Origin of the sequence: Streptomyces niphimycinicus, from assembly GCF_018883605.1 — a bacterium.
Taxonomy (GTDB): Bacteria; Actinomycetota; Actinomycetes; order Streptomycetales; family Streptomycetaceae; genus Streptomyces; species Streptomyces niphimycinicus.
This window is the reverse complement of the sequence record NZ_JAHLEM010000053.1, coordinates 1-56763: the sequence shown is the minus strand read 5'-3', so window position 1 is coordinate 56763 and position 56763 is coordinate 1. Positions and strand designations below refer to the sequence as shown.

The window sequence follows — 56763 nt, the reverse complement described above, 5'->3', positions numbered from 1 at the left end:
ATGTTGTCGATGCCGCCGAGCCCCTCGACGATCTTCTCAGCCTTGGTGGCCATGTTCGCTCCTGTCGTCCTGCTGTCCGCGTTGCGGCAAGTGGTCTACACCATTATGCGGGCGAAGACGTTACACGTCACTTGGAACGATAGATTCCTTCATCGGATCCCTACGTGCTACAACAGGTCTACACCACATGTGGTTTAGACCATAGCGCGGGCCGCCCCTCCCCTGAGAGCCCGCCTCACCAGGAGGAATCCGATGAGTACGGCCACCGCCCCGGCGGCGCCCGCCCAAAAGCGGGGTGCCGGCCTGTTCCAAGGACTACAGAAGGTCGGCCGCAGCCTTCAGTTGCCGATCGCGGTCCTGCCCGCCGCCGGAATCATGGTCCGGCTCGGACAGCCCGATGTGTTCGGCGCCGACGGACTGGGCTGGGACAAGGTCGCCGCCGTGTTCAACAACGCCGGTGGCGCGCTCACCGGTGCCCTTCCGCTGCTGTTCTGCGTCGGCGTGGCCATCGGGTTCGCCAAGAAGTCGGACGGCTCCACCGCGCTGGCCGCCGTGGTCGGGTTCCTGGTCTACAGCAAGGTGCTGGAGGCGTTCCCGGTCGCCGACGCGGTGATCCAGAAGGGCGAGGACATACCGGCCAAGTTCAACGACCCCGGGGTGCTCGGCGGCATCATCATGGGGCTGCTCACCGCGGTGCTGTGGCAGCGGTTCCACCGCACCCGGCTGGTGGACTGGCTCGGCTTCTTCAACGGCCGCCGGCTGGTACCGATCATCATGGCCTTCACCGGCATCGTGGTGGGTGTCTTCTTCGGCCTGGTCTGGGAGCCCATCGGCGACGGCATCAGCAACTTCGGCGAGTGGATGACCGGGCTCGGCTCCGCGGGATCGGCCCTCTTCGGCGCCGTCAACCGCGCCCTGATCCCCATCGGCATGCACCAGTTCGTGAACACCGTGGCCTGGTTCCAGCTCGGCGACTTCACCAACGCGGCCGGTGACACGGTGCACGGCGACCTCAGCCGCTTCCTGGCCGGTGACCCGAGCGCGGGCATGTTCATGTCCGGCTTCTTCCCGATCATGATGTTCGGCCTGCCGGCCGCCGCCCTGGCCATGGCGCACACCGCCCGCCCCGAGCGCCGCAAGGCCGTGCTCGGCATGATGATCTCGCTGGCGCTGACCTCGTTCGTCACGGGCGTGACCGAGCCGATCGAGTTCTCGTTCATGTTCATCGCGCCGCTGCTCTACGTGATCCACGCGGTGCTGACAGCCCTCTCGATGGCGATCACCTGGGCCCTGGGCGTGCACGCGGGCTTCAACTTCTCCGCGGGGTTCATCGACTACGCGCTGAACTGGAGCCATGCCACCAAACCACTGCTGATCATCCCGGTGGGGCTGGTCTTCGCGGTGGTCTACTACGTGGTCTTCCGCTTCGCGATCACCAAGTTCGATCTGCCCACCCCGGGCCGTGAGCCCGAGGAAGAGGTCGAGGACCTCACCAAGGCGTAGACCGTCGACCCGCGCCCCGCGCGAAGGCCCCGGAACCGAGTCGGTTCCGGGGCCTTCGACGACGTTGTACGGGGCCGCGTACGGCGCCTACACCTCGTAGATCGCGCCCGCCTTGGCCAGCTCCACCGGGCCGCCGAAGACCGCCTGGGCGTCGCGCTGGTTGATCTGGGGGTCCGTCCACGGCGGGATATGGGTGAGCACCAGGCTCCCGACCCCGGCCCGCAGCGCGTGTTCGCCCGCCTGGCGGCCGTTGAGATGCAGCTCGGGGATGTTCTCCTTGCCGTGCGTGAAGGCCGCCTCGCACAGGAAGAGGTCGCCGCCCCGGGCCAGGTCCACCAGGGCCGCACAGGGGCCGGTGTCGCCCGAGTAGACCAGCGAACGGCCGCCGTACTCGATCCGGAAGCCGAACGCCTCCACGGGGTGGCAGACGCGCTCGGCGCGGATGGTGAAGGGGCCGATGTCGAAGCTGCCGGGGGTCAAGGTGCGGAAGTCGAAGACCTCACGCATCGACTTCTCATCGGGCAGGTCGTCGTACGCCTGGACCAGCCGCCGCTCGGTGTCCTCGGGGCCGTAGACGGGGATCGCCTCGGCGCGGCCACCGTCGTGCCGGTAGTAGCGCGCGACGAAGTATCCGCACATGTCGATGAAGTGATCGGGGTGGAGATGGGACAGCAGTACAGCGTCGAGGTCGTAGAGACCGCAGTGGCGCTGCAACTCGCCAAGGGCGCCATTGCCCATGTCGAGGAGCAGCCGGAAGCCGTCGGCCTCTACGAGGTAGCTCGAGCAGGCCGATTCCGCGGACGGGAACGACCCTGAGCATCCGACGACGGTGAGCTTCATGAAGCAGGAACCTCCTTGAGGGGTCCCCATGCCGAAGGCCATGGGCGGTGCGGGGGGTCATGCGGTGCCCACGAGCGTAAGGCGCGAAAGCCCAGGCAGCTCCTCCACGGGCCCGCGTTGTGGGCGGAATCACCAGGACGGAGCCGGACGGAGCCGGGTGGCGCCCGGCCATGCCCCCCGCCGGCCGATCGGCCGGAACGACTACGCCCAGAGCTGGCCGTGCAGCGTCGCGATCGCCTCCTCGGTGGTGGCCGCCGTGTAGACACCGGTGGAGAGGTACTTCCAGCCACCGTCGGCGACGATGAAGACCACATCGGCGCTCTGCCCGGCCCTGACCGCCTTACCGGCGACACCGATGGCGGCGTGCAGGGCCGCGCCGGTCGACACGCCCGCGAAAATGCCTTCCTGGGCGAGGAGTTCGCGGGTGCGGGTCACCGCGTCCTCGGAGCCGACGGAGAAGCGGGTGGTCAGCACGGACTCGTCGTACAGCTCGGGGACGAACCCCTCGTCCAGGTTGCGGAGTCCGTAGACGACGTCGTCGTAGCGCGGTTCGGCCGCGACGATCTGGACGTCCGGCTTGTTCTCGCGCAGGAAGCGGCCGACGCCCATCAGGGTGCCGGTGGTGCCCAGGCCCGCGACGAAGTGGGTGAGGGAGGGCAGGTCGGCGAGGATCTCGGGGCCGGTGGTGGCGTAGTGGGCACCGGCGTTGTCGGGGTTTCCGTACTGGTACAGCATCACCCAGTCGGGGTGCTGCTCCGCCAGCTCCTTGGCCACCCGGACGGCGGTGTTGGAGCCGCCGGCGGCGGGCGAGGAGATGATCTCCGCGCCCCACATGGCGAGAAGCTGGCGCCGCTCCTCGCTGGTGTTCTCCGGCATCACGCAGACGATGCGGTAGCCCTTGAGCTTGGCCGCCATCGCGAGCGAGATACCGGTGTTGCCGGAGGTGGGCTCGAGGATGGTGCAGCCGGGGGTCAACCGGCCGTCCTTCTCGGCCTGTTCGATCATATGGAGCGCGGGGCGGTCCTTGATCGAGCCGGTCGGGTTGCGGTCCTCCAGCTTGGCCCAGATCCGTACGTCGGAGGAGGGCGAGAGCCGCGGCAGCCGGACGAGCGGCGTATTGCCGACCGCTGCCAGGGGACTGTCGTACCGCATCAGAGCCTTCCGCCGGCAACGGCCGGGAGAATCGTCACGCTGTCGCCGTCCGCGAGCTTGGTGGAGATGCCGTCGAGGAAGCGGACGTCCTCGTCGTTCAGATAGACGTTGACGAAGCGGCGCAGCTCACCGCCGTCGATCAGGCGCTCCTGGATCCCGGTGTGCCGGGTCTCGAGGTCGGTGAAGAGCTCGGCGAGCGTGGTCCCGCTGCCCTCGACCGCCTTCTGGCCGTCGGTGTAGGTGCGGAGGATGGTCGGGATGCGGACCTCGATGGCCATTCTTAAGCTCCTGTCGGAGGGCGGGGTGGTCTCCCGGGCCGGAGCGGCCGGGAGGGCGTCGTCGAAGGGCGTCGGGGCGTCTCGGGCGCGCGCTCAGGCGGCCACGGCGCGGCGCGGACACATCGCGCTGGCGAGCCGGCACAGGTCGACGTGGAGCCGCGCCACGAGCAGCATGCCCGGCGTCTTCTCGCTCACGTCATCGAAAACCATGGACTCATCGTATCGATTCCCGGTCCGGGCCCCGATAGGCCATCTCGTGATACGGACGGGTAACGACCGCCATACGAGACGTGCAGGTCACTCAGGTGCCCGGGACGATCTCGACCTCTTCCTCGGTGACCTCGCCGTCGACGATCCGGAAGGACCGGAACTGGACGGGACCCTCGTCATTGCCGCATTCGGCCGTGGAGACCAGGACGTAGTGGGCACCGGGCTCATTGGCGTAGGAGATATCGGTGCGGGAGGGGTATGCCTCGGTGGCGGTGTGCGAGTGGTAGATGATCACCGGCTCCTCGTCCCGGTCGTCCATCTCGCGGTAGAGCTTGAGCAGGTCACCCGAGTCGAACTCGTAGAAGGTGGGCGAGCGGGCCGCGTTCAGCATCGGGATGAACCGCTCGGGGCGGCCGCTTCCGGCCGGGCCCGCGATCACGCCGCACGCCTCGTCGGGGTGGTCGGCGCGGGCGTGCGCGACGATCTGGTCGTGGAGCGCCTGGGTGATGGTCAGCATGAGCACACAATAGGAAAGAAAAGGGGGGTGGCGCGCAGGGGGCACCTCCCGGACGAAGTTTGGGGGAGCCCCGGTTGAGGGTGGTGGCGGGAGACGGGCGGGCGGGCTCCGGACAGTGGTCCGGAGCCCGCCTGCTGAGATACCGCGCCCGAAAGGCGATACGGATTACGTGTCGTTACTTGCGCACGTACTCCCGCTCCGCCTCGGCCGGGGCACCCGGCTGCACACCGCCGCGCGACTTCAGGACGAACCAGCCGATCGTCAGGAGCACGGCCCAGCCGGCACCCACGTACAGACAGACCCGGGCGTCCTTGTCGTACGCGATCAGGCAGGTCACGAAGATCAGGAAGATCAGCGCCACCCAACTGAAGACGGCACCGCCCGGAGCCGGGAAGGACGAGGCGGGCAGGCGACCGGAGGTCACCGCCTTGCGGTAGCGGATATGGCTGACGAGGATCATCGCCCAGGCCCAGATGCCCGCGGCCGTGGCCACCGAGGTGACATACGTGAACGCCTTCTCCGGGACCACGTAGTTGAGGACCACGCCGATGCCCATCAGCAGCACCGAGACGGTGATACCGACGGCCGGGGTCTTACGGGCGTTCAGCTTGCCGAAGATCTTCGGGGCCTCGCTGTTGGCGGCCAGGCCGCGCAGCATCCGGCCGGTGGAGTACATCCCGGAGTTACAGGAGGACAGGGCCGCGGTGAGCACGACGAAGTTGACGATGCCGGCCGCGAACGGGATGCCGATCTTGGAGAAGGCGTGCACGAAGGGGCTCTCGCCGGCCGAGAACTCGGTCCACTTGACGACGGCGAGCAGCACCAGGAGGGAGCCGACGTAGAAGATGATGATGCGCCAGGGCAGGGTGTTGATCGCCTTGGGCAGGGTCTTCTCGGGGTCCTCGGACTCGCCCGCGGTGACGCCGACCAGTTCGACGGAGAGATAGGCGAACATCACACCCTGGAGCGTCATCAGGCTGTCGCCGATGCCGTTGGGGAAGACCCCGCCGTGCGACCAGAGGTTGGAGGCGGCCGCGGTGTCACCGGCGTCGGAGAAGCCGAGGGTGAGCACGCCCAGACCGATCACGATCATGCCGATGATGGCGGTGACCTTGACCATCGAGAACCAGAACTCGACCTCGCCGAAGAGCTTGACCGAGATCAGGTTGACCCCGAACAGCACCACCAGGAAGACCAGGGCGCTGACCCACTGCGGGATCGAGGGGAACCAGTAGTGGATGTAGATGGCGGCGGCCGTGAGCTCGGCCATGCCGGTCACCACCCACATCAGCCAGTACGTCCACCCCGTGACATAGCCGAAGAACGGGCCGAGGAACTCACGGGCGTACTCCGCGAAGGACCCGGAGACCGGGCGGTAGAGGAGCAGCTCACCGAGTGCTCGCATGATGAAGAAGATGACCACACCCGCGAGGGCGTACATCAGGATGATGCTCGGGCCGGCCTTGGCGATGTTCGCCCCGGCACCCATGAACAGGCCGACGCCGATGGCGCCGCCGATAGCGATCATCTGGATCTGGCGACTGCCCAGTCCGCGCTCGTAGCCCTCTTCAGGAGCCGCTGAGGTCATATTGCTGCGCCTTTCTCCCTGTGGCGGCTGGCTGGCGATCGTGAAGATTTATCACGACGGCAACACTGATCGAACGAGTCGCATGTGGTGCACACCACAGGAAGAAGCGGACAAAGGCTATTCCGCACGACAAAGTTAACGGTCGCGGTGATGCGATCGTTATCCGGAGTTGAGCATCCTCTAAACGAACACTCAGTAATCGCCGGAGAGCGTTATTCCGGCATCAGGGTCTCGACCAGCGTTTCCTGAAGCCCGCCGAGCCAGAAGTACGCCATCACCATCGGCTTGCGCGGATCGGAGTCGGGCAGCCGCAGCAGGTCACCGCCGTCGTCCTCGTCGGTGACCTCCAGCCGGGTCCCGATGGCCAGCCGCAGGTCATTGAGGGCGGTCAGCCAGTGCCGGGCCTTCTGCGGCGCCAGCTCCAGCACGCCCGGGGCCCCGGCGGGCGCCCCGGCGGCCAGCGAGTCCAGGTCGCGCACCACCGTCAGGGCGTCGTCGCGCTTACGGGCCCGCAGGTCGTTCTCGGTGAAGCGGCGGAACTCCGCGGACGCCTCCCGCGCCTCCTTCTCCTCCCGCGGCCCCAGCTCCTGGTCCGGGGCGCGATAGGCGTCCGGGAAGAGCCGGGCCAGCGCGGGGTCGGCCGGCGGTTTGCTGGGGCCGTCGGCGAAGAGCGCGTCCAGGGGGTCACCGCCCTCGGCGGGCTGGTCGCCCGGGCCGATCAGCTCGGCGAGCTGCATGGCCAGGCTGCGCAGAATGGAGATCTCGACCTCGTCCAGCGCGAGGGAGGCACCGCCGCCGGGCAGCGGCTCGAACCGTCCCGACATCAGCGCTCCTGCTGGAGGGTCGCCCACAGGCCGTAGCCGTGCATCGCCTGCACGTCGCGCTCCATCTCCTCGCGGCTGCCGCTCGAGACGATCGCGCGGCCCTTGTGGTGGACGTCGAGCATCAAACGGTGCGCCTTGTCCTTGGAATAGCCGAAATAGCTCTGGAAAACGTAGGTCACATAGCTCATGAGATTGACGGGGTCGTTGTGCACCACCGTCACCCAGGGAACGTCGGGCTCGGGCACCGACATCGGCGCTTCACGGGTTTCGGGACGTTCGATCTCCACGGGCGTGACACTCACACGTCCCATGCTGCCACCCGGCACTGGCCGCCGCATAAACCGGCACCCAGATCTCGTCACTCTGACGAGTACGGGAGGTAGCATCGTCAACCATGGACACTGCGGACTTGGGACTGCCGGTGGACGTGCCGTCGACCGCACTCTTCACCGACCGGTACGAACTCACCATGTTGCAGGCCGCGCTGCGGGCGGGCACCGCCGACCGCCGCTCGGTCTTCGAGGTATTCACCAGGCGCCTCCCCGAGGGCCGCCGCTACGGTGTCGTCGCGGGCACCGGGCGGGTGCTGGACGCCGTCGAGAACTTCCGCTTCGACAGCGACGTCCTGGACTTCCTCGCCCAGCAGCGGATCGTGGACGAGCCGACCCTCACCTGGCTCGCCGACTACCGCTTCCGCGGCGACATCTGGGGCTACCCCGAGGGCGAGGTCTACTTCCCCGGTTCGCCGATCATGCGGGTGGAGGGCACCTTCGCCGAGGCGGTGCTGCTGGAGACGGTCATCCTCTCCATCTTCAACCACGACTCCGCGGTGGCCGCCGCCGCGTCCCGGATGTCCACCGCCGCCGGCGGCCGGCCGCTCATCGAGATGGGCGCCCGCCGCACCCATGAGCTGGCCGCCGTGGCCGCCGCCCGCGCCGCCTACGTCGGCGGCTTCGCCACCACCTCCGACCTCGCGGCCGGATTCCGCTACAACATCCCCACCGTGGGCACCAGCGCCCACGCCTTCACCCTGCTGCACGACAGCGAGCGGGACGCCTTCACGGCGCAGGTCCAGGCGCACGGCAGCGGCACCACCCTGCTGGTGGACACCTATGACGTCGCCGAGGCGGTGCGCACCGCCGTGGAGGTGGCCGGCACGGACCTGGGCGCCGTAAGGATCGACTCCGGCGATCTGCTGCTGCTCGCCCACCGGGTGCGCCAGCAGCTCGACGAGCTGGGCGCCAAGAACACCAGGATCACGGTGACCAGCGATCTGGACGAGTACGCGATCGCCTCGCTGGCCGCGGCCCCCGTGGACGCGTACGGGGTCGGCACCCAGTTGGTCACCGGCAGCGGCCACCCCACCTGCTCGATGGTCTACAAGCTGGTCGCGCGGGCCGGTTCGGACACCCCCGGGGCGCCGCTGCTGCCGGTGGCCAAGAAGTCCATGGGCGCGAAGTCCTCGGTGGGCGGCCGCAAATGGGCGGCCCGGCGGGTGGACGAGCACGGTGTGGCCGAGGCCGAGGTGATCGGCACCGGTGCGGTCCCCGAGGAGCTGGCGGACCATCAGTTGCTGGTGGAGCTGGTGCGCGGCGGCGAGATCGTGGCCCGGGAGCCGCTGGACGCGGCGCGGGACCGGCATATCGCGGCCCGGGCCGGACTGCCGCTGTCGGCGACCCAGCTCTCGCGCGGCGAACCGGTCCTGCCCACCGAGTACCTGCCGGCCTGAGGAGCGTCATGAGGGGGAACGCGGGGCATGCCCACTGCCGCAATCGACGTGGAGTGTCTACCCTCGGTGACATGCACCGGGCACTGATCGTCGTGGACATCCAGAACGACTTCTGCGAGGGCGGAAGCCTCGCGGTGACGGGGGGCGCGGATGTCGCCGCCGCGATCACCGATCTGATCGGGGAGGCCACGCCCGGTTACCGCCATATCGTCGCCACGCGTGATCACCACATCGCGCCGGGCGATCACTTCTCGGACAACCCGGACTATGAGCACTCCTGGCCGGTGCACTGCGTCGCGGGCACCGAGGGTGTCGGGTTCCACCCGAACTTCGCGCCCGCCGTCGCCTCCGGCGCGATCGAGGCGGTCTTCGACAAGGGCGCGTACACGGGGGCGTACAGCGGTTTCGAGGGCATCGACGAGCACGGCACCTCGCTCGCCCAGTGGCTGCGCGAGCGGGAGGTGACCGAGGTGGACGTGGTGGGCATCGCCACCGACCACTGCGTGCGGGCCACCGCGCTGGACGCGCGCCGCGAGGGGTTCGCCACGCATGTCCTGCTGGACCTGACCGCGGGCGTCTCCCCGGGCACGACCGAGCGCGCCCTGGAGGAGCTGCGGACGGCCGGGGTCGAGCTCAGCGGCAAGCCGGTCGTCTGAGGGCGCCGGAGGCGCTCTGGGCGCCCCCAGCCGCCCTGGCGGCCCCTGCGGGCACCCTCCCGGCCCCGCCGCCACGAGGGCCCGGGCGCTACGAGGGCCCGGGCGCCACGAGGGCCCGGGCGCTACGAGGGGCTCCGGGCTACGAGGCCGGGGCCGCCGGTCTGAGCAGAGCGGCGATCGGATGCCACAGCTCCCCTCCCCGGTCCGGCGCGGTGCGCCAGACGAGCCCGTCGGGATGGTGCAGCACCGCCGTCACCTCGTCGGGTGTCGGCGGGGCCATATTGCCGCGCAGATAAACGGCGCGAAGCCCGAGATTGCGCAGCCTGGTCAGGGCGCGCTGGCGGTTCATGGCGTGTACCAGGACGCGGACGCCGCCCTCGCCCAGCGGGCTCGGCAGCGTCAGTGCGACCACCACGCTGCCGCCGGGCAGCTTGGTGAATCCTCCGTTGGCCATTGCGGGTCATGTCCCCCGTGAGACGTCGTGTCAACAAGTTGGTCGTAGGGGCATCTAAACGCGAACGGCCGCCGCCCGCTAGGGGGCGACGGCCGCTGCCGCTCTGACCTGCGATAACGCAGACGGTGTGGATCTAGGAGGCGGACGGTCCGACCTGGAGGGTCATCGTCGAGCCGCCCGGGAGCTCCTTGAGGATCTTGATCCGGGTATTGGTGTCAGCAATCTTCACACTGCCGGTCGGATTGCTCTTGTCCCAGTACGTCCCCTTGTGGTCGTCGAAGACCGGGATGCCCGGCTTCGGCTTCACCTTGGCGGCCTTACCGTCCTTGTGCAGCGTGAAGCCGTCCGACGGGAACCGGCTGAAGGGCGAGTCGTACGCCTGGATCCGGTTGCGCATCAGCGAGCCGTCCGCCCACTTCTCGGGGGTGGCGTGCGCGTCGATCGGCAGGATCAGACCGCTGCCCGGGTGGACGCCGACGTTGTTGTCCGGCTGCGAGGTGTCCCACTGCCAGATCAGCAGGCCGTTCTGGTACGGGAAGTGCTCGACCCAGTCGGGCCGGGAGGAGGCCCAGCCGAAGTTGTACGGACCGGTCTTCAGGGTGGTGTCGTACGACACGTACTGGCGGTTCTCGGCGATGTAGTACTGCGGGTAGTCCTTGCTGAAGGACCCGCCGATGCGCGAGAAGCCGTTCGCGGTCCAGCCGTTGTCATCGCCCTCGGCGCCGTCGCTGAAGACCGGGGCGCCGTCGGCGGTCAGGGTGATCGCGTCGGCCGCGAAGCCCTTCTGCGCCACACCGCCGTCGGTCTGGTAGCGGAAGCGGAGCTCGATCTTCTTGCCCACGTAGGCGTCCAGCGGGAAGGAGAGCTTCTTGTACGCCCCGGCGGTACCGGTCAGCGCGGGCTTGTCACCGGCGTCACGCGGAATGGCCTTGCCGTCCGCCGTACCGTCGATCGGCGTCCAGTTGGCGCCGCCGTCGGTGGAGACCTCGGTGTAGAGGTAGTCGAAGTTCTCCTCGATGTCCCACCAGCCCTTCAGGTCCAGGCCGGCCTTGGACTTACCGGTGAGGTCCACGGACCGGGTGAGGGTGTTCTTCAGGTCATCCCCCATCCCGCTCCACCACTGCTTGGTGCCCTCGGCGGGGGCGACCACCTCGGTGGTGACGGGCTTGGCGGGCAACTCGACGACCAGCGCCTGCTTGTTCTTGGTGTTGTACTCCGCGACCCCGAGCGTGTGGGTCGACTTCTTCCCGGCCTTGGCCGAGGCGTAGTTCAGCCACCCCAACTGAAGCTTGTCCCAGGCGTTCATATCGCCGGGCAGATCGCCGATGGCGTCCTTACCGGTGCCGAGCCAGGATCCCGCGGACATCAGCGACCAGTAGGCGACGGACGACTCCCCCTTACCGGTGGTGTCGTACTCGTCCGGCAGGCCCAGGTCATGGCCGTACTCATGGGCGAAGACACCGAGGCCGCCGTTCTCCGGCTGCATCGTGTAGTCGCCGACCCAGATCCCGGTGTCGCCGATCTGGGTACCGCCCGACTTGTTGTCGCCCGGGCCGGTGTTGCCCGCGTCGGTGCCGTACGCGTACCAGCGGTGCGCCCAGATGGCGTTCTCGCCCTCGGCGCCACCGCCCGCGGACTCGTCCTCACCGGCGTGGACGATCTGGAAGTGGTCGATATAGCCGTCGGGCTCGTTGAAGTTGCCGTCGCCGTCGTAGTCGTAGCGGTCCCACTGGTCGTACTTGGCCAGGTCCGCCTTGATCTGCGCGTCGGTGCGGCCGGCCGCCTTCTGGTCCTTGGCCCACTGGTTGACGCCGTCGCGGATCAGGTCCCAGGCGTTGGCGCAGTTGGTGTCGCCGCAGTAGTTGGAGCCGTACCGGGCCTCGTTCCAGTCGACCTTGACCCAGTCGGAGACCTCGCCGTCCACGGAGTAGCGGCCCGAGGACTGCTTCTCGTAGTACTTCTTCAGGGACTGCTTCTTCTTGTCCTTGGAGAAGTAGAGGTCCTGGAAGTGCTCGCGGTTGTAGTCCTTCTGCCAGGCCGTGCTGTTGTCGTTGGCGCGGTCCGGCTGGGCGATGGTGTTGTGCGCCGGGCCCGGCTTGCCGCCGTACTTCTTCACCGGCGGCTTGGGGCCGTCACCGTCCGGGTCGTACATGGTGGTGTCGTCCACCTTGTCGCCGAACTCGACCAGGATGGTGAAGATCTTGTCGGTCTTCTCCCGGGCCAGCTCGACATACTTGCCCTTGCCGAGCTTCACCACCTTCGACGCCCCGCGCGTGGTCGCCTTGGTGTCGCCGGAGATGACCTGACGCAGCGCCTCCTGGCGCTGCGCTTCCTGCTGCTTGCTGTACGGGCCCTCGAGATCGTGCTGGACATCCGTCTTCGCGGGCGCCGGATCATGGCGCTCAACACGCGTAGACGGCGCATCCGCCTGAGCCATGCCAGTCGAGAGTGCCGCCGCGCCGAGAGCGGCCACCACGGTGGCTATGGCGGCCGATCTGGCCGTTCTCCATTGGTTGTTCACTCGCTCAGTCCTCCCCTTTCACACCGGTGCCGGACATTTGACCGGAGTGGCAGGAGAAAAGACAGACCTTGACTTGGACTGATGAGACAAGTACGTTCTGCGATCCCGGCGTTCCGATTAACGGACAGCAACGGGCGCGCCGTGCGCGCCGGTTGGAACAGCCGATGATTCTGTGCGCCCCCTGTGCAACGGCGCCGTGGGTGAGGTCACGCTTACTTCCGTTCCCCCTCGGGCATTCACCACCGTAGAGTCGAGCTGACGGTCACATCAGCCTGACCCATGCCCCCTGCATATCGCCCTTGAGGACGGATACCGCCATGCCGCGTCCGACTCCTGCACAGCTTGTCTATGGTTCGGCCACCGTCGTTCTTTCGACCTTCGCCATGCTGCTGCTGTCCCAGACCCGATCGGGACTCGGTATCGCGGTGGTCACCGTGGTCGGGCTCGCGTCCGGGCTTCTCGTCGCCGTCACCGTGCCGGTGGTCCGGATCTCCCGCCCCAGCCGCACCGTGCGCACCAGCAGCCCCGCGGCGGGGTCCGGACCGGCCGACGCGGCGGGGGCGCGCACCAGGGCGCACGCCGACTCAATGCGCGGCTGACACCACCACGGTCCGCGCGGCCTTGTCGTGCAGACAGCGCTGGAACGGCTTGTCCCACAGCAGTGAGGCCGAGTTGACCAGCCAGAAAACCGTGCCGACGAGCAGCGGGATCAGCATCCCGGGCAGTACGTAGACCGCCGCGCGGACCCAGCCCTGACCGGCCGGCACATCCCCGTCGGAGAGCATCGCCACCCGGATGCGCAGCGCCCTCTTGCCGAGCGTCTGTCCGCTGCGGGCCAGCATGACGCCCTCGTAGCCGAAGTAGACGGCCATCGTGATGATGAGCGCGAGGGTCACCTTGCCCATGTGCTGCTCGCCCGGGTGGTTCATCGTGTACTGGAGCGCGCCGGTCGCGATGAGCGCCACCGTCCAGATGACGCCGAGGACGACGATGTCGATGAGCCGGGCGGCGAAGCGCTGACCAGGGGTGGCCAGCGGGGGCATCCCGGCGGGGAACGCGTGCGGGGGCGAGGACAGCGGGTCGGGGGCCATGCCCCGATTACATCAGCGCTCCCGGTGGACCGGAAGCTCAGGGTGGCACCTCCGGGGCGCGGGGGCTGGAGGGCTCGGGGGCTGGGGGCTCAGGCGCCCCGGGATTGGGGGGCCCGGGGGCTCAGAGGCCCGGGGCCCCGGGGGCCGGGGGCCGGGGACTCAGGCGCCCGGGGACTCGGGGGGCTCGGGGCCGGGGGCTCAGGGCACGGCCGAGACCACCAGGGTCTTGGCCGCCTTGTCGTGCAGGCACTGCCGGTAGGGCCGGTCCCAGGTGCACCACAACACATTGATCAGCCAGAAGACGAAGCCACAGCAGGGCACGATCTCGGGCAGGGCATACACCCCCGCGCGCACCCAGCCCGCCTGACCGGCCGGCGGCTGGCCGTTCTCCAGCAGGGCGACCCGGATCCGCATCACCTTCTTGCCGACGGTCTGACCGTCCCGGGTCAGCATCAGACCCTCATAGACGAAGTAGATCAGGACGTAGATCAGCGTGACGATGGTCGAGTGGACGCTGCCGTCGACCGGGTCGTAGCCGCTCGCGATCGCGCTCAGCACGAGCCCGACCGGGATGCCGATGAGCAGCGCGTCGATGATCCGGGCGATCAGACGGCGGCCGAGGTGCGCGAGCGGCGGCATCCCGGCGTACGGCTCGGCTCCGGCGGTGTGGTCCCCGTACGGGGAGCCGTTCGCCCGCGGATATTTGGCGAACGGATCGCTGCTGTCCCCGTCCCGGGGCTCATCGGGCCCGGGGGGCGGCTGGTCGGTGCTCATGGCCCGAGTCGACCCCGGAGCCGGGCCGGTCGCATCCGGCGCGCACCGTTCGGGCGATCGGGATCGTCCATCCGCCTCAGCGGAGGCGGGCGGGGCGGCGGCTCAGGGGTCGGGAGGGAAGCGGCGGCACTCAGTCGGCCGCGGCCGTGCTCAGTCGGCCGCCGCGATGAAGGTGCGGGCCGCCTTGTCGTGCCAGCACTGCCGCCACGGGCGGTCGAACAGGCACCACAGCACGTTCAGCACACCGATGACGAGCACCCCCAGCACCGAGTAGACCAGCCAGCGGCGCAGTGCGGCGCCGAAGGACGGGGTGTCGTGCCCCTCGATGTCCAGCACCCGCACCCCGCTCAGCTTCTTGCCCAGCGTGCGGCCCCACTTGGCGGTCGGCAGCGTCTCCAGGACGATGCCGAGGACGAGCAGCAGCCCGAGGACGATGCCGAGATAGCCGCTGGTGGTGCCGTCCAGGAAGTAGACCGTGACGGTCTCGCCGCTCTGCTTGGCCGTCTCGACCTTCTCGTCGATATGGTCGCTCGCCTTGCCCCACAGCGGGAACGCGACGGCGCCGACCACGCCGAGCAGCACGACCGTGTCGATCAGCCGGGCGGCGAGGCGGCGGCCGAGCGGGGCGGGCCGTCCCTGGGCCTGGGCGGCCTGGAGGAAGGGGTTGTCGACGGGCGGCTTCCAGGGGATGACGCCCTCGGGCGCGCCCGGCGGGGCGCCATGCGGTGCGGCCTGTGGCGCGCCCTGTGCCGGGCCGGGCTGCTGGGCGAACGGGTGCCCCTGCTGCTGCCAGGCCGGGCCACCGCCCTGGGCGGGGATACCGCCGAAGGGCTGCTGGGACTGGTACGGCTGCTGAGGCTGGTGTGTCTGCGGGGGCTGGTGGGGCTGCTGGGGCTGGGGCTGGGCCGGGGGTGCCGCTTCGGCGCCCTTGCGCGAGCCGCCACGGCCGATCGCCCGGATCGCCATCGTCCCGTCGTCGCGGCCGGACTCCGGGTTCCGGCCCTGGCCGTGACGCTGTCCCTGCCCCTGCCCCTGCCCCTGGCCCTGGCCCTGGCCCTGGCTCGTCGTAGGTGCCGCTCCGTCGCCGCGCCCCACCGCGCGGATCGTCATCGTCCCGTCGCTCGCCGCGGCGGGCGCGGCGCCGTCGTCCGCCGAGGGCAGCTCCGGGGCCCGGCACACCGGCGGCAGGGCCTGCGTCGAGCGGTCCACCGTCCCCCCGCTCGCGCCCGCGCGCATGGTCAACGTGCCCTCATCGCGTCCGGCGCCCTCGCCCGGGCCCGCCCGCCGCGGGTCGGGCACACCGGGCCACTGCCCGCCACCGTCCTGGGCGCCACCGTCCTGGGCGTCGCCGGGTTCGTCCGTCTCCGAGCCCCAGGAGACCCGGTGGTCCTGCTCACCGCCGAATCCGCCCTGCCGGGACGCGTCCGCCTGCCAGGCCGACCCGGCATCGGGACGGGTGCCGTGCAGCCGCTGGGGATCGTTCCAGTCGACGGACGCCGGGACGCCGCCGGGCGGCACCGGCTGCGCCCCCATGCCACCGGCCGCGGCCTCGGGCGACCCGCCCGCGCCCCGGACGTCCATCTCGGCGCTCCGGCGCAGCTCGGGCAGTGCCCTGCCGGTCTCCTCCGCGGGCCGCGGCGCCGGCTCCTCGTCCAGGAACATCGGGCCGGTCTCGTCCGGCGCCGGGCTGATCACCTGGGTATGGGTGATGCCGGGCGGCGGCGCGGGCATGGCCTCGCCCGCGGCCGGGGCGGGACGGCTGGTGCCGGGCACCCAGGCGGCACCGTTCCAGTAACGGATGTAACCGGGGATGGACGGATCAGGGTAGTACCCAACCCCGGGCATTTCTGCTGAACTCCCGCTACTAGGAGGCGTCGCCATGTCCCCTACTCCCTTCACGGCCAACACGCTTGACCTGTCCGCCGTATCCGGCATCGACGACCCGATGATCACGCAGCTACGCGAGCGAGGCCGCACGACCACCCTTGACCTCTCTGCGGGCTACGCGCAGTACGTACCACAGCGACCGGGCGGATACCTACGTCTCTCTATGCATGACATTAACGAAGAACGACGAGCCAGGAAGGAGGCGTCCAAGAGGAAGACCGCCATCGAACGACAGACCGAGGACATCGAGGCCAAGCGCCAGGCCCTCGGGTGGGGCCCGTTCGCCGACCTCTATATAGACGACGACACCAGCGCCTATAAGAAGAAGAGGATCACTCGTCCTGACGGTGGGGTGGATTGGGTGGTTCTTCGCAAAGATTTCCAGCGAATGCTGAAAGATCTACTCAATGGGGTAATTGACGGAATAGTCTTCTATGACTTGGATCGCCTAGTTAGGCAACCCAGGGACCTCGAAGATCTAGCGAACGTCGTCAACGAAGTGAAACGGCCCGCCATCGGAGCAACCAGCGAACTCAATCTAGTCAGGGAATCCGACTGCAATATGGCGCGCGTAATGTGCGTCATGCTGTTGAAGCAGTCTCAGGACACAGCCCGACGCGTTGCCCGAGACACATTAGCAGCAGCCGAGGTAGGAATCCCTATAGGCCGCCTCGGTTACGGATGGGTACGCAAAGGCGAGGACGCAGGTACGAAGATTGAGGAAGAGGCGGAAGTCATAAGGCGCATCTTCCGCGAGCTAGTGGAAGAGAACGGTACTCCGTCGTCCATCACACGAGGACTGACACTTTCAGGAATCCGCTCTCCGGGCGGAGGCGATTGGACCACGGCCACGGTCAAACTCATTCTGTCGAATCCCCGATACGCGGGAATGGTTCTCTACAGCGGACGCCATCGACTCGAACCATCCAAGCAGCATGACGGAATGTCCAAACTACTCACCGACGAGAACGGGAATCCCGTGATGGGAACCTGGGATGAAATCGTGTCCCCACAGACATGGTTCAAAGCCCAGGGCATCCTTAAAGCACGCCAGGAGCAGAATGGAGTAGACACCACACCCGTCGGAGGACATGAATACGGAAAGTACCTACTGACAGGGATTGTGCGCTGCTATAAATGCAAGAAGCCCATGGAAGGCCGCTGGAATGGACAGGTGAAATACCACGTATACCGTTGCCCGTCGCGTGGCCGTAACGGCGCATGCGGCTCGACCTCACGAAAGATGGAACCCCTTGACGATCTCATAAACATACTCATGGAAGAGTTCCTAATAGAGAAACTAGGGGCCTCACTCAACGAAAGCAATGAAGAAGATGAAGAGATCATCGAGCAGCACGCCGAACTAGAGGCACAGAAAAGTGCAGCGATCGAGGAAAAGGAGCAACTTAAAGGAAAATGGGAGCGCGGAGAACTCTCTGACGTTGGGTGGTCGAATGAGGACTACTACGAACACATCGGAGTGATATCAAAGAAGATTCGAGAGCTTGTCGAGAAACTCGATGATCTAGGTTCTGCCCCTGACCCCCAAGCCGTAGAGAGCGACCTCATGCTATGGAGGTCAGGGAACAACGTTGAGAAGCGCGCGATAATAAAGCGCTACATGAAACACATACAACTCCTCAAAGGCCCTAAAGGCCGAGGTAAATTCGACCCCGATACCGTAATTCCTATCTGGCGGGAGCAGGGGGGTCGCCCCTCTGACCAAACCCCCGAAGAAGCGACCGCAGATGTACCCGCTCCTCATTAGTTAGATCCGGAGCACGCGCCAAATGGCGAACCACCCAAGCGCGCACGGCAGGATCATTTCGATTGACCCTGCCGTGCCGCTCAGTCATAATCCCGCCCTCCCTCATCATTACTTAGCTCGGAGCGGCCTACGTCGCGGTTACGGGAAAGGTCTTGTGAAACCCCCGCTGCTATCTCTGCCTCAGCGGGTGTATGTCCCGACCGCACGTATCTCCACGCGGACTCAACTTCTGTAGGCACATCAGCCGAGACTGCCCCGCCAGCCGCTTTCGTCTTTCGGTATTCAGCACGGACGGCGCGCAGTTGCTCATAGGTGGTGGAGTAGCGTCGACTCTTGGTGAGTACATGGCCCCGGTAGCCGAGTGCATGAGCCCACAGACGCAGCCGCAGCGGGGCCAGCTCCACTACGCCGCCCAGACGCCAGCAGGTACCCATGAGAGCGCGCGCATGGGGGCTGACCCGCAGCCGATCGATCTCACCGGCGGATGTGATACGCCGGTCAATGCCTCCCACTTCCCCCACGCTCTTGGACACGTACTTCGCGATGTACGCGGCAACGGCCTCATCGGTCATCGGCACATCGCCAATCTCCGAGTTCACACTGTGGATCGCGTGTACGTCGATCTCAGCGCCCCAACGGATGACGTGCTCCCCCAGGCCCGGGGCGTATGGCGTACGGGTCTCTGCTGCCTCTACAGCGCTTCGGACGACCGTCTCAACAACCTCCGTCGTGGCCTCAGAGGGCGGAGCATCCTTGGGCCCGGAGGGGCCATCAACGCGCATCACGGCATGCAGGTGGATAGCTCCGCGTTTCTGGTACTCGGCCACCTTGGCGAACGAGACGCGGAGATGGGAATTGAGTGTTCTCTGTGTAATTCCCATAGCCGCCGCAAGGTGACGCCTGATCAGAATCGTTGTCCTATTCCAGAGTGCCCCTGCCTTTGCGTGCCAGAGCACATGTGCCGCGTAGTCGTAACACCGACTACATATGGGCTGTCCCACTCTTGGGTCAGCTTCAGAATGAACCTGATTGCAGCCGATCGGCCTTCCATGCGGGCATTCCCCGCCATCACGGCGAGGGCGACACTTACGGTCCATTGAGTCTGTGGCTCTGTGTACGGCACCGAATCCAGGCGCCGTCAGGGTGACGAACAGCCGAGGATGCCCAGTAACTGTCGAGGGGACTTCCTTGCCGCCCAGGAGCCCGGCCCGTACCAAATGGAATGTGTCGCCAGCGTGGATGCGCGAGCATGGCGCACAGCGTGTCTCACGCCTATTGCCGCACCGCAGGGCCAACACGCCGCCCGGTTCATCAGTGGTGGTGTAGACGCGCATTACGGCACCCGTGACAGCATTGCGGGTTATGGTCCGCCCAGCCAGGTAAATAGGATCGGCGCAGCCACCGATGTTGTGGATTTGGTCGAGCCACCGGCGGAAACCAGGAGTGCCGACCAGTCGGATCATGTCGCGTTCAGTCTCTGAGAGCGTGCGAAGGCGCTCCGCGATTTCGAGTGCGGAGCGCCGCGCACGAGGAGTGTCCCAAGGGGACGTCATGCGGCGGTGCCCTTTCTTGGTAGTCCGCCGCCATGGCGGAGAGGCGATCGATGGCCAGGTACACGGGCACTGCTCCTCTAGGGTTTGAGCTGGGGATTGTCACGCTGGGTTCGCGCCGGCCGTCACGTTCAGCTATCAGAGGTCAGCGCCCAGGCGGACGACGCCGACAGCAACGGCACCGCCGGAGACGGCCGCCCCGAGTGCGCTGCCGTAGCCGACCGCAGGCACGGCACCTCACATACAGGTGAGGCATCTTGCTCCCTCCCTGGATCCTTACTTCTGGTAGACCGCCCATTGCAGGAAATCCGTGATGGTAAGCCCCGGGGTGGTGCTTGCCATGGTGAATCCCCAGAGGAAGAAAAGGGCGCCTACCCACCAGGTGACTTCCCGGGACCGGAGGATCAGAATGCAGAGCAACCCGACAGCGATTGCAATGGGCATTGCCTGTGCTTCAGTCATTTCCGCCTCCCTCCTTATTCACTGTGTCCATGGCGCGTACCAGCGCAGGCAGATCCGGTGTCCGGTCGGCATACCGCGCCGCGATTTCCCGAGCATCAGCAGTAGTGGTCAGTCGAGACCGCACACGGGCCCAGGTGCCGCCGACCGTCGTAATGGCCACCCCTTGCTCTTCCTCAGTGATCACCTGAGCCGCCACAACCGCGTCCTCTGCCAGATCACCAAGGGCCATTTCTGCCGTCTGCTGATCGTGCACTCGGTGGCAGATACGGCCGCCGAGCTGAGCCCGCAGAGCAGTCACCCCGGCCCCCAGCTCAGAGCCCATCCGCTGAGCGGCGACCACCAGGTGCAGCCCCAGAGCCGCCCCAAGCTGCCCCAGCCGGAGCAGGGCCGTTGAGCACTCGGCCGCCTCTTGCCGACTGACCCGCGAACCGTCGACCAGGTACAGCTCGGCCAGCTCATCGACCAGGAGCACGACCGGCACCGGCCGCACGTGCTCAGGCAACTCCCAGATGGACCGGGCGCCAGCCCTACGGCAGACGGCCATGCGCTCTTGCGCCTCATCGAGGAGCGCCACCAGGAGCGCCAGCGCTTCCGTCCGGCTACAGGCCAGCGCGGACAGCCGCCGTTCGACCAGTGACAGCTCCATGCCGCCTTTGCAGTCGATTCCGACGAGCGCTACCGGCTGCGGTGCAAGCTCGGCCACCAGGGACGCGAGCAGGGTGGATTTCCCGGATTGGGTCGCGCCGACCACCAGCCAGTGCGGCACCTGCCGCATGTCGAGAGTCCAGCCCATGCCGAGCTCTGTACGGCCCACCTGTGCAGCAAGTACCCGCCCCGGGTAGCGCTTCGGCTCAGTGCCCGCATCGGTCAGGGGGTCTCGCCAGGTGGCAGTGATCGTCACTTCACCACGCCGAAACGAGACCACGCGGACGGCATGCATCCGCCAGGCGTGCGCCATGGCTGGTGCCGCTTCGATGTACGGAATCGGTGTCTGACCCGGATGGAGTTGCACCCGCACCACCAGGCCGTCTCGCGTAGGACGAGGCAGCCCCAGACGGGGCGGGATCATCCGCACAGCCCGACCCGTCACGATCAGATCGCGACCGACCAGAGCACGCGGCGGCTGGCGCTGCACCGCCAAGTCCGCGTTGCGGGTGAACCGGCGCCAGGTGAACCGCATCCTGATCAACGCAGCCGGGAAGCCGCCGAGGTACCACCGCCACGGCAGCGCCCCAAAGCGACGCAGTCCCCGAGGCATCGACGGCAGCCGATGTTCCCAGCGCGCCTGTGTCACGAAGGCCAACAGGAGAAGCAGCCAGACCGTAAGCTCCCACGGCATCAGTGATCACCTCCGCGATCACTACCGCCGCCTTCCTGGCGGAGCGTCAGGAGCATGGTTCGGGCATCGTCGGCGGTCTGCTGAGCAGTGCGCGCCGTGAGCGCCATGATCTCGGCGACCAGCGGGCCGCCCTCCATGGCGGTCAGCAGGTCATCGCAGCCGCTCAGCAGGCGGAGATTCCGCATCAGGCGCTTCACGACGACGTCGGCTTGTTCCACCACTTGTACCCCCCACTTCCAGAGCGCGTGATCATGGTTTGAGCGAGATTCGCGACCGCCAGCGCGACCCGCGCCAGCCGCTCACGATCACCCGCGTCCATCTGGTCGAAGTCGGCAGCGTTCATCTGGTTGGCCAGCTCCCACACGTACCGACGCAGGTCTGTCCAGTCCACGACGGCCAGCCGAAGCTCGGACGGATCAGGCATCAGCCGTCACCGCCAGACGACTTCGCCCGGCCCGCGACCGGCGCCGCTTTCTCCCCGCTCTCCGCAGGGGTGATGGCCACGGCGCGGTAGCTAGTGCCGCGCCGACCGTCGATCTCCCAAGCCACCGCGACGAGATCCTGAATCCGGACGCGCATACCTTCCGCGACGGCCGGAGCCTCACCCGGCACGACAACCTCAATGACATCCGCCCGCCGGGACTCCGGCTGACGGACCGAGACACCGACCACGTACAGCCGACGCCCCTCCCGGTCCGTGCGGACCTCTCCTGTCTCCCGATTCACCCGAGGCTCAGGCGGAACGACGCACATAAGCGCGCCCAGACGCCGCACGTCCACAGGAATGGTTTGCAACAGAGTTCACCTCTCTCATAGATCTCATGAGCACACCGGCATGGAGCTGACGAGAGGGCCGGGCTTTGTTCACCGGCCCCGCCACGCGTCAGCGACCGCGCTTCGAAAGCACCACGTCAAGGCAGCCGCCCGGCAGATCCACCACCGCATCGAAGTCGGCGAGGGTCACACCATGTCGCTCAGCGGCATTGAGCATGTCCACGAGGAGGCCGGTCGCGACTGCACGCTGAGCGGCAGTTACGGGGTCACCACAGCGATGCACAGCCGCCACACGGTCAGCAGGCGTGAGGTTTTCGAACATGACCATCCTCCATCAGCTCGTCTGGTTATTACTCGTACCAATAAGTGCGCATGAGGCATCTTGACCGAACAAGGCAAGCACTTATTCTGATGAGTGCACGTCCCCACCCCCATGACCGAGCCGAAGCCCAGCCGGGCCAGACCCCGAGGAGCACGCACCATGCCGGGACGCAGCCACAGCACCGCCCAGCCGTTGCACAGCGAGCCGCGCTACCGCCAGCTTGCACGGATCTTGGCCGACTCCATCGCAGAGGGCGAGGAGGGCGAGTATCCGCCGGGGAGCCAGTTGCCTTCTGAGACAGAGCTGTTGGAGCGGTACCAGGTGTCCCGCAACACTGTGCGACAGGCAGTCGCCGAGCTGCGCAGGATGGGGCTCGCAGTCAGCCAGCAGGGCAAGGGTACGTACGTCCGCCAAGAGCCCGAGCACACCCACGCGATCAAGCGGACGCTGATCCGCCGAGGCAAGAGGCTGGAGCTCGGCCACCCGTTCACCAAGGCCGAGACCGTGACTGTCACGCGCGGCCACGCACGCGGCACCATCGCCCGACTCATCGGCCGAGGCCCCATCCACACCCTCACAGCCGAGCGCCTGATCATCGACGAGGACACCGGAGTCAGGGCCGCCGCCCTCACCACGGTCCCGTTCGACATCGCCGACGAGGTACCCGCCCTAGCGGAATGTCCCGACGCCCACCCCGAAGAGCTATACGCCATGCTCGCCGACGCCGGACACACGCTCTCCTTCTGGGAAACCGTGACGGCCCGCAGCGCGCGCCCGGACGAGCAAGCCGCCCTCGCGGCTGACACGATCCTGATCACGCACCGCGTGACCGAAGACCAGGAGGGCCGCGCGTTGCTCGTAGAGGAGCTGCGCATGAGCGCGGAGTCCGCCAGCCTCAGCTACCGCATCACCCCAACAACGCCCAAGCGCGGCTAGCGCGTCTAGATCTTCTTTACTTACTCAAGGGCGCGCCTAGCGGCGCGCCGGGCGGTGGGGCCGCCTCGGACGGCTGCGGCCTGGCGGCCGGTCCGTCCGGACGGCCCCGCCGCCCGGCACCACCACAGACGCTCCATGGACAGCCAGAAGCCCCCACGCATCGCGCGGGGGCTTTCTTCGTGCGGTCACAGGAAAGGCAGACCCCCTCCCGCGGCTTCCACGAGGCACAGCGCCAACTGCCCTGCTCACGGCGCCGGTCAGCCGTTCCGCCCAGCAGCCCTCACCAGGTTCCGCGCCGCACGCCAGTCACTCAGCAGGTGCACGAGTCCGCATGGTCGCGGGCAGCGAACTTGCTGGGAGCGAAGCCAGGGTTCATCTTGCGGCGACCGCACCCCGTGCACGTCACCCACTCACGGCCCCGCCTGTCCTTCTCGACCCGCACCGCGCCACGCCCGCGAGTCCGTAACGGCCGCTCAGGCTTGCGTCTTTCACCGAAGAACCTCATAACGACCTCCCTATGTCGTTCGGTCTCTGGCCATGCTCCAAGCCATCTGCCCCCGCAGCAAGGGGCACTCCGCAGCCATCCATCAGGGCTGAGCCGTCGTGGCTGGGGCCGACGGCCTACGCGGCTTTTAGGCAGCCACCACGGGGCGAGCCTCTAAGAACAGGGGGCCAATCGGTCGCAAACGCGGGCAGGATCACAGACCCGCCCGATTCGCCGGGCCAGCGTAAGGCCCCCTGTTCTCTCGCCCCGTGGCAGCTCCCGCCCAAAAGCCGCTACGGCCGGCGGCGGTGCTCACCTGCACCGATCCAGCACCGTGCGCTCAATCACCGACCAGCCGACCACCCAGGCCGCGCCCCCGCGCCGCGCCTGAGTACATCAGCCACCCGCCGCACTGCCTCAGGACTGGCCCGACCCGCGAACCGAACCACGGGCCGCCCCACGCCATCGGTGCTCGGTGTCAGCACCACATCACCTCTGCTCACGCATCCACCGTCCACGGCAGCCAGCGCGGCAGTAAGCGCATCCGTAGCGTCCCGAGCCTCACGCCACGCCGCCACGTACCTAGCGTCAGGCACCCATACAGCCTCTTCCGGCTGCTCTGCCTCTCTCGGCCGCTGATGCTCATCCCACTCAGGGTCATGATCCACCACCGGAGTGGTCACCTCCCCACCCATAGGCCATCCAGCCCCCGCACACACGATCCAATATGACCGGCGTCACTCGTGTCACGTCCGACACTCGGATCTCACTACCATCTGCCGCGACACGCGTACGGTCTGTGCGCGTTGAGCCCGAAAGGGCGCGTTTCTGCAAGGACACCGCTACCGCACCCCCGGGTGCCCGCACAGCCCCATCAGTGCCACCAGCACGAGAAACCACATCACCAACGCTGGCCGCCAATAGAACATGATCACTACCTCTCTACTCGAAGGGAGCCGACCACTCGTCTGGTCGTCACTCGTCCCAATGAGTTGCCAGCATGCGACCACCGCTCAGGCATGGTCAACCATGTATCGGGAAGGGCGAGCACCCATCACCCGAATTACTGATCTTCATCGGATTCAAGGCCACGCCCCTCTTGACGTATCGCTTCTCAGTGGCTAGGCCCTTACTCTGGCCATATGAGCAATGTGGGCGAGACGTTGAAAGCCGTGAGGAAGCAACGGGGCTTGACGCAGGGTGAGTTGGCCAAGGCGTCTGGCGTATCAATCTCGATCATCCGGAAGCTGGAGCAAGGCGATCGGGCCACTGCCCGAATGGAGACGCTCCGCATGCTCGCCGCCGCTCTTCGAGTAACCACCACGCAGCTCATGAACGGCCCCAAAGTTGAAGGGCCGGTAGTCGGCACAGAAGAGCGATGGGAAGCCGTCAGGAAGGCGCTCGCACTTCCCCCACTCCCCCGGGAACTAGACGACGAGCCGCCCACTATAGCCGGAGTCAAGAGGGCGCTTGATGACTCCGTACCTCTCTTCGCGAAAGATAAATTCGCCGAGCTTTCCACGGTGCTACCCGGAATGCTTCGAGACGCCGATGCCCTCGGGACCGAGGGACGTAGCATCCGCGCAAGGCTCTTGCAGCTATCCGGATGGCTCATGGTGGCAACGCGTCAGTTTGACGCCGCCAACGTAGCCCTTCAGCGGGCAATGGACAGCGCAGCCGATCCCATGGATGGTGCAGCAACGGCGAACATTCAATGCTGGTTGCTACTCCGTCAAGGAAAATTGGAAAGCGCGCTAAATCTTGCTGTGGAGTGGGCCGACGAAATCGAGCCACGGCCAAGCCGCGCGACGCCAGCGGAACTGAGCACCTGGGGTTGGATGCTCCTTCGCCTCTCGGCCGCAGCCGTGCGAAATGAAGAAGCGGATACAGCCGAGCGCGCAATGCGACTGGCTCAGGGAGCCGCAGTCATGCTCGGCCGCGAACACACGCCAGAGAATGACTTTCTCATGACCTTTGGCCCCACCACGGTCAAACTCAAGACGGCCGAGAACGCCAGCGTCACGAATCGGCCGGACGTTGTACTCCGCCTCGCTCAAAAGATCCCTGTATCGACACTCAGGGCGACGAGCAACAACAGGAATCGCCATCTGTTGGACGTGGCCGATGCGTACGCGAAGACAGGCGAATACGCAGAAGCGTTCGACAAGCTGTCAGAGATTCGGGCCTCTTCCCCGGAATGGATCCCCAACCAGACGTACGCCCGTACGGTGATGCGCCGGATCATTGAGGGACGCCGGACACTAACGAGCGAGATGCGCGACATGGCGACAGCCATACACCTTGACCTCTAAACGATCACTTGTGGCACTTCGAACTGACGGATAGTCAAACTGCCACAGACATCTCCGTAGTCGCTCCCTAACGTTTCGTCACTCAGGAACGAGACGCGAGGGGGTGAGCAACAGTGACGAGCGAGCACACCAGGTCAGCTCCAGTCCCTCTGCCTCCTCCCGTTCCGGAACCGGCCCCCGTAGAAGGCTGCGATGTCTGTGGGGCGTTGGCCAGAGAACGGGAAGACGCGAGGGCTTTAGGCAACGACCAGAAGGTCACTTCCCTCAGTAGGGAAATCGCGGCACACCGCAAGGGAGGTGCACCGTGAAACTCGTAGACCGTGAAACGGCCAGCGGAGTGATCGTGGTATTGGTGGGATTCATACTCGTCGCGGGTGTCATTACCCTCGCCATGACCGGGCGACTGTGAGGGAGGAAAATGCCCCTCCCTGGGAAAATCGACAAGCGGACAGAAGTAGACCAAGCATGGCGCGCATACCTAGACCACGCCGTCTCATGCGCGGAACGCGAAAGTCAGGATGAATGCCCGGAGTGCAAGAGTCGGGATGACACGTACGGTCGCGCCCTTCACGGCTATCGGTTTGTCGATATCGGCCAGGATTCGCAATCAGAGCACTCCGATCAGGGAGATCACCCGGAGGTACCCCCTTCCCTCGAAATGCCGGAAATTTGGGTGCCGGTAAAACTTCAGGGAAGCGATAAAAACGTGCACAAGATGCGCGATGGGAAAACAAAATGCGGGAAGATCGGGAAGATCCGCCAGTGGGCGCGCACCGTTAACTGCCCCGATTGCCTCGCCGATTAGCGCCCGCTCCTGCCGGACGCATCGAATTCGGGGCTCCCCTTAACCTTGGCATTCGTTTTCCCGGCAGGAGCGGGTACCACCGAAAGGCTAATTTCCAGTGTCTCAGTGGGCGGATCTACTCAAACCACAGAGTGGAATAGTAGATCCCAGTTCATGCGACCTATGTGCCTCGCTGCGAGCAGACCTCATAGAAGCGCACCAACTTCGCGACACTCGCCAGATTTTCATGATGCTTAAGCTCATGGACTTGCACGCGAGTTTCGGTCACCCCGACGACACCCGACTAGAGGAAAGGGAGACGGAAGAAAGTGGCCAGCAACAAGAGATTCACCGTCAAGGCTGCCAAGACCGAGGCAGGCCGAGCCCCAGGGCGCAAGGCGCAACAAGTCACTCAGCAAAGTCACCTTGGCGATCGATATTTAAGGCAGTCGCACGTCTGCGACGAGGACTGTGACGACCCCTGCATGATCAAGTCGCCCTCATGATGGGGCTCAGTTCCTGGTTCGGCATTCTGGCGCTACTGATCACCGCGACGTTCGCCCCCAGTCGACGGCCCCAAGGGCGCCATGCGGCCACAGGGCGGCCCGGGGCCACCAAACGCATGACAACCCCGTCCAGGTCCGCGCCGCCGCCTCCCAGGCTTGATGACACGCTCCGACTGCCACGCCTAGCCGACAGTGGCGAGCCGCTTGTGCAAACAGGGCCACTGGTGCGCCCCTACGTGATCATGCACGAGCACGCACAGGAGATGGCAGGCGACCGAGGCATGGCGCGATGAGCCATTGATCACCGGGCACCGGCCACACGAGCCCGACAGCAACGAAGGGGGCGTCCCACGAGGGCGCCCCTTCACATATGAGCAGGTCAGAGCGGTCTCAGAAAATAGCCGGTTAGGCGTATGAAGGATCCGGATAAAAGCCAGGAATGGAGCTGCCGTCCGCGGATCCTGAGGTAGGGGCGCTCATGATCTCCGATGTCCCATATCTGCTCGGCCGTGCTGTACTGCGCTGCGCCTTTACGGTGCCTCGCGGTGAGGGGGGCGTAAGCAGTTTGCCGTACAGGAGCCGCTGTGCAACCCGGAACGCGCGCTGTCATGGTCTATCAGACCGGCCCGCCGACTGCCCCCACAGCTCCTCGCCACCACTCTCCCGTGCGAGCGCCACGGAGCCTTACGAGCGGCGACGGCCCGCCTGGCACCACCCGGCCTAGGTTCAACAGACCTACTTTGACACGCTCGGATGGCCTTTCCGTTGCCAATACTGGAACCCATGGACCGCAATACCGAGCTCAGTGAGTTCCTGCGGACCCGCAGGGCTCGCCTGAGCCCTGGGGACGCGGGCGTGAGCGTGATCAACGACAGCCCCCGTCGAGTGCCGGGGCTGCGCCGCGAGGAGCTGGCGCAGCTCGCCGGGGTGAGCACGGACTACTACACGCGGCTGGAGCAGGGCCGGCACCTCAATGTGTCGGAGACCGTGCTGGACGCCGTGGCCCGTGCGCTGCGGCTCGACGACACCGAGCGCGCGTATCTCTTCGAGCTGACCCGGCCGCGCCCCCGGCGCACGGTGCGCCGCCGGCCGCCCCGCCCCCAGCGGGTGCGGCCCGGGGTGCACGCACTGCTGCGGACGCTGGACGGGATCTCACCGGCCTTCGTCCTCGGGCGCAGGGGCGATGTCCTGGCCTCCAACCAGTTGGCCCGGGCACTGATCATCGACTTCGAGGCGCTCCCGTACCACGAGCGCAATATGGCCCGTTTCATGTTCCTCGACGAGGCGGCCCGTTCCCTGTGGACGGACTGGGAGACGGTCGCGTCGGAGGTGGTGGCCTCCCTCCGGCTGGAGGCCGGGCGCCATCCCGAGGACCCCCGGCTGACCGAGCTGGTGGGCGAGCTCACCATCAAGAGCGCGGAGTTCCGCAAGTGGTGGGCGGACCACAACGTGCGGGAGAAGACCCATGGCGTCAAGCGCTACCACCATCCGGTGGTCGGGGACATGACGCTCGCCTACGAGAACGTGACCGTTCCCGGCGATCCCGACCAGGCGCTGTGTATCTACACGGTCGAGCCCGGCTCTCCCTCCGAGGAGGCCCTGCGGCTGCTGGCGAGCTGGACCGCGCCTCCTTCCGCCCGTTCCTCCGCGCCCTCGTCCGATGCGCGTCCTTCGGGGGGACCGTCCTCCGACGTCTCCCCCTGATCCCACCGACCCCCCTTTCGCACCAACCTTCCTTTCACACCAACCCCCTTTTCACACCAATCCCCCTTTCACGCCATTCGCACCATTCGCCTGGGCACCCCCATGCCTGCCACCCCCCACATTCATCGCATTCCCCCCATTTCCCCTAGGGAGACAGCTCTATGACCACCAGCGTCACCGCCTACGCAGCCCCCGCTCCGAAGGCCCCGCTGGAAAAGACCACCGTCGAGCGCCGCGCACTGCGCGAGCACGACATCCTCATCGAGATCGCCTACGCCGGTATCTGCCACTCCGACATCCACCAGGCCCGCGAGGAATGGGGCGCCGCCCAGTTCCCGATGGTGCCCGGCCATGAGATCGCCGGTGTGGTCGCCGAGGTCGGCCCCGGTGTGACCAAGTACGCCGTGGGCGACCGGGTCGGCGTGGGCTGCTTCGTCGACTCCTGCCGTGAGTGCGCCAACTGCCTCGCGGGCGAGGAGCAGTTCTGCCTCAAGGGCGAGGTGCAGACGTACAACGGCACGGAGTACGACGGCGCCCCCACCTACGGCGGCTACAGCACCCACATCGTGGTGGACGAGAACTACGCCCTGCGCATCCCCGAGGGGATCTCGCTGGACATCGCCGCCCCGCTGCTGTGCGCCGGGATCACCCTCTACTCCCCGCTCGCCCACTGGAACGCCGGTCCCGGCAAGAAGGTCGCCATCGTGGGCCTCGGCGGCCTCGGCCACATGGGCGTGAAGATCGCCCATGCGATGGGCGCCGAGGTGACCGTGCTGAGCCAGACGCTCCGTAAGAAGGACGACGGGCTGCGGCTGGGCGCCGACCACTTCTACGCCACCGGTGACGACTCCACCTTCACCGAGCTGGCCGGCACCTTCGACCTGATCGTCAACACGACCTCGGCGAACCTGCCGCTGGACGGCTACCTGTCGCTGCTGAAGGTCGACGGCACACTGGTGCACGTGGGCGCGCCGGAGAACCCCAGCGCCTTCAGCCAGTTCTCGCTGATCATGGGCCGCAAGTCGATGGCCGGGTCGAAGATCGGCAGCATCCGGGAGACGCAGGAGATGCTGGACTTCTGCGCCGAGCACGGGCTCGGTGCGGAGATCGAGGTGATCAACGGCGACCAGATCAACGAGGCGTACGAGCGCGTCGTGAGCAGCGATGTGCGGTACCGCTTCGTGATCGACATCGCCTCGCTGAAGGCGTAGTCAGGCACTGAAGTTCTGAAGCCGAGGCCGTCCGGACCACCCCCGGGTCCGGGCGGCCTCAGAACAGTTTGCCGGGGTTGAGCAGGCCCAGCGGATCGAAGACCTGCTTGATCCCTTGCTGCAACTCCACCCCCACCGGCCCCAGTTCACGCGCCAGCCAGTCCCGCTTGAGGACGCCGACGCCGTGTTCCCCGGTGATGGTGCCGCCCAGCTCCAGGCCCAGCGCCATGATCTCGTCGAACGACTCCTGGGCCCGCCGCGACTCGTCGGGGTCGGCCGGGTCGAAGCACACCGTCGGATGGGTGTTGCCGTCCCCGGCGTGGGCCACGACGCCGATCGTGAGGCCGTGCCTCTCGGCGATGGCGGCCGTACCGTCGATCATCTCGGCGAGCCGGGAGCGGGGCACACAGACGTCGTCGATCATGGTGACGCCCTTGACCGCCTCCAGCGCCGGAAGCGTCATCCGGCGGGCCTGGAGCAGCATGTCCGACTCGGCGGCGTCCTCGGCCGGGACCACCTCCGTCGCACCGGCCGCCGTGCACAGCTCGGCGACGGCGGCGAGATCGGGGGCCGGGTCCGGGGTGTCGAACGCCGCCATCAGCAGGGCCTCGGTGGATTCCGGGAGACCCATGTTCCCCATCGCGTTGACCGCGCGGACGCTCGTGCGGTCCATCAGCTCCAGCAGCGAGGGGGCGTGGCCGCGCTCCATGATCCGGCAGATTGCGTCGCAGGCGGACGCGGTGGAGGGGAACTCGGCGGCCAGGACGAGCTGCTCCAGCGGGGCGGGCTTGAGGGCGAGGACCGCGCCGACGACGATGCCGAGGCTGCCCTCGGAGCCGACGAACAGCCGGGTCAGGTCATAGCCCGCGACGCCCTTGGCGGTGCGGCGGCCGGTCTTCAGCAGCCGCCCGTCGGCCAGCACGACATCGAGCCCGAGGACGTATTCGGCGGTGACGCCGTACTTCACACAGCACAGCCCGCCGGACGCGGTGCCGATGTTGCCGCCGATCGTGCACTGCTCCCAGCTCGAGGGGTCCGGCGGATAGTAGAGGCCCTTTTCCATGACCGCGCGGGACAGGGTCGCGTTGATCACGCCCGGTTCGACGACCGCGATCCGGTCGACCGGGTTGATCTCCAGGATCCGGTCCATCTTGACCAGGGACAGCACGATGCAGCCCTCGGACGCGTTGGCCGCGCCCGACAGGCCGGTGCGCGCCCCCTGGGGCACGACCGGGACACGCAGCGCGGTGGCGGTGCGGCAGACGTGCTGCACCTGCTCGACGGTGCGCGGGAGGACGACGACGGCGGGCGCGCCCGCCTCGCAGAAGCTCGCCATGTCGTGTGCGTACGCCCCGGTCACATCCGGGTCGGTCAGCACGGCCTCCTCGGGGAGGCCCTCCCGCAGCAGCTCGATGAGGTCCGTCATATGTCCAGCCTCGCACCCGGGAAGCGTGCGGGGAAGATCGCGGGAGCGGATGGGTTACCGCGAAATCGCCGGTCTACTGCGCCTTGTAGTAGACGCTGACCTTACGGTCTCCGGCGGCGCCGGAGGCGAAGCCCATGCACAGCCGGCGGGGGCTGGACAACTGGACGGCCAGGCCCTCGGGCTCGCGGTAGCCGAGCGAGTAGGCGGCCTCGGTGCGGGCGCGCTGGACGAGTTCGCCGGTGCGCAGATCGATACAGGAGACATAGGTGTTGCCGTGGCCGGAGGGCGGGTTGGCGCCGTCCTCGTCGGTGTAGGCGGTGCCGGTCAACTGGTACGCGTAGTCGCCGAGGACAGTGCAGCCCTGGAAGACCTCGCCGTCCTCGACGCCGGTCTGGGGTATGTCGTCGTACACCGGGGTGTAGTCGCCCGCGCTGACCCCGGACAGGCTCATCAGCCGGTAGCGGACCTCGCCGCCGAGGCGGTAGCGCAGCAGCAGCCGGCGGTTGAGCATGTCGACGGCGGGCTGGTTGCTGGTGGAGCCCGCCACCGGGCGGTGCTTGACCAGCGAGGACGAACCGGAGGACAGCACGGTGCCATCGGCGAACTTGAAGCGGCTGATGGCGCGGCCGTAGCCGGAGTCGGGGTTGGCGTCCGACTCGGTCCACAGATAGGCGGCGGAGCCGACCGGCTCGCAGCCCATCGCGACGCCGTGCCCGAATCCCTTGAGGTACATGGAGCCCAGCTCCGCACCGGCCAGGGACAGCTTGGTGAGGCACAGATCGCCATGGGCGGCGCGGTCGGCGCCGGAGACGGGGGCGGATTCGCCGCTGAGCTGGATCCCGCCCTGCATGAGCTGGACGGTGTAGAGATGGCCGCCCACGTCATCGAACGCGAAGGATTGCAGCACGGTGGCGTTGTGCGGGGTCTTCTCGCGGAGAAGCCGGGTGGAGGGCACCGACAGATCGAACCGGCCCCCCGCCACGGTGGCGGCCCCCGCGCGGGCGGCGAAGGCACCGAGCGCACCGGCCGCGGCCACGCCCCCGCCGAGGGTGAACCTACGTCTGGTCAAACGACCCGCGGTGTACTTTTCCGTGTGCATTGATACTCGACAACTCCCATGCGATCACGCCGTGTTGGAGTGAACAGATCGCCGAGAGTGTAGACGGTGGGGAAGCGCTCCCATTCAGGTGTTCGGGTTTTCTGGCATGAGCCGCGCATGTGCACACGAGTGAGTGGGAACGCGGGGGGCGGGCCGCCGCCCACCCCCCGCGTGACGGTCAGAGGTTGCCGCGCTTCTCCTGCTCGCGCTCGATCGCCTCGAAGAGCGCCTTGAAGTTGCCCTTGCCGAAGCCCATCGAGCCATGCCGCTCGATCAGCTCGAAGAACACCGTCGGCCGGTCCTGGACCGGCTTGGTGAAGATCTGGAGCAGATAGCCGTCCTCGTCGCGGTCGGCGAGGATCTTCAGCTCATGGAGGGTCTCCACCGGGACGCGGGTGTCGCCGACCCACTCCCCCAGGGTCTCGTAGTACGAGTCCGGGGTGTCCAGGAACCGCACCCCGGCCGCGCGCATCGCCCGCACCGTGGCGACGATGTCGTTGGTGGCGAGCGCGATGTGCTGGACGCCGGGGCCGCCGTAGAACTCCAGATACTCGTCGATCTGCGACTTCTTCTTGCCGACCGCGGGCTCGTTGAGCGGGAACTTCACCTTGCGGGTGCCGTCCGCCACGACCTTGGACATCAGCGCGGAGTACTCGGTGGCGATGTCGTCGCCCACGAACTCCTTCATGTTGGTGAAGCCCATGACGTCGTTGTAGAAGCGGACCCACTCGTCCATCCGGCCGAGCTCCACATTGCCGACGCAGTGGTCGATGGCCTGGAAGTTCCGCCGCGCGGGCGGGTCGACGATGGGCTCGGCCTCCGCGAAGCCGGGCAGGTACGGGCCGTCGTAGCCGGAGCGCTCGACGAGGGTGTGGCGGGTGTCGCCGTAGGTGCGGATCGAGGCCACCACCACCGTGCCGTGCTCGTCCGCCAGCTCACGCGGCTCCTCGATCCCGGCGGCGCCGTGCTCCACGGCGTACGCGTACGCGGCGCGCGCGTCCGGCACCTCCACCGCGAGGTCGATCACTCCGTCGCCGTGCTCGTCGACATGCTCGGCCAGGAAGCGGCCCCAGGCGCTCACCGGTTTGATGACGGAGGTGAACACGAAGCGGGCGCTGCCCGAGACGAGGACGTAACTGGCCGTCTCCCGGCTGCCGTTCTCCGGACCGGAGTAGGCGACGAGCTTCATCCCGAAGGCGGTGGCGTAGTAGTGCGCGGCCTGCTTCGCGTTGCCGACCGCGAAGACGACCGCGTCCATCCCCTTCACGGGGAACGGGTCGGCGTGCCGGGCGTCCCCCTGCTTCAGCATCTCTGTCGTCTCAGTCATACTTCGCAGCGTCCTCCCATGGCTCAAGGTGCGCAACACTTCGCGAAAACGCTGGTCAGTGTGTATAGCCATAGCGGACGCCCATAGAGCATCCTGTACATGGTGACTACCGTCACAGATGACGTCACAGGGAGCGCGGAGACCTCAAGGGGGGACCGGATGGGAATCGACGGGCTCGACGCCCGCCTGATCGAGCTGCTCGCCGAGGAGCCGCGGATAGGCGTGCTGGAGGCGTCGCGCCGCCTCGGTGTCGCCCGCGGTACGGCGCAGGCGCGGCTGGACCGGCTGCGCGCACAGGGGGTGATCCGGGGCTTCGGCCCCGAGGTGGACCCGGCGGCGCTCGGCTATCCGGTGACCGCGTTCGCGACGCTGGAGATCAGGCAGGGGCAGGGGCCGGACGTACGGGCCCATCTGGCGACCGTTCCCGAGGTGCTGGAGCTGCACACCACGACGGGCCACGGGGACATGCTCTGCCGGTTGGTGGCCCGCTCCAACGCCGACCTTCAGCGGGTGATCGACCTGGTGGTGGGGTTCGAGGGGATCGTCCGGGCCTCGACGACGATCGTGATGGAGAACCCGGTGCCGCTGCGGATCATTCCGCTGGTGCGGCAGGCGGCGCGGGACTGAGGGCCGGGGCGGATAGAGGTTCCTGAAGCGGATCCAAAGACTCAGTTGCAAAGAAAGTGTTGCAACTGAGTCTTTGCATGCTTACGCTGCCGCGCATGGCACAGAACGAAGAGCCTGCGCCCGACGACGTCCGGGTGCTCGACCCCCGCTCCCTGCGCGGGCTCGCGCATCCGCTGCGGATACGTCTGCTCGGGGCGCTGCGCGAGTACGGACCGGCCACCGCGTCCCAACTGGCCGACAGATTGGGCGAGTCCAGCGGCGCCACGAGCTACCATCTGCGACAGCTAGCCGCCCACGGCTTCGTCAAGGACGATCCGGAACGGGGCAAGGGGCGGGAGCGGTGGTGGAAGGCGGCGCAGCGGGGCGTGCGGGTGGGTACCGACAGGTTTCTGACCAGCCCCGACCCGGCCGTACGCGGAGCGATGAACACCCTGCTCCACGAGTGGGCCACCATCCACGGCCAGGACCTGGCCACCTGGTTCAGCACCATGCACGACTGGCCCTCAGCATGGCGCAGCGCTTCGGACATGAGCGACTTCGCTATGCGTCTCACGCCCGAACTCGCCAGCGAACTGCGCGACAAGGTGCATGAACTGATCGAGAGCTACCGCGAGAAGGAGGTGGACCGGGACACCGAGGGCTCCGCCCCGTACCGCGTCCATCTGCATGCCTTCCCGCGCGAAGAGGACTGACCGATCCCTGGGGGGGAACGACATGTACGGCGACGAGATCCATCTGTGGCTCCACCGAATACGCGCCGAGCGTCTCCAGCACGAGGCTCACGAGGCGCCCCGGCCCGACCGTCGGAGCCGCCGCACCCGCCCCGCCCGCGCCCGGGCCCTGCGCGCCCGGGTCGGCTGGACGCTGGTGGAGGTGGGGCTGCGGCTGGCCACGCCGCGGCTACCGCAATCCGGTCTGACGGCGCGGTTCGACCACTGACATGGCCGATGACATGGCCGACGACACAGGGGACAGAGAGCGCCACGGAAACAGCGGTGACCGAAGACCGCTCATGCTCGTCCTCGCCGCCAACACCGTTTCCATCGCGGGCAATTCGCTGACGCTGATCGCCGTCCCATGGTTCGTCCTGGAGACCACGGGCAGCGCGGCCAAGGCCGGGTTCGTATCCTTCTGCGCGACCCTGCCGGTGGTCGTCTCCGCCGTGATCGGCGGGCCGGTGATCGACCGGGTCGGCCGCAGGCGGGTCTCCATCGCCTCCGACGCGCTGTGCGGGGTGGCCATCGCCACGATTCCGGTGCTGCACTTCGCCGGGCTGCTGCGGTTCTGGCAGTTATGCGCGCTGATGGCGTTCTGCGGACTGCTCCACGCACCGGGCGAGACCGCCCGCCAGGTGCTCGTCCCCGCACTGGCCGAACGGGCGGGCACCACCCTCAGCCGCGCCGCCAGCTTCTACGACGGGGCCTCGCGCGGCGCCCGGATGCTGGGCGCGGCGATCGGCGGGCTGCTGATCGCGCTGCTCGGGCCGCCCTCCGTACTGCTGCTGGACGCGGCGACGTTCGCGGCCTCCGCGCTGCTGATCATGGCAGGGCTGCGCGGGCTGCCCGCCGCCGCGCCGCGCAAGCCCGTCGTGCCGGTGTCCGCCCGCGCCTACCGCGCGGAGCTGCGCGAGGGATACCGCTTTCTGCTGCACCACCGGCTGCTGCTGGCCATCGTGCTGATGGTCATGGTCACCAACGGCCTCGACCAGGGCCTGTCCTCCGTACTGCTGCCCGTCCACGCCGAGCGGCACCTGGGCGGATCGGTCCAACTGGGGCTGCTCACCGCGCTGTTCGGCGGCGGGGCGCTGATCGGGGCGCTGCTCTACGGGGCGGTGGGCGACCGCTTCTCGCGCCGGACCGTCTTCGCGGTGAGCTTCCTGGTATGCGGACTGCCGCGGTTCCTGATCGCCGCGTTCGTCCCCGGTGTGTCCCCGCTCGCGGTGACGATGGCGGCCAGTGGGGTCGCGGCGGGAATGCTCAACCCGATCCTGACCACGGTGACCTACGAGGCCGTCCCCGATGAGCTGCGCAGCCGGGTCTCGGGCGCGCTCACCGCGGGGGTGTGGGTGGTGATGCCGCTCGGCGGGCTCGCGGCCGGATGTCTGGTGGAGGGGGTGGGGCTGACCGCCGCCTTCCTGGTGACGGGCGGGGTCTACTTCCTGGCCACGCTCAGCCCGCTGATCTTCCCGGCGTGGCGCGGGATGGACGAGGGGGCGGCCGTGGACAAGGGAACGACGGTGGACGAGAGGACGGCGGCGGGCGGGCGGACGGCGGCGGACGGGAGGACGGCGGCGGACGGGAGGACGGCGGCGGACGGGCGGACGGCGGCGGACGGGCGGACGGCGGTCGAGGAACGGGCGGCGGCACCGCTCAGCAGTGCGGGACCGCGCCGCCCGACCGCAGCGCCCGCAGAGCCGTCACCGCACCCTTGAGGGTGGTGACGGGGATCAGCCGCAGCCCCTTGGGCAGTTCGGCGGTGGCGTCGGCGCATTCGGCCTTCGGCACCAGGAAGACCGTGGCGCCGTCCCGCTTGGCGGCCTGCGTCTTCAGCGGGACCCCGCCCACGGCCCCGACCTTGCCCTTGGCGTCGATGGTGCCGGTGCCCGCGATCGTCCGGCCGCCGGTGAGATCCCCGCCGCGGCCGTCCCCGTCCAGCTTGTCGATCACACCGAGAGAGAAGAGCAGCCCGGCACTCGGCCCGCCGACGTCGGCCAGCCGCAGGGTGACCTTGACGTCGCGCGGGGAGCGGTGGAGATAGCCGAGCGCGGCGGTGGTGGCCGAGGACTGGGACTGCCGCATCTCCTCGGCGTTGTGCCGCTCGATCTCCTTGGTGGTGCCGCCGACGTAGACCGAGTCATGCGGCATGACGGCACGGTCGGTGGCGAACCAGCCGCTGATCACGTCCTTCAGCCGCACGGTGGCGTCCGGGCCGGTGGCCAGGATCGTCGTCATCCGGAGCTGCCCGCTGGTCTTGCGGGTACCGCTCCCCGAGATGCTGATCACCTGCTTGCCGCGGTCGGCGCCGAGGACGTTCACGGTCGAACCGGGCTGGGCCACGGTGAACGGCAGCGGCGCGAACGCGGCCACCGCGAGCAGGGCGAGCACGGGCGCGGAGCAGAGCGCGAGGATGCGGGCGCGGGGGGAGACGGCAGGCATGGTGCGAATCTAGTTGACCGCCGGGACGGATGCGGCGCCACCCCGGCTACCGGGCATGACGGCGTCACGTCGCCATGCCCGGGCCGCTCCGCTGTCCCCGCGCGCTCAGCTCAGGGCGTCCGAGACCTCTCGGGCCGCGTCGACGACCCGTGGGCCGACCCGGTCCGGTACCGAGTCGCACAGCATGACGACTCCGACGCTGCCCTCTATCCCCGTCACCCCGATGAGCGGGGCGGCCGCGCCGCTCGCGCCCGCCTCCAGTTCGCCATGGGTGAGGGCGTACCCGGGGTCGTCGGGGCGGCCGGCGCGGGCGGCGAGGATCGCGCGCCCGGCGGCGCCCCGGTCGAGCGGATGCCGGAATCCGGCCCGGTAGGCCACGTGGTAGTCGGTCCAGGTCGGCTCGACGACCGCCACGGCGAGGGCCTCGGTGCCGTCGACCAGGGTGAGGTGGGCGGTCGCGCCGACGTCCTCGGCGAGGGAGCGCAGCGCGGGCAGCGCCGCCTCCCGTACGAGCGGATGCACCTGGCGGCCGAGCTGTAGCACCCCCAGCCCGACGCGCGCCCGCCCGCCGATGTCCCGGCGGACGAGGGAGTGCTGCTCAAGGGTGGCCAGCAGCCGGTAGACCACGGTGCGATTGACGGCGAGCTTGTTGGACAGCTCGGTCACGGTCAACCCGTGGTCGGTGTCGGCGAGCAGTTTGAGGACACGCAGTCCCCGATCGAGCGTCTGAGAGGTCTCCGCGGTCACGACGCCCCCTCCTCGGTGATGAGTGGCGGCGCTTCGCGCGGTGTCCCGCCGGTCCCGACGACGGCGCGCGAAGAGGCCGCCGGTCGCGGTGGTCACGCACCGGCTGCGCTCCGCGGCGGCGCTGCCACGGGGCGTGTGCGTGCCCGAACGCTAGCGAGCCGGTCCGCTTTGCGGAAGGGTTTGTCCAGAATCCGAGCAGAGCTGCCAAAGCGAACGACAGGAGTGCACCCCAAATCGACCGGGTTCATCCGGATTGGCAAGGGGGGCGTACGACCGGTTCATGAAACTTTTCGAAAAGGGGTTGCGCGGGGCGGAACGCCTGCGGCGGGCTGTTCCCCCTCCCCGCCCCTTCCCGCCCCTTCCCACAACTGGGGCTCCGCCCCCGAGCCCGGAGTTCAGGAGCGAAACCCCTGCCACGCGGCCGAGCCGCACCTCGACGTCGCGCGCCGGGGAGTGTCCGGGGCTCCGCCCCCGGCTCGGGGCCAGGGGCGGGAAAGCTCCGCGCGTCAGCGCATGCGCGTCGCCCACTCCTGAACCTTCTTGATCCGCTCGCGGATCTGCCCCGCCGTCGCCTCCGCGCTCGGCGGGCCGCCGCAGACCCGGCGCAGCTCGGTATGGATCACGCCATGCGGCTTGCCGCTCTGGTGGACATACGCCCCGACCAGCGTGTTGAGCTGCTTGCGCAGCTCCAGCAGCTCCTTGTGGGTGACCACCGGCCGCCGCTCCGCCGGGAGCTCCAGCAGATCCGCCTCCTCGTCCGGCTTCTTGCGGCTGTGCGCGATCTGCTTGGCCTGCCGCTTCTGGAGCAGCATCTGCACCTGGTCGGGTTCCAGCAGCCCCGGGATGCCGAGGTAGTCCTGCTCTTCCTCGCTGCCCGGATGCGCCTGCATGCCGAACTCGGCGCCGTCGTACAGCACCCGGTCGAAGACCGCGTCCGACTCCAGCGCCTCGAAGGGAAGTTGGTCCTGTTCGCCGGTGTCCTCGTCCTGCTGCTTCTCGGCCTCCTCGAGGAGCTTCTCCTCCTCCGCGTACGGGTTCTCCTCCTCGCCGTCCTTCTTCGGCTTGTCCAGGACGTGGTCGCGCTCGACCTCCATCTCGCCCGCGAAGCCGAGCAGGTTCGGGATGGTGGGGAGGAAGACGGACGCGGTCTCGCCGCGCCGCCGCGACCGTACGAAACGGCCGACGGCCTGGGCGAAGAAGAGCGGGGTGGAGATGGTGGTCGCGTAGACCCCGACCGCCAGCCGGGGCACGTCCACCCCCTCCGACACCATGCGGACCGCGACCATCCAGCGGTCGTCGGAGTGGCTGAAGTCCTCGATCCGCTGGGACGCCGCCGCCTCGTCGGAGAGCACGAGCGTCGCCTTGTCACCGGTGATCTCTCGGATCAGCTTGGCGTACGCACGGGCCGATTCCTGGTCGGCGGCGATGACGAGCGCCCCCGCGTCCGGGATGCCCTTACGGACCTCGGACAGCCGGTGGTCGGCGGCGCGCAGCACATTCGGCATCCAGTCGCCGCGCGGATCGAGCGCGGTGCGCCACGCCTGGGAGACGGCGTCCTTGGTCATCGGCTCGCCGAGCCGCGCCTCGATCTCGTCGCCCGCCTTGGTGCGCCAGCGCATATTGCCGCTGTAGGAGAGGAAGATGACGGGGCGCACCACACCGTCGGAGAGCGCGTTGCCGTAGCCGTAGGTGTAGTCGGCGGAGGAGCGCCGGATCCCGTCGTTGCCCTCTTCGTAGGTGACGAAGGGGATGGGGTTGGTGTCGGACCGGAACGGGGTGCCGGTGAGCGCCAGCCGCCGGGTCGCCGGCTCGAACGCCTCCAGACACGCCTCGCCCCAGGAGCGGGAGTCGCCGGCGTGGTGGATCTCGTCGAGGATGACGAGGGTCTTGCGCTGCTCGATCCGGTTGCGGTGCAGCATGGGCCGGACGCCGACGCCCGCGTAGGTGACGGCGATCCCGTGGTACTCCCGGCTGAGCGGACCCGCGCTGTACTCCGGGTCCAGCTTGATGCCGATCCGCGCGGCGGCCTCCGCCCACTGCTTCTTCAGATGCTCGGTCGGCGCGACGACCGTCACCTGCTGGACGACATGGTGGTGCAGCAGCCAGGAGGCGAGGGTCAGCGCGAAGGTGGTCTTACCGGCGCCGGGGGTCGCGACCGCGAGGAAGTCCCGCGGCTGCTCCTGGATGTACTTGTCCAACGCGCCCTGCTGCCAGGCGCGCAGCTTGCTCGCGGTACCCCAAGGAGCCCGGCCGGGGAAGGCGGGCGAGAGGTGATGGCTGGTGGAGGCGGCAGTAGTACTCACGGTCTCCGTCGGGCTGGCTCGGCGGGTCGATCGGGAACCGCGTCAGCCTACCGGTGCCATCGTCCACGCTCGGGGGTACGGGCTGATCCCACCCGAGGGTGGGATCAGACTCACATCGCCTCGTGCAGCCTCCGCAATCTGGACGCGATATCCGCCACGTCCTCGATCGCGCCCGCGGCCACGCCGACCACCAGCTTGTACGCCTCGTCCTGGTCGACGTCGAGCATCTCGGTGCCGTTGAGATCGAGGAAGACCACCGTGCACATCCACGCCATCCGCTTGTTGCCGTCCACCAGCGGGTGGTTGACGGCGAGCGACTGGAGCAGCGCGGCGGCCTTCTCGAAGTGGTCGGTGTACGCCTCTATGCCGAACATCTGCGACTGCGGACGATGCACAGCCGAACTCAGCAACCCCAGATCGCGCACCGCGATCCGCTGCCCCCCGCAGGCGATTTCCGCCAGGTCCAGCACTTCCTGGACCGTCAGGTACTTCACTTACTCCCCCAGCCTCCGCAGAAGGTCCGCGTGGCGTGCCGCGTACTTCGCCCCCAGGCGCTGGACCGACTCCCGGTCCGCCTCTTGCTCGAGATACCGATCGATCGCCTGAAGCACTATGGCGTGCATACTGCGGCCCTCCTCCTCGGCCCGCTGCTTGAGCGCCTCTTGCTGGTCGTCGCGCAGTCGGAGATTCATAGCCATACCGAAACGGTACCACTAGTGGGGTCAAGATGGTACTACACAGTGACGGACCGCAACCGCGTCGTCACCCACGCCCCCACCAGCGCCACCGCCGCCATCGCCACGTAGACCGCCCCGAAGGCGGCCGGCTGGTGGGAGGCCGTCGAGCCGGTGGCGGCGATGTCGCCGCCGCCGAAGGAGACGAAGAGGACACCGCTGAGGCCGACCAGCGTGATGTTGCCGAGCGCGTCGGAGACCTGGAGGGAGGCGGAGTTGCTGCCCGCGTCCTCCGGCCGCGAGAGCTTCAGCAGCAACACGCTCGCGCTGGAGATGGCCAGCCCCATCCCATAGCCGCCGATCACCCAGGCCACGGCCACGATCCAGGCCGGGACGGAGTCGATGAGGACCAGGAGCACCGCGGCGATGGACACGGCGATGAAGAGCATGCCGAGGCCCATCAGCCGTTCGCGGTGCGGCTCCAGGCGGGGGCGGCTCTGGGTGTACGAGCCCAGGGCCCAGGTGAGTCCGCCACCGGTGAGGGAGAGCCCGGCGGCGGTCGCGGACAGGTCGCGCTGGGTCACCAGCATCAGCGGAACGAAACTCTCCGCCCCCAGGAAGGACCCCGCCGCCACCCCGCGCAGCAGGATCACCGACGGCAGTCCGCGGGCCGCGCGGAAGGTGCCCTCGGGAAGCAGCCGCAGCACACAGGGGACGAGCAGGGCGAGACCGGCGGCGGCCGGGACGAGCGAGAGCCAGCTCAGGTCCTGGCCCGCGTACTGAAGCAGCCCGGCGCCGGCCGCGACGGCGAGCGCGAGGAGGATGCGGCGGCGGTTCATGCCCGCGGAGCGCTCGCTCGGGGGCAGGGCGCGCAGCGCGGGCAGCATCACCGCGAGCGGCGGCAGCACCAGCACCGGGATGGCCAGGAACACCCACCGCCAGCCGACCTGTTCGGTGACGGTCCCGGCGGCGAGCGGACCGACGATGACCGGCAGCACCCAGGCGGCGGAGAACGACGCCAGCACGGCGGGCTGGAGCCGCTGCGGATAGGCGCGGCCGACCACCACATACAGCGCGACGATCACCAGCCCGCCGCCTATCCCCTGCACCGCGCGGCCGCCCACGAACATCCACATCTGCTGCGCCGAACCCGCCACCAGCAGCCCGGCGGCGAACGCCGCGATCCCGGTGAACAACGGCGCCAGCGGCCCCTTGCGGTCGCACCACTCCCCCGACAGCGCCATCGCGAACAGGCTCGCGGTGAAGTAGGCGGAGAAGGCGTACGCGTAGAGCTCGACCCCGTGCAGCGCGCGGGCCGCGACCGGCATCGCCGTATTGACCGCGCTCGCCTCGAAGGCGATGAGGGAGACGACGGTGACGATGCCGAGGGTGAGGGCGCGGAAGCGCCGCCCCAGTACGGTGTCGCCGGTGTCGCCGCCGCCCTCCAGGCCCGGGTCCAGAGCCGGGTCCACGACCGGGTCCACGACCGGGTCCACGACCGGGTCCAGGTCTCCGTCTTGCGGCTCGGGAGGGACGGGGGACGCCCGGGGCGGCAGGGGGGCGGCGCTGTCCGTGACGGCGGCGTCGGCGTCATGCGGGTCGCGAGGGGTCATGGCGTCAGAGTAAGTGGCGTACCGGGACATCACACCTGTCGCGGGACGGAACCGCACTCGGCCGTTGGCCCTAGGGCGCGATGCCCGCGAAGCGGGCCCTGGTCAGCACAGCCCTGGCCGCACTCCCGGCCGCACCCCGAACCCCGGCAGTCGATGGCCGCGCCCCGCGCCTTACGTCGTGAGCAGGACCCCCGCGTACGACGCTCCCGCGATCACCACCCATGAACACAGTCCCAGTGCCGCTACTCGGGCGCCGGTGCGGGTGAGGGAGGGGAGGTGGACGGCGCTGCCGAGGCCGAAGAGGGCGGCGGCGAGGAGGAGTTCCTGGGCCGTGGCGGCGGTGTCCAGCGCGGTGGTGGACAGGAGGTCCGTGCTGCGCAGGGCGGTCATCGCGAGGAAGCCGAGGACGAACAGCGGCACCAGCGGCGGCCGCCGCTTCGCCGCCTCGCCCGTCGCCGTCCCCTCGCCCGCCGCCGCCTTGGCGCGCCCCCGCACCCGTACGGACGTCGCGAGCGCCGCGACCAGCGGGGCGAGCAGGGCCACCCGCACCAGCTTGACCAGCACCGCGTCGCCCAGCGCCGCGGGCCCGGCGGTCTGCGCGGTGGCCACGACCTGGCCCACGTCGTGCACGCTCGCGCCCACCCACCGGCCGAACGCCACGTCGTCCAGCCCCAAGGGGTGCTGAAGCAGCGGCAGGACGGCGATGGCGAGGGTGCCGCACAGCGTCACCAGCGCCACGGAGGTGGCCACATCGCGCTCGTCGCTGTCCGACACCTCGCTCACCGCGCCGATCGCGGAGGCCCCGCAGATCGAGTAGCCGGTCGCGATCAGCAGCGGCTGATCGCCGCGCAGCCCCATCCGGCGGCCGAGCCACCAGGTGCCGAAGAAGGTGGCCGTGACCACGCCCAGGATCATCGCCACGGTGGCCCAGCCGAGGCCCAGCACATCGTTCAGGCTGAGCTTGAGGCCGAGCAGCACGATGCCGAGCCGCATCAGCCGCTTCCCGGCGAAGGAGAGCCCGGCACGGCAGACGCCCCGGACGAGTCCGCGCGACCCGGGCAGATGGGCCGCGACGATGCCCAGCACCACCGAGGCGGTCAGCAGGGGTACGGCGGGCAGCAGCCAGTGGACGCCCCAGGCGGCCGCGACCCCGGCCACGGCGAGCCCGAGCCCGTACGCCGTGGCGGGCGGCCGCCATCCGGCAGCCTGCCGCGCCCGGCCGGGCGCGGCGGTCAGCGTCACTGGCCGTCCGCCGTCGGAAGGCCCTGGACCTCGTCCGCCGTCGGGAGGTCGTAGACCCGCCGGACACTGCTGCCCAGGCGGGCGATGTCCGCGCCGTAGATATGGATCGATATCGCCTTCGTCCCACAGGCGTTCCACACCCTGTGGATATCTCCGGGCGGCGCGAAACCGCACACCGCGCCCCGCGGGTTGACCACGTCCTCCACCGCGATCAGCCGCGAACCCGGACCGTCGGGGACGAGGCGGTAGCGCCGCTCGTGCTCCTCGCCCTCGTGGACGCCGGTCACACACCAGGACACATGGTCATGGATCGCCGTGCGCTGACCGGGCAGCCACACCAGCGCGACGATCGAGAAGCTGCCGTCGGGCTCGGCGTGCAGAACATGCTGGCGGTAGCGGTCGGGGTCGCCCTCGCACTGCTCCGGGGTGAGCAGATCGGCCGCGCCGAGGTGGGGCGCGAGCCGCTCGCCGACCAGATAGGCGGTCACATCGGGCGCCAACCCCCGGTCGACGGCCTCGCGGACGTCGCCGACGAGCTCGCCGAGGCGGGCCGTGAGAAGACGGGAGGACGGATACGCGGTCGGGGTGCTCATGGTGGCAGCGTCCCGCCGCCCGCTCCATCACGTCCAACGACAGATTCTTGAGCCCGTTCCAAATTCTGCTTATGGATAAGCGGTCAGCGCACGGCCGGGCTCAGCACCCCACCCGGTTCCCCGCCACGGTCTTCAGCTCCTCCAGCACTCGCGCGGTGGCCGGTATCTCCAGATGTTCGCGCAGCACATACGCCGAGACATGGCGGCGCGAGGCGGGGTCCAGGGCGCGCCCGGCGACCTTCTGGTGGCACAGGAACGAGAGCACCAGCCCCGGCATCATCGCCACGCCCAGCCCCGCCGCGACCATGCTCTGCACCACCAGATTGTCGTCGGTGGTGAAGGCGATGTCCGGGGCGAAGCCCTGCTCCGCGCATTCGTGCAGGAAGTTGGCGCGGCACCGCAGGCATCCGGCGATCCAGCGCTCCTCGCTCAGCTCCGCCAGCTTGACCGCCCGCCGTCTGGCCAGCGGATGCCCGCTCGGCAGCAGCACCGTGAGCTGGTCCTCCAGCAGCGGGATCTCCACCAGCTCGGCGGGGGTCTCCTCGCGCAGCCCGGGATAGGTGAAGGCGAGCGTGATGTCGCACTCCCCGCGCACCACCCGCCCCAGCGAGTCCGGCGGCTCGCCCTCCAGCAGCTCCACCCGCACCCCCGGATGGGCGGCGGCGAGCCGGGCCATGGCCTCGGGGATGAGGGTCGCGTTGGCGCTGGGGAAGGCACAGACCCGCACCCGGCCCGAGCGCAGCCGGGTGATGGCGCTCATCTGCTGCTGGGCGGTGGAGATGCTGGTCAGGATGGTGTCGGCGTGACGGGCGAGGGTCTCCCCCGCCTCGGTCAGCCGCATCCCCCGGCCGACCCGGATGAACAGCGGACTGCCGACGGCCCGTTCCAGCGCCTTCATCTGCTGGGTGATAGCCGGCTGGGTGTAGCCGAGCGCGCGGGCGGCCCCGGAATAGGAGCCGGAGCGGACCACCTCGTGGAACGTCTTGACGTGCCGGGAATCGAACACATTCGCATCATACGGAGAAGCGAACGGAAACCATAAGCGTAATTTGGGTCCGCGCAAGATCGCCCCAACCGGAGCTTTTGCGTCACACAGACCACGGGCCGCGGCCTTTGCGTCACGCAGACCGCGGGCCGCGGCATACGGACGGCCGGTCACGGCACACGCGCCACATCCGGCACACCACGCCCCCCGGCCAAGCACGGTCAAGATGACGATGCTGGGGCAAGCTGACTTCATGCCGCACTACACCTCGTACGACGGAACCGAGCTGGCCTACCGCGTCCTGGAGGCCCGGGACGGCTCAGCGGGCCCGCCGCTGATCTGCCTGGCGGGCGGGCCGGGGCGCAGCGCCGCGTATCTGGGCGACCTCGGCGGGCTGAACGCCCATCACACCCTCGTCATCCCCGACAGCCGCGGCACCGGGGACTCCCCACCGGCCGTCGACCCCAGTGGCTACGCCTTCCCGGGGCTCGCCGAGGACCTCGAGGCGCTCCGCCGCCATCTGGACCTCGCCCGCTTCCCGCTGCTCGCCCATGACGCGGCCGCCGCGACGGCCCAGGCGTACGCGGCCGCCCACCCAGAGCGGCTCGGCCGGCTGATCGTGGTCTGCCCGGGCGCACGGCTCCAGGGCGAACTCCCCGAGGACGCCCGGGAGATCTTCGAGTCCCGCGCCGACGAGCCCTGGTGGCAGGAGGCGTATGCGGCGGTCCAGTTGCTGCCCGACACCACCGACCTCGCCGAGGTCCGCAGGCTGCTGCTCCAGGCCGCCCCCATGGCGTACGGCCGCTGGGAGGAGCCCCAGCGGGCGCATGCCGAGAGCGAGGGCGAGCAGCTCGGGCCGGTGCCGCGGGCCGGTTTCTGGCAGGGCGTCGACGAGGCGGGGCGGCGCGCGGTGCTGGCCCGGCTGCGCGAGGTGCCGTGCCCGGTGCTGGCGATCACCGGCGACCGGGACGCGGTGACCGGGATGCGGGCCGGGGAGCTGGTCGCCGAGTCCTTCCCGGACGGGCAGGCGCGGCCCCTGCCGGGGGTGGGCCACTATCCGTGGGTCGACGACCCGGACCTCTTCCGCCAGGTGGTCGAGGACTTCCTGGCGGCTCGCCCCGCGCCGTGATGAACGCAGTGTGTCAGTCGTATGGCAGCCCCCGCCTCGCCGTTGTGCCCGCCCTACCCCCGTCCTATCGTCGGGAACAGAGCACGACAACGGCCGTGTGCCCGAGTGGTTGAGGGGCTCGACTGCAAATCGAGTTACGTGGGTTCGATTCCCGCCACGGCCTCCGCACACCTTGCGCGGGCGCCCTCACGGGCGTCCGCGCAATGCGTTGCCGCTGGGTGAACTCTTGGACATGCTCTGGACACACGCACCCTCCTGACGCATGCTCATCCAGGCCATCCGGCCGTCTCGGCACCGCGATACCCAGGTAAATCCCCAGGGCTTCGGCGATTTTCACACTCTCGCCACCGAACGGTCTCCTGACCCCCTCACTGAGTGCAATTCCGTCTCATAGGGTCAGTGTGGTGCCTGCGGCCGCGTGGAAAACGACTCCCGGTCGACAGGCACCTTTTTCGACCGTGGTTCCATCCTCAATGGGGGAAATGTGCAGCCCGCCGCACCGGCCGCCCGACTGCCGCTCTCGACCGGCCAGAGTGAGATCTGGTTCATTGAGAAGCTGGAGCCGCCGGAGAGCACCACCTTCAGGGTCGGCGAGTACCTGGAGATACAAGGACCGATAGACACCGAGATATTCGAACGGGCGCTGCGCCGGGCCGTGGCGGAGGCCGAGCCCTACAACGTGCGGGTCGGCGAGGACGACGGGGAGCCCTGGCAGATCCTGGACCCGGTGACCGACTGGGAGCTGCCCAAGCTGGATCTCACCCGCGAGGCCGACCCCTGGGCCGCGGCCGAGCGGTGGATGAAGAACGACCTGGCCACGGGGGCGCTCAAGCTGGGCGACTACCCGGCGTTCTCCTTCGCCCTGCTGAAGGTCGAGCCCGAGTGCTTCCTCTGGTACCAGGGCACCCACCACATCGTCTCGGACGCCGGATCGGCCGCCCTGCTGGGCCGGCGGACCGCCGAGGTGTACACCGCGCTCATGGCTGGGACCGAACCGGCCGAGGGGGAAGCGGCCGAAGGGGAAGTGGCCGAGGGAGAAACGGTCTTCGGCTCGCTCCAGGCGATGGTGGACCAGGACGCGGAATACCGGGCCTCGCCGGATTTCGCCAAAGACCGCGCGTACTGGCTGGAACACGTCGGCGATTCCCCGCGCCCCGCGCGGCTTTCCACCCACCCCACCAGGGAACTGTCCACCGTCCTCCGGCAGACCGCCTACCTGACCGAGGAGGAAGCGGTCGAGCTGCGGGCCGCCGCGCGTAAATACGCCACCCACTGGTCGGCTATGATCATCGCGGCGACCTCCCTTTATCTGCATCGATTGACCGGTAAATCGGACATCATTCTGACGCTGCCGGTCTCGGGCCGTACCGATGCCACCGCCCGTGCCATTCCGGGGATGTTCGCCAATGTGGTGCCGCTGCGCATCCAGGTGCGTGCCGATATGCGAATACGGGAGCTGGTACGGCAGATCTCACGGGAAGTCAGGCAGGCCCTGCGGCATCAGCGTTACCGCCGTATCGACCTGGCCCGGGATCTGCGACTTCCGGACGGCGGAAACGGATTGCTCGGCCCGCACGTCAACATCATGACGTACGACTACGACTTCCACTTCGCCGGTCACCGGGTCAAGGGCCACAACCTCTCCAACGGAACCGTCGAGGACCTCTCGATCATGGGATACGACCGGTCCGACGGCACCGGTATCCGCATCGACCTCAACGCCAATTCCAACCTCTACACCGAGGACGCCCTCATCGCCCACCGGGAGCGCTATCTCGGCCTGCTGCGCTCCCTCTCCGACATCTCCGACCTCCAGCGCACCGTCGGCTCCCTGGAGCTGCTGTCCGCCGAGGAGCGCGAGCGGGTCCTGGACGCACCGGGCGAGACGGCGCATCCGACCTCCGGCGCCCTCCTCCCGGAACTGCTGGCGGCCCAGGCCGCCCGGACCCCCGACGCCCAGGCCCTGGTCCGCGCCGACACCGTGGATGACACCGGGCTCAGCTACGCCGAGCTGGACCGGGCGGCGAACCGGCTGGCCCGGGTGCTCATGGCGCGCGGCGCCGGGCCCGAGCGCACTGTCGGCGTGGCCCTGCCCCGCTCGGCCGACCTGGTCATCGCGCTGATCGCGGTACTGAAGACGGGGGCCGCGTATCTGCCCCTGGACCTGGACTACCCGGCCGAGCGGCTGGCGTACATGCTCGACGACGCGGACCCGGCCCTCGTGGTCACCCGCTCCGACAGCGCCGGGGCGCTGCCCGCGCGCCACGGTGTGGGGAAGCTGCTGCTGGACGTCGTGGACATCACCGGCACCGAGGGCGCGGCGAACGTGTCCGCTCCGGCGGTGGCGATCGACCCCGAGCACCCCGCGTACATCATCTACACCTCGGGCTCCACCGGCCGCCCCAAGGGCGTCCTGGTGCCCCACCGGGCCGTCGCCAACTGCCTGGAGTGGATGCAGGACGCCTACCGCCTCGCCCCCGGGGACCGGATGCTCCAGAAGACCCCGGCCGGGTTCGACGCCTCGGTCTGCGAGTTCTTCTGGCCGCTGCTCAGCGGCGCGACCCTGGTGGTCGCCAGGCCCGGCGGCCACAAGGACCCGGCGTATCTGGCGCGCACGGTGCGCGAACAGGGCATCACCGCGCTCCAGTTCGTGCCGTCGATGCTCCAGGCGTTCCTCGCCGACCCGGCCGCCGCCGACGCCTGCGCGGGCGTCCTGCGACGGGCCTCCAGCGGCGGTGAGGCGCTGCCGCGCGAGACCGCCGAGCGGTTCCACGAGCGGTTCCCCGGCGTGCCGCTGAACAACCTCTACGGGCCCACCGAGACCACCATCCAGATCGCCCACCACCCCTCCGCGCCCGGCGGCGAGGGGCCGGTGCCGATCGGCCGGCCGGTGTGGAACACCCGGATGTACGTCCTCGACACCGCCCTGAAGCCGTGCCCGGCCGGGGTCACCGGCGAGCTGTACGTGTCCGGGGCGCAGTTGGCCCGCGGCTATCTGGGCCGCCGGGCCCTGACCGCCGAGCGGTTCGTCGCCGACCCCTACGGCCCGCCCGGCACCCGGATGTACCGCACCGGCGATCTGGCCCGCCGGCTGCCGGACGGCGACGTCGAGTACGTGGGCCGCACCGACGGCCAGGTCCAGTTGCGCGGTTTCCGTATCGAGCTGGGCGAGGTGGAGGCGGCGCTGCGGACGCTCCCCCAGGTCGCCGAGGCCGCCGCGGCGATCCGCACCGACCGGCCCGGCGACCAGCGGCTGGTCGCCTATGTGACGGCCGCCGGGGACACCCCGCCGGACGCCGCCGCGGCCCGCGAGGCGCTGGGCGAGACGCTGCCCGAGCACCTGGTGCCCAGCGCGGTCGTGGTGCTCGGCGCCCTCCCCCTGGACGCCAACGGCAAGCTGGACCGGGCCGCGCTGCCCGCGCCCTCCTTCGAGGCGGCCACGGGCGGACGGGCGCCCCGCACCCCGCGCGAGGAGACGCTGTGCGCGCTCTTCGGCGAGGTCCTGGGGGTCGACGGCGTCACCATCGACGACGACTTCTTCCTGCTCGGCGGCCATTCGCTGCTCGCCTCCAAACTGGCCAGCCAGGCCCGCGCCGCGCTGGCCACCGAGCTGTCGATGCGCGACCTCTTCGAGGCGCCCACCGTCGCCCGGCTGGTGGCCCGCCTGGACGCCGCGGGACCGGCCGAGGCGCAGCGGCAGCAGCCGCTGGACATCCTGCTGCCGCTGCGCGGCGAGGGGCGGCGACCGCCGCTGTTCTGCGTCCACCCCGGCGGGGGCCTCGGCTGGTCGTACACCGGGCTGCTCCGCCATCTCGCCCCGGACCAGCCGGTGTACGCCCTCCAGGCGCGCGGGCTGACCGAACCGGACATCCTCCCGGCGAGCGTCGAGGAGATGGCCACCGACTATCTGCGGCAGATCCGGACCGTCCAGCCGACCGGTCCGTACCATCTGCTCGGCTGGTCCTTCGGCGGGCTGATCGCACACGCCATGGCCACCCGGCTACAGGCCGACGGCGAGGAGGTCGCCGTGCTGGCCGTGATCGACGCCTACCCCGACAACGCCCAGGCGCTGCCCGAGGCACCGGAGCTCGGCAAGCGTCAGTGGCTGGGGGTGCTGCTCGACGACATCGGGGGCGGCGACATCTTCGCGCCGGGCTGGCTGGAGGCACACCCCGACGGGGCGGACGGCACCGCCGACCTGGTGGCCGACCTCTGCCGGGAGACCGGGCTGCCCGCCCGGCTGCTGGAGGGCGAGGCCGGCTTCCCGCTGCTCGACATCCTGCTCAATGACCAGGAGCTGATGCGGAAGTTCGCGCCCGACCGGTTCCAGGGCGACATGCTGGTGTTTCGGGCCATGGAGGAGATCCCCGGCTACCGGCGCGATCCCCTGCATGTGGCGGACGCCTGGCTCTCCTTCGTGGACGGCGCCCTTACGGTGCACGGCGTCCCCGACCACCACTACCGGATGATGCGGGAGGAGTCCCTGGCCCGGATCGGCCCGGTGGTGGCGGCGGCGCTGGACCGCGCCCGGAGCTGATGGGCCGGGGCTCAGGGGCCGGGCCGCTCCCTCGGAGGCGGCCCGGCCCGGGGAACACTTCGCTGGTCGAGAAGGCGCGCCCCCGCCTCCGGGACGGCGGCCGGCGGCCGGATTTCGCCGATCGGGTCCTCGCCGATCACAATTCAGCCAGGCGCCCCATCTCGTTCTCCTGCGCTCCTGCGCAGGTGAGCAGGGTGGGCGCCTTCATGTGGAGAAGGAGATGAGCTCCCGGCGAGGAGGCACGTAGTTGGAAGGAAGGCTGGCCATGACAGTGGACGCGACGGACGAGGTCGAGCGGTTCATTCTGGGGGAACGATTCGCCTGCCTGGCCGGACGGTCCGCCTGGCGCAAGGGTGGCATCACCCATCGGCACTACGACCTGATGGGATCCGACCATTCGGCCCGGCTGATGGCACTCGATCTCGCGGATTTCGTGGACTCGGCCGACTGGAGCCACCGGTCGTTCACGAGCTTCATCGCGACCTTCGAGCAACCTCGCGGGGTGGATGAACTGCGGTTCGAGGAGCTGCTGTGGGAACAGCTCCAGCTTCTCCACGAACAGGACTCCCGGTCCTATCGCTGGGCCGAGGGCTGTTCGTCCGATCCGCAGGCCAGGGATTTCGCCTACAGCGTCGCCGGTCACCGCTTCTTCGTCATCGGCCTGCACGAGACCCACCGCCGCTGGGGCCGCCGTCCTCCCTTCCCGATGCTGGCCTTCAACTCGCATGAGCAGTTCGACCGCATCAAGGGCGCCAAGATGTGGGACCGGCTCGCCGAGAAGATCCGCAAGCAGGACATCCAGCTCCAGGGCGATATCAACCCCAACCTGCTCGAGTACGAGGAGCTCTCCGAGGCCCGCCGCTACTCCGGCCGCCCGAAGCCCGCGGAATGGCAGTGCCCGTTCACGGCCCGCGAGGGCGAGCACGAGCCCGCCCTGACGGGTCCGCCGCCGGCCTGAGGCCGCTGTCCGTCGCCGGTGGGCGCCATCCGCCCGCCGGGGACGGACACAGCACCGGCCCAGCGGTGCGGGCCGCGGGAACGGCCGTCAGCGCACCGGGAAGCCGAAGCTGTATCCCTGCTGCTTCAGCCACGGCAGGACCTGGCGCAGTGCCTCGACCGTCTGGCCGCGGTCGCCGCCCGCGTCGTGGAAGAGCACGGTGGGGCCGTTGGAGATCTCGTTCTTGACGGTGTTGACCATGGCCGCGACCCCCGGCTGCTTGAAGTCCTTGGAGTCCACGTTCCAGCCCAGCGGCCGCATGCCCTGCGAGGCGGCGATCTGACGGCTGTACGGGGTGAACGCACCGCCCGGGGCACGGTAGTAGAGCGGTTTGACGCCCCCTGACGCCTTGGTGATCATTCGCTGGGCGTCCAGGATCTCCCGGGACTGGTAGGCGGATGACTTGGTGTCCATCGTCGTGTCGTGCGACATGGAGTGGTCGCACAGCCGGTGCCCGTCCGCGACCACGTCCTTGACCAGGTCCGGATGGGCCTGGGCCTGCGGGCCGACCATGCAGAAGGTGGCCTTGACGCCGTTGGCCTCGAGCACCTGGAGGACCTGCGGGGTCCAGGTCGGATCAGGACCGTCGTCGATCGTGATGTTGACGCCCTTGGCGCCCTTGTCGGAGCCGTGGGCTATGTCCATGTTGACCACGGGAGCGGGCAGTTCAGGGTCCGGCTTGGAGGTCTGACCGACGATCGGCGTCGGCTTCGGCGCCGGTGACGCACCCGGGTCCGCCTCGGCGGTTCCGGCCTGGGCGGTCCACACGGCGGCCAGGGCGGCCACCCCCATCACACCGCACGCCGCCACCAGTATCCGGCCGTTCGCCCCCATGCTCCGGTGCCGCGCCATGTCCGCCTCGCTCCCCATGTCTCCTGTGTCGCTTTCGCAACCATGAGGATGGAGTTGAGGCGGGAAGGGATCCCTCTGTTACACATCTCGGACAATTCCGCGACGACACGTCTCGCTACGTCCCGCGACACGTCTCGCTACGTCCCGCGCCGCGGGCGGCGAGGCACGGGCGGCGGGCCCGCCCGCGGCCTCTTCCGCGGGCGCCGCGGAGCGCTCAGCCCCGGTTGACGACCGCCGCCTGGGGGCGGATCGGGAGGCGGTTGACCGGACGCCCGGTGGCCGCGCGGACCGCCGCCGCCACCGCCGCCGGGGAGGTGACCACCGGCACCGCGCTGACCGGCTTGGCGCCGAAGGGGGCCACCACGTCCCGCTCCTCGATCAGCTTGACGATGCGGATGTCCGGGACGTCCAGGGCGGTCGGCAGGGCGTAGCCGGTCAGGTCCGGGTGCCGGACCACACCGCGCGAGGTGCGCAGGTTCTCGGTGAGGGCCGCGCCGATGCCCTGGGCGACGCCCGCCTCGATACGGGCCCTCAGTTGCCGCGGGTTGAGGATCCGGCCCACGTCCTGCGCCACCGTCATGTCGACGACCCTTACCGCGCCGATCTCGATGTCGACGTCCACCACGGCGCGCACCGCGCAGTAGGCGAGCCCGACGAAGGCGTCACCCTGCCCGGTCTCGTCCAGCGGCTCGGTGGGATGCGGACGGCACTGCGCGGTGGCCCACAGCTCCTTGCCCTCCAGGGCCTCCTCGACGGTGGTGCTGAGCACCCCGTCATACGAGGTGATCTTGCCGTCGGCGATGCTGAGCAGCTCGGTCGACATGCCGAAGGTATGCGCGAGGGGCTGGAGAAGCTGGGTGCGGACCATCTTCGCGGCCCGCTCGACCGCACCGCCGGAGACCCAGGTGTGGCGGCCGCGCGAGGCGGGCCCGGCCGGGGGCTGATCGGTGTCGATGGGCGCGATATGGACCTCCTCGATACCGAGGACGTCCTGGACGATCTGGCGGGCCAGGGTGGCGAAGCCCTGGCCGGTGTCGACGGCCGCGCAGATCACGGTGGCCACCGGGCCGGTGACCTTGACGGTGGCGGTGGAGACCTCGTCGGCCCCCTCGGCGCCGAGCATATGGACCATGCCCAGGGCGTAGCCGACCCCGCGCCGCACGGCGGCCGGGTCGCCCGCGCCCTCCAGGCCGCCCGGCAGCAGCCACTCCTCCTCGGGGTCGTCCTTGGGGAGGGCGGGCAGTGGTGCGTCCCTTACGGCTTGCAGCAGTTCGGCGACCGGGGCCGGGCAGGTGACCGTCTGTCCGGTGGGCAGCAGATCGCCGGTGGCCATCACATTGCGCATCCGGATCTCGAGGGGGTCGATGCCCAGCTTGGCCGCCAGCTTGTCCATCTGGCCCTCGTACGCCGCGCACACCTGCATCGCGCCCTCGCCGCGCACATGGCCGGAGGGCGGGTTGTTGGTGCGCACCGCCCAGCCCTCGATGAAGGCGTGCGGGACCACGTAGGGGCCGCAGGCGAAGGAGACGGCGGCGGCCAGGGTGTCGCCCGAGGAGTCGGCGTAGGCCCCGGCGTCCAGCAGGATCTGCGCCTCGACCTTGACCAGCTTGCCCTGGGAGTCCGCGTGGTGGCGGTAGCGCAGCAGGGTGGGGTGGCGGTGGGCGTGGCCGAGGAAGGACTCCTCACGGGTGGCGGCCAGCTTCACCGGATGGCCGGTGCGCAGCGCCAGCAGCCCGAGCGGCAACTGCATCCCCGGGTCCTCGCGCTCGCCCATGGCACCGGGGACGCCGGTGACGACGACCTTCACCCGTTCCGGCTCAAGACCGAAGCAGGCGGCGGCCAGGTCGCGGTCGGCGTGCGGATCGGTGGAGGCGGTGTAGATCTCCACCCCGCCGTCGGGGCGCGGCACGGCGAGGCCCGCCTCGGCGCCGATGGGCGCCGGGTCCTGACGGCCGATGCGGTACAGCCCCTCGGCGATGACCTCGCCGACCACGTCCGGGTCGCCGAAGGACAGCGGGATATGGCGGACCAGATTGCCGTCGGGGTGCAGCGGCTCGGCGGAGAACGCCTGCTCGGGGTCGGTGACCGGCTCCAGCACCTCGTACTCGACGGCGATGGCGGCGGCCGCCAGCCGGGCCGTGTCGGGGTGGTCGGCGGCGACCGCGGCGATGGGCTCGCCGTGGTGGCGGACCAGCTCCTTGGCGAAGACCGGACGGTCGGCGACCCGGCGGCCGTGGGAGGCGTCGCCGGGCACGTCGGCGTGGGTCACCACGGCCCGTACGCCGGGCATCGCGTCGGCCTGCGTGGTGTCGATGGAGACGATGCGGGCGTGCGGGTGCGGGGAGCGCAGCACGGCGGCCCACAGCAGCCCCTCGGCCCACAGGTCGGCCGCGTACGGGAAGGTGCCCGAGGTCTTGGCCGCCGAGTCGGCGGGCGGCAGGGACACCCCGAGGCCCATGGTGGACGGGGGCTGGATGGGCGTTCCGGCGGCGGGGGTGACGGTGACGGCGCCCCCGCCGTCCGCGATTCCGGTCATGCCGATGCCCTTCCGCTGCCGCTACCGCTTCCGTTGACGCTCCCGTTGCCGGTGATGCCGTGCGGTCCCGTCTGGTGCGGGATACGGGCCGGGTCCTGGTGGGCGTCGGCTCCGCCGTCCGGCTCCGCCTGCGCCGCCTCGTCGGCGGCCTCGCGGCCCGCGACGACCTCGCGTACGGCGTCGAGGATCCCGCGATAGCCGGAGCAGCGGCAGAGGTTGCCGGAGATCGCCTGGCGGGTCTCCTGGTCGGTGGGGGCGTGGTTGCCCTCGAGGAGGTCATGCATGGTCATCGCGAGCCCGGGCACGCAGAAGCCGCACTGCACGGCCCCGCACTCGGCCAGCGCCCGCTGGACGTCGGAGGGCCGGCCGCCGGTGGCCAGGCCCTCGACGGTGCGGACCTCGCTGCCCGCGGCGGTGGCGGCGAGCACCAGGCAGGAGGCCACGAGCCGCCCGTCGACCTGCACCGAGCAGGCCCCGCACTCGCCCTGTGAGCAGCCGTCCTTGGCCCCGGCGAGGCCGAGGCGCTCGCGCAGGACGTAGAGCAGCGACTCGCCGATCCAGACGTCGGTGACGGGACGGTCGGCGCCGTTGACGCGCAGCACGTAGGAGGCGAGCGGATGCTCGCTGTGGCTCGGCTGCTCGTCGGCGGCCGGGGCGGCCGGGGCGGAACCGGGGTCGGTAAGGGGCTCGGCGGGGGCGTCAGCGGCCTCGGGGGCGTCCGCCGGGGCTCCGGCCGGGGCGGACG

General features: G+C 69.0%; 51 protein-coding genes, 1 tRNA gene and 1 pseudogene (1 of these 53 only partly in view). 17 read left to right on the top strand and 36 right to left on the bottom strand.

All coding sequences use genetic code 11. The features are described from left to right. Positions 1 to 62, bottom strand: a pseudogene (locus KN815_RS06830) (PTS sugar transporter subunit IIB) (its annotated part extends 181 nt beyond the left edge of the window); the annotation flags it as partial. Between the two features lie 190 nt (positions 63 to 252). Between KN815_RS06830 and KN815_RS06825 the strand changes: the two are divergent. Next, positions 253 to 1503: a PTS transporter subunit EIIC gene (locus tag KN815_RS06825; protein WP_216340841.1), complete on the top strand. Its 1251-nt coding sequence runs from the start codon at positions 253 to 255 to the stop codon at positions 1501 to 1503. An 87-nt stretch (positions 1504 to 1590) separates the two neighbouring features. Here KN815_RS06825 and KN815_RS06820 read toward each other — a convergent pair whose 3' ends face one another. From KN815_RS06820 to clpS, 8 genes are all read right to left on the bottom strand, one after another. Continuing rightward, positions 1591 to 2343 (bottom strand): MBL fold metallo-hydrolase, encoded by a 753-nt coding sequence (locus KN815_RS06820; RefSeq protein WP_216340840.1) that lies wholly within the window; start codon positions 2341 to 2343, stop codon positions 1591 to 1593. Between the two features lie 201 nt (positions 2344 to 2544). Beyond that, entirely contained in the window at positions 2545 to 3495 is a 951-nt protein-coding gene (locus KN815_RS06815; RefSeq protein WP_216340839.1) for a PLP-dependent cysteine synthase family protein, read from the bottom strand. Next, entirely contained in the window at positions 3495 to 3773 is a 279-nt protein-coding gene (locus tag KN815_RS06810; RefSeq protein WP_216340838.1) for a MoaD/ThiS family protein, read from the bottom strand. Before KN815_RS06810 ends, KN815_RS06815 begins: the two co-directional genes overlap by 1 nt. Positions 3774 to 3866: 93 nt before the next feature. Then, the gene (locus KN815_RS52075; RefSeq protein ID WP_014061047.1) at positions 3867 to 3983 is read right to left on the bottom strand and encodes a putative leader peptide; all 117 of its coding nucleotides are present in this window, start codon (positions 3981 to 3983) and stop codon (positions 3867 to 3869) included. 91 nt (positions 3984 to 4074) lie between these two features. Then, positions 4075 to 4500 (bottom strand): M67 family metallopeptidase, encoded by a 426-nt coding sequence (locus tag KN815_RS06805; protein ID WP_216340837.1) that lies wholly within the window; start codon positions 4498 to 4500, stop codon positions 4075 to 4077. A gap of 175 nt (positions 4501 to 4675) precedes the next feature. After that, on the bottom strand, positions 4676 to 6088 hold the full coding sequence (locus KN815_RS06800; RefSeq protein WP_216340836.1) for an amino acid permease: 1413 nt from the start codon (positions 6086 to 6088) through the stop codon (positions 4676 to 4678). 212 nt (positions 6089 to 6300) lie between these two features. Next, on the bottom strand, positions 6301 to 6912 hold the full coding sequence (locus tag KN815_RS06795) for a DUF2017 domain-containing protein (RefSeq protein WP_216340835.1): 612 nt from the start codon (positions 6910 to 6912) through the stop codon (positions 6301 to 6303). Beyond that, the gene (clpS, locus tag KN815_RS06790; RefSeq protein ID WP_203348453.1) at positions 6912 to 7223 is read right to left on the bottom strand and encodes an ATP-dependent Clp protease adapter ClpS; all 312 of its coding nucleotides are present in this window, start codon (positions 7221 to 7223) and stop codon (positions 6912 to 6914) included. The genes KN815_RS06795 and clpS overlap by 1 nt, the downstream gene beginning before the upstream one ends. A gap of 83 nt (positions 7224 to 7306) precedes the next feature. Here clpS and KN815_RS06785 point away from each other — a divergent pair, with 83 nt between their 5' ends. Together KN815_RS06785 and KN815_RS06780 are read left to right on the top strand one after the other, a co-directional pair. Next, complete coding sequence (locus KN815_RS06785) at positions 7307 to 8641, top strand: nicotinate phosphoribosyltransferase (RefSeq protein WP_216340834.1); 1335 nt, start codon at positions 7307 to 7309, stop codon at positions 8639 to 8641. A 71-nt stretch (positions 8642 to 8712) separates the two neighbouring features. Beyond that, entirely contained in the window at positions 8713 to 9297 is a 585-nt protein-coding gene (locus KN815_RS06780) for a nicotinamidase (protein WP_216340833.1), read from the top strand. 139 nt (positions 9298 to 9436) lie between these two features. On the opposite strand, the gene KN815_RS06775 is transcribed toward KN815_RS06780, so the two are convergent. Together KN815_RS06775 and KN815_RS06770 are read right to left on the bottom strand one after the other, a co-directional pair. Beyond that, complete coding sequence (locus KN815_RS06775) at positions 9437 to 9751, bottom strand: hypothetical protein (RefSeq protein WP_216340832.1); 315 nt, start codon at positions 9749 to 9751, stop codon at positions 9437 to 9439. Between the two features lie 133 nt (positions 9752 to 9884). Then, the gene (locus tag KN815_RS06770) at positions 9885 to 12272 is read right to left on the bottom strand and encodes an immune inhibitor A domain-containing protein (RefSeq protein ID WP_216340831.1); all 2388 of its coding nucleotides are present in this window, start codon (positions 12270 to 12272) and stop codon (positions 9885 to 9887) included. Between the two features lie 317 nt (positions 12273 to 12589). Between KN815_RS06770 and KN815_RS06765 the strand changes: the two genes are divergently transcribed. Beyond that, on the top strand, positions 12590 to 12871 hold the full coding sequence (locus tag KN815_RS06765; protein WP_216340830.1) for a hypothetical protein: 282 nt from the start codon (positions 12590 to 12592) through the stop codon (positions 12869 to 12871). Here KN815_RS06765 and KN815_RS06760 read toward each other — a convergent pair. The 3 genes from KN815_RS06760 to KN815_RS06750 form a co-directional block, all read right to left on the bottom strand. Further along, the gene (locus KN815_RS06760) at positions 12857 to 13363 is read right to left on the bottom strand and encodes an RDD family protein (protein ID WP_216340829.1); all 507 of its coding nucleotides are present in this window, start codon (positions 13361 to 13363) and stop codon (positions 12857 to 12859) included. The two genes, KN815_RS06765 and KN815_RS06760, sit on opposite strands and share 15 nt — an antisense overlap. 198 nt (positions 13364 to 13561) lie before the next feature. After that, a complete protein-coding gene (locus KN815_RS06755) occupies positions 13562 to 14137 on the bottom strand; it encodes an RDD family protein (protein WP_216340828.1) in 576 nt (191 codons plus the stop codon). A 150-nt stretch (positions 14138 to 14287) separates the two neighbouring features. Next, positions 14288 to 15982, bottom strand: a complete 1695-nt coding sequence (locus tag KN815_RS06750; protein ID WP_216340827.1) for an RDD family protein — start codon at positions 15980 to 15982, stop codon at positions 14288 to 14290. Positions 15983 to 16016: 34 nt separating this feature from the next. Here KN815_RS06750 and KN815_RS06745 point away from each other — a divergent pair, with 34 nt between their 5' ends. Then, positions 16017 to 17792 (top strand): recombinase family protein, encoded by a 1776-nt coding sequence (locus KN815_RS06745; protein WP_216340826.1) that lies wholly within the window; start codon positions 16017 to 16019, stop codon positions 17790 to 17792. An 80-nt stretch (positions 17793 to 17872) separates the two neighbouring features. On the opposite strand, the gene KN815_RS06740 is transcribed toward KN815_RS06745, so the two are convergent. The 7 genes from KN815_RS06740 to KN815_RS06715 form a co-directional block, all read right to left on the bottom strand. Beyond that, positions 17873 to 19255 (bottom strand): replication initiator, encoded by a 1383-nt coding sequence (locus KN815_RS06740; protein ID WP_216340825.1) that lies wholly within the window; start codon positions 19253 to 19255, stop codon positions 17873 to 17875. Positions 19256 to 19618: 363 nt separating this feature from the next. Further along, the gene (locus KN815_RS06735; RefSeq protein ID WP_216340824.1) at positions 19619 to 19804 is read right to left on the bottom strand and encodes a hypothetical protein; all 186 of its coding nucleotides are present in this window, start codon (positions 19802 to 19804) and stop codon (positions 19619 to 19621) included. Then, positions 19797 to 21143, bottom strand: a complete 1347-nt coding sequence (locus KN815_RS06730; protein WP_308403639.1) for an FtsK/SpoIIIE domain-containing protein — start codon at positions 21141 to 21143, stop codon at positions 19797 to 19799. Before KN815_RS06730 ends, KN815_RS06735 begins: the two co-directional genes overlap by 8 nt. Then, a complete protein-coding gene (locus tag KN815_RS06725) occupies positions 21143 to 21361 on the bottom strand; it encodes a hypothetical protein (protein ID WP_216340823.1) in 219 nt (72 codons plus the stop codon). The genes KN815_RS06730 and KN815_RS06725 overlap by 1 nt, the downstream gene beginning before the upstream one ends. Next, complete coding sequence (locus KN815_RS06720; protein WP_216340822.1) at positions 21337 to 21567, bottom strand: hypothetical protein; 231 nt, start codon at positions 21565 to 21567, stop codon at positions 21337 to 21339. Before KN815_RS06720 ends, KN815_RS06725 begins: the two co-directional genes overlap by 25 nt. Further along, positions 21567 to 21923: an SCO3933 family regulatory protein gene (locus KN815_RS52535; protein ID WP_443732322.1), complete on the bottom strand. Its 357-nt coding sequence runs from the start codon at positions 21921 to 21923 to the stop codon at positions 21567 to 21569. Before KN815_RS52535 ends, KN815_RS06720 begins: the two co-directional genes overlap by 1 nt. Positions 21924 to 22026: 103 nt before the next feature. Further along, a complete protein-coding gene (locus tag KN815_RS06715) occupies positions 22027 to 22239 on the bottom strand; it encodes a hypothetical protein (RefSeq protein WP_216340821.1) in 213 nt (70 codons plus the stop codon). 159 nt (positions 22240 to 22398) lie between these two features. Between KN815_RS06715 and KN815_RS06710 the strand changes: the two genes are divergently transcribed. The 4 genes from KN815_RS06710 to KN815_RS06695 all read left to right on the top strand — a co-directional run bounded on the left by KN815_RS06710 (position 22399) and on the right by KN815_RS06695 (position 30176). Beyond that, positions 22399 to 23175: a GntR family transcriptional regulator gene (locus KN815_RS06710; protein ID WP_216340820.1), complete on the top strand. Its 777-nt coding sequence runs from the start codon at positions 22399 to 22401 to the stop codon at positions 23173 to 23175. A 1626-nt stretch (positions 23176 to 24801) separates the two neighbouring features. Then, entirely contained in the window at positions 24802 to 25971 is a 1170-nt protein-coding gene (locus KN815_RS06705) for a helix-turn-helix domain-containing protein (RefSeq protein WP_216340819.1), read from the top strand. Positions 25972 to 28044: 2073 nt separating this feature from the next. Beyond that, on the top strand, positions 28045 to 28965 hold the full coding sequence (locus KN815_RS06700; RefSeq protein WP_216340818.1) for a helix-turn-helix transcriptional regulator: 921 nt from the start codon (positions 28045 to 28047) through the stop codon (positions 28963 to 28965). A gap of 161 nt (positions 28966 to 29126) precedes the next feature. Beyond that, positions 29127 to 30176 carry an NAD(P)-dependent alcohol dehydrogenase gene (locus KN815_RS06695; RefSeq protein ID WP_216340817.1) on the top strand — a complete coding sequence of 350 codons (1050 nt, stop codon included), beginning with the start codon at positions 29127 to 29129 and terminating at the stop codon, positions 30174 to 30176. A 58-nt stretch (positions 30177 to 30234) separates the two neighbouring features. On the opposite strand, the gene KN815_RS06690 is transcribed toward KN815_RS06695, so the two are convergent. The 3 genes from KN815_RS06690 to hppD all read right to left on the bottom strand — a co-directional run bounded on the left by KN815_RS06690 (position 30235) and on the right by hppD (position 34028). Next, positions 30235 to 31602 carry an FAD-binding oxidoreductase gene (locus KN815_RS06690; protein ID WP_216340816.1) on the bottom strand — a complete coding sequence of 456 codons (1368 nt, stop codon included), beginning with the start codon at positions 31600 to 31602 and terminating at the stop codon, positions 30235 to 30237. 73 nt (positions 31603 to 31675) lie between these two features. Then, positions 31676 to 32671 (bottom strand): phage baseplate protein, encoded by a 996-nt coding sequence (locus tag KN815_RS06685; protein ID WP_253208804.1) that lies wholly within the window; start codon positions 32669 to 32671, stop codon positions 31676 to 31678. 208 nt (positions 32672 to 32879) lie between these two features. Then, positions 32880 to 34028 carry a 4-hydroxyphenylpyruvate dioxygenase gene (gene hppD / locus KN815_RS06680; RefSeq protein ID WP_216340814.1) on the bottom strand — a complete coding sequence of 383 codons (1149 nt, stop codon included), beginning with the start codon at positions 34026 to 34028 and terminating at the stop codon, positions 32880 to 32882. 159 nt (positions 34029 to 34187) lie between these two features. Between hppD and KN815_RS06675 the strand changes: the two genes are divergently transcribed. The 4 genes from KN815_RS06675 to KN815_RS06660 all read left to right on the top strand — a co-directional run bounded on the left by KN815_RS06675 (position 34188) and on the right by KN815_RS06660 (position 37086). Further along, on the top strand, positions 34188 to 34655 hold the full coding sequence (locus KN815_RS06675; protein WP_216340813.1) for an Lrp/AsnC family transcriptional regulator: 468 nt from the start codon (positions 34188 to 34190) through the stop codon (positions 34653 to 34655). A 95-nt stretch (positions 34656 to 34750) separates the two neighbouring features. Next, a complete protein-coding gene (locus KN815_RS06670; protein ID WP_253208803.1) occupies positions 34751 to 35347 on the top strand; it encodes an ArsR/SmtB family transcription factor in 597 nt (198 codons plus the stop codon). A 22-nt stretch (positions 35348 to 35369) separates the two neighbouring features. Beyond that, positions 35370 to 35594, top strand: a complete 225-nt coding sequence (locus KN815_RS06665; protein WP_216340811.1) for a hypothetical protein — start codon at positions 35370 to 35372, stop codon at positions 35592 to 35594. A gap of 13 nt (positions 35595 to 35607) precedes the next feature. After that, positions 35608 to 37086 (top strand): MFS transporter, encoded by a 1479-nt coding sequence (locus KN815_RS06660; RefSeq protein WP_216340810.1) that lies wholly within the window; start codon positions 35608 to 35610, stop codon positions 37084 to 37086. On the opposite strand, the gene KN815_RS06655 is transcribed toward KN815_RS06660, so the two are convergent. The 9 genes from KN815_RS06655 to KN815_RS06615 form a co-directional block, all read right to left on the bottom strand. Further along, the gene (locus KN815_RS06655) at positions 37025 to 37810 is read right to left on the bottom strand and encodes a S16 family serine protease (protein WP_216340809.1); all 786 of its coding nucleotides are present in this window, start codon (positions 37808 to 37810) and stop codon (positions 37025 to 37027) included. The two genes, KN815_RS06660 and KN815_RS06655, sit on opposite strands and share 62 nt — an antisense overlap. 105 nt (positions 37811 to 37915) lie before the next feature. After that, positions 37916 to 38557: an IclR family transcriptional regulator gene (locus tag KN815_RS06650; protein WP_216340808.1), complete on the bottom strand. Its 642-nt coding sequence runs from the start codon at positions 38555 to 38557 to the stop codon at positions 37916 to 37918. A gap of 506 nt (positions 38558 to 39063) precedes the next feature. Continuing rightward, positions 39064 to 40860, bottom strand: coding sequence for a DEAD/DEAH box helicase (locus tag KN815_RS06645; RefSeq protein WP_216340807.1), 1797 nt, complete (start codon positions 40858 to 40860; stop codon positions 39064 to 39066). Positions 40861 to 40970: 110 nt separating this feature from the next. Then, on the bottom strand, positions 40971 to 41354 hold the full coding sequence (locus KN815_RS06640; protein WP_216340806.1) for a type II toxin-antitoxin system death-on-curing family toxin: 384 nt from the start codon (positions 41352 to 41354) through the stop codon (positions 40971 to 40973). Next, the gene (locus KN815_RS06635) at positions 41355 to 41552 is read right to left on the bottom strand and encodes a ribbon-helix-helix protein, CopG family (RefSeq protein ID WP_014061073.1); all 198 of its coding nucleotides are present in this window, start codon (positions 41550 to 41552) and stop codon (positions 41355 to 41357) included. 41 nt (positions 41553 to 41593) lie between these two features. Next, a complete protein-coding gene (locus KN815_RS06630; RefSeq protein ID WP_216340805.1) occupies positions 41594 to 43147 on the bottom strand; it encodes an MFS transporter in 1554 nt (517 codons plus the stop codon). Between the two features lie 171 nt (positions 43148 to 43318). Beyond that, a complete protein-coding gene (locus tag KN815_RS06625; protein WP_372458282.1) occupies positions 43319 to 44383 on the bottom strand; it encodes a YeiH family protein in 1065 nt (354 codons plus the stop codon). 2 nt (positions 44384 to 44385) lie between these two features. Next, entirely contained in the window at positions 44386 to 44982 is a 597-nt protein-coding gene (locus KN815_RS06620; protein WP_216340803.1) for a cysteine dioxygenase family protein, read from the bottom strand. Between the two features lie 100 nt (positions 44983 to 45082). Further along, positions 45083 to 45988, bottom strand: a complete 906-nt coding sequence (locus KN815_RS06615; RefSeq protein ID WP_216340802.1) for a LysR family transcriptional regulator — start codon at positions 45986 to 45988, stop codon at positions 45083 to 45085. 211 nt (positions 45989 to 46199) lie between these two features. On the opposite strand from KN815_RS06615, the gene KN815_RS06610 reads away from it, so the two are divergent. The 4 genes from KN815_RS06610 (at position 46200) to gntA (ending at position 52591) form a co-directional block, all read left to right on the top strand. Further along, positions 46200 to 47096 carry an alpha/beta fold hydrolase gene (locus KN815_RS06610; RefSeq protein WP_253208802.1) on the top strand — a complete coding sequence of 299 codons (897 nt, stop codon included), beginning with the start codon at positions 46200 to 46202 and terminating at the stop codon, positions 47094 to 47096. A gap of 91 nt (positions 47097 to 47187) precedes the next feature. Continuing rightward, positions 47188 to 47259, top strand: a tRNA-Cys gene (locus KN815_RS06605). Positions 47260 to 47580: 321 nt separating this feature from the next. Further along, positions 47581 to 51633 (top strand): non-ribosomal peptide synthetase, encoded by a 4053-nt coding sequence (locus tag KN815_RS06600; protein WP_253208801.1) that lies wholly within the window; start codon positions 47581 to 47583, stop codon positions 51631 to 51633. A 265-nt stretch (positions 51634 to 51898) separates the two neighbouring features. Further along, on the top strand, positions 51899 to 52591 hold the full coding sequence (gntA, locus tag KN815_RS06595) for a guanitoxin biosynthesis heme-dependent pre-guanitoxin N-hydroxylase GntA (protein WP_216340801.1): 693 nt from the start codon (positions 51899 to 51901) through the stop codon (positions 52589 to 52591). A gap of 87 nt (positions 52592 to 52678) precedes the next feature. Here the strand turns inward: gntA and KN815_RS06590 are convergent, their stop codons facing one another. The 3 genes from KN815_RS06590 to KN815_RS06580 all read right to left on the bottom strand — a co-directional run. Next, positions 52679 to 53482 carry a polysaccharide deacetylase family protein gene (locus KN815_RS06590; protein WP_216340855.1) on the bottom strand — a complete coding sequence of 268 codons (804 nt, stop codon included), beginning with the start codon at positions 53480 to 53482 and terminating at the stop codon, positions 52679 to 52681. 214 nt (positions 53483 to 53696) lie between these two features. Further along, positions 53697 to 56018 carry a xanthine dehydrogenase family protein molybdopterin-binding subunit gene (locus KN815_RS06585; RefSeq protein ID WP_216340800.1) on the bottom strand — a complete coding sequence of 774 codons (2322 nt, stop codon included), beginning with the start codon at positions 56016 to 56018 and terminating at the stop codon, positions 53697 to 53699. Then, a partial coding sequence (locus KN815_RS06580) for a (2Fe-2S)-binding protein (RefSeq protein WP_216340799.1) occupies positions 56015 to 56763 on the bottom strand: 749 nt, incomplete at its 5' end. The genes KN815_RS06580 and KN815_RS06585, both read right to left, overlap by 4 nt.

Excerpts from the sequence above, each read along its gene's own strand:
- KN815_RS06825 (WP_216340841.1), top strand. The coding sequence starts at position 253 with ATGAGTACGGCCACCGCCCCGGCGGCGCCCGCCCAAAAGCGGGGTGCC.
- KN815_RS06820 (WP_216340840.1), bottom strand. The coding sequence starts at position 2,343 with ATGAAGCTCACCGTCGTCGGATGCTCAGGGTCGTTCCCGTCCGCGGAA.
- KN815_RS06815 (WP_216340839.1), bottom strand. The coding sequence starts at position 3,495 with ATGCGGTACGACAGTCCCCTGGCAGCGGTCGGCAATACGCCGCTCGTC.
- KN815_RS06810 (WP_216340838.1), bottom strand. The coding sequence starts at position 3,773 with ATGGCCATCGAGGTCCGCATCCCGACCATCCTCCGCACCTACACCGAC.
- KN815_RS52075 (WP_014061047.1), bottom strand. The coding sequence starts at position 3,983 with ATGGTTTTCGATGACGTGAGCGAGAAGACGCCGGGCATGCTGCTCGTG.
- KN815_RS06805 (WP_216340837.1), bottom strand. The coding sequence starts at position 4,500 with ATGCTGACCATCACCCAGGCGCTCCACGACCAGATCGTCGCGCACGCC.
- KN815_RS06800 (WP_216340836.1), bottom strand. The coding sequence starts at position 6,088 with ATGACCTCAGCGGCTCCTGAAGAGGGCTACGAGCGCGGACTGGGCAGT.
- KN815_RS06795 (WP_216340835.1), bottom strand. The coding sequence starts at position 6,912 with ATGTCGGGACGGTTCGAGCCGCTGCCCGGCGGCGGTGCCTCCCTCGCG.
- clpS (WP_203348453.1), bottom strand. The coding sequence starts at position 7,223 with ATGGGACGTGTGAGTGTCACGCCCGTGGAGATCGAACGTCCCGAAACC.
- KN815_RS06785 (WP_216340834.1), top strand. The coding sequence starts at position 7,307 with ATGGACACTGCGGACTTGGGACTGCCGGTGGACGTGCCGTCGACCGCA.
- KN815_RS06780 (WP_216340833.1), top strand. The coding sequence starts at position 8,713 with ATGCACCGGGCACTGATCGTCGTGGACATCCAGAACGACTTCTGCGAG.
- KN815_RS06775 (WP_216340832.1), bottom strand. The coding sequence starts at position 9,751 with ATGGCCAACGGAGGATTCACCAAGCTGCCCGGCGGCAGCGTGGTGGTC.
- KN815_RS06765 (WP_216340830.1), top strand. The coding sequence starts at position 12,590 with ATGCCGCGTCCGACTCCTGCACAGCTTGTCTATGGTTCGGCCACCGTC.
- KN815_RS06760 (WP_216340829.1), bottom strand. The coding sequence starts at position 13,363 with ATGGCCCCCGACCCGCTGTCCTCGCCCCCGCACGCGTTCCCCGCCGGG.
- KN815_RS06755 (WP_216340828.1), bottom strand. The coding sequence starts at position 14,137 with ATGAGCACCGACCAGCCGCCCCCCGGGCCCGATGAGCCCCGGGACGGG.
- KN815_RS06750 (WP_216340827.1), bottom strand. The coding sequence starts at position 15,982 with ATGCCCGGGGTTGGGTACTACCCTGATCCGTCCATCCCCGGTTACATC.
- KN815_RS06745 (WP_216340826.1), top strand. The coding sequence starts at position 16,017 with ATGTCCCCTACTCCCTTCACGGCCAACACGCTTGACCTGTCCGCCGTA.
- KN815_RS06740 (WP_216340825.1), bottom strand. The coding sequence starts at position 19,255 with ATGATCCGACTGGTCGGCACTCCTGGTTTCCGCCGGTGGCTCGACCAA.
- KN815_RS06735 (WP_216340824.1), bottom strand. The coding sequence starts at position 19,804 with ATGACTGAAGCACAGGCAATGCCCATTGCAATCGCTGTCGGGTTGCTC.
- KN815_RS06730 (WP_308403639.1), bottom strand. The coding sequence starts at position 21,143 with ATGCCGTGGGAGCTTACGGTCTGGCTGCTTCTCCTGTTGGCCTTCGTG.
- KN815_RS06720 (WP_216340822.1), bottom strand. The coding sequence starts at position 21,567 with ATGCCTGATCCGTCCGAGCTTCGGCTGGCCGTCGTGGACTGGACAGAC.
- KN815_RS06715 (WP_216340821.1), bottom strand. The coding sequence starts at position 22,239 with ATGTTCGAAAACCTCACGCCTGCTGACCGTGTGGCGGCTGTGCATCGC.
- KN815_RS06710 (WP_216340820.1), top strand. The coding sequence starts at position 22,399 with ATGCCGGGACGCAGCCACAGCACCGCCCAGCCGTTGCACAGCGAGCCG.
- KN815_RS06705 (WP_216340819.1), top strand. The coding sequence starts at position 24,802 with ATGAGCAATGTGGGCGAGACGTTGAAAGCCGTGAGGAAGCAACGGGGC.
- KN815_RS06700 (WP_216340818.1), top strand. The coding sequence starts at position 28,045 with ATGGACCGCAATACCGAGCTCAGTGAGTTCCTGCGGACCCGCAGGGCT.
- KN815_RS06695 (WP_216340817.1), top strand. The coding sequence starts at position 29,127 with ATGACCACCAGCGTCACCGCCTACGCAGCCCCCGCTCCGAAGGCCCCG.
- KN815_RS06690 (WP_216340816.1), bottom strand. The coding sequence starts at position 31,602 with ATGACGGACCTCATCGAGCTGCTGCGGGAGGGCCTCCCCGAGGAGGCC.
- hppD (WP_216340814.1), bottom strand. The coding sequence starts at position 34,028 with ATGACTGAGACGACAGAGATGCTGAAGCAGGGGGACGCCCGGCACGCC.
- KN815_RS06675 (WP_216340813.1), top strand. The coding sequence starts at position 34,188 with ATGGGAATCGACGGGCTCGACGCCCGCCTGATCGAGCTGCTCGCCGAG.
- KN815_RS06670 (WP_253208803.1), top strand. The coding sequence starts at position 34,751 with ATGGCACAGAACGAAGAGCCTGCGCCCGACGACGTCCGGGTGCTCGAC.
- KN815_RS06665 (WP_216340811.1), top strand. The coding sequence starts at position 35,370 with ATGTACGGCGACGAGATCCATCTGTGGCTCCACCGAATACGCGCCGAG.
- KN815_RS06660 (WP_216340810.1), top strand. The coding sequence starts at position 35,608 with ATGGCCGACGACACAGGGGACAGAGAGCGCCACGGAAACAGCGGTGAC.
- KN815_RS06655 (WP_216340809.1), bottom strand. The coding sequence starts at position 37,810 with ATGCCTGCCGTCTCCCCCCGCGCCCGCATCCTCGCGCTCTGCTCCGCG.
- KN815_RS06635 (WP_014061073.1), bottom strand. The coding sequence starts at position 41,552 with ATGAATCTCCGACTGCGCGACGACCAGCAAGAGGCGCTCAAGCAGCGG.
- KN815_RS06630 (WP_216340805.1), bottom strand. The coding sequence starts at position 43,147 with ATGACCCCTCGCGACCCGCATGACGCCGACGCCGCCGTCACGGACAGC.
- KN815_RS06620 (WP_216340803.1), bottom strand. The coding sequence starts at position 44,982 with ATGAGCACCCCGACCGCGTATCCGTCCTCCCGTCTTCTCACGGCCCGC.
- KN815_RS06610 (WP_253208802.1), top strand. The coding sequence starts at position 46,200 with ATGCTGGGGCAAGCTGACTTCATGCCGCACTACACCTCGTACGACGGA.
- gntA (WP_216340801.1), top strand. The coding sequence starts at position 51,899 with ATGACAGTGGACGCGACGGACGAGGTCGAGCGGTTCATTCTGGGGGAA.
- KN815_RS06590 (WP_216340855.1), bottom strand. The coding sequence starts at position 53,482 with ATGGCGCGGCACCGGAGCATGGGGGCGAACGGCCGGATACTGGTGGCG.
- KN815_RS06585 (WP_216340800.1), bottom strand. The coding sequence starts at position 56,018 with ATGACCGGAATCGCGGACGGCGGGGGCGCCGTCACCGTCACCCCCGCC.